This is a genomic window from Pseudomonas sp. A-R-19, assembly GCF_019956575.1.
Classification (GTDB): Bacteria; Pseudomonadota; Gammaproteobacteria; order Pseudomonadales; family Pseudomonadaceae; genus Aquipseudomonas.
Genome location: NZ_JAHBDR010000083.1, coordinates 1 through 40,429, shown reverse-complemented (window position 1 = coordinate 40,429; position 40,429 = coordinate 1). Strand labels below are relative to the sequence as shown.

39 protein-coding genes are annotated in these 40,429 nt (G+C 59.7%); 16 read left to right on the top strand and 23 right to left on the bottom strand.

Annotated features, from left to right (window positions below; all coding sequences use genetic code 11):
- Positions 1-183, top strand: a 183-nt coding sequence (locus tag KGA88_RS24385; protein WP_223594738.1) for a hypothetical protein, incomplete at its 5' end; no start/stop codon positions are given.
- A 70-nt stretch (positions 184-253) separates the two neighbouring features.
- Positions 254-442 carry a hypothetical protein gene (locus KGA88_RS24380; RefSeq protein WP_110657524.1) on the top strand — a complete coding sequence of 63 codons (189 nt, stop codon included), beginning with the start codon at positions 254-256 and terminating at the stop codon, positions 440-442.
- 60 nt (positions 443-502) lie between these two features.
- On the opposite strand, the gene KGA88_RS24375 is transcribed toward KGA88_RS24380, so the two are convergent.
- The 6 genes from KGA88_RS24375 to cysM form a co-directional block, all read right to left on the bottom strand.
- A complete protein-coding gene (locus KGA88_RS24375) occupies positions 503-1,450 on the bottom strand; it encodes a hypothetical protein (RefSeq protein ID WP_223594736.1) in 948 nt (315 codons plus the stop codon).
- Positions 1,451-1,636: 186 nt separating this feature from the next.
- Entirely contained in the window at positions 1,637-2,179 is a 543-nt protein-coding gene (locus tag KGA88_RS24370) for a DUF2058 domain-containing protein (protein ID WP_110657520.1), read from the bottom strand.
- A gap of 28 nt (positions 2,180-2,207) precedes the next feature.
- Positions 2,208-3,041: a nucleoside triphosphate pyrophosphohydrolase gene (mazG, locus tag KGA88_RS24365; protein WP_110657518.1), complete on the bottom strand. Its 834-nt coding sequence runs from the start codon at positions 3,039-3,041 to the stop codon at positions 2,208-2,210.
- Positions 3,042-3,176: 135 nt separating this feature from the next.
- A complete protein-coding gene (relA, locus tag KGA88_RS24360; protein ID WP_110657516.1) occupies positions 3,177-5,420 on the bottom strand; it encodes a GTP diphosphokinase in 2,244 nt (747 codons plus the stop codon).
- A 122-nt stretch (positions 5,421-5,542) separates the two neighbouring features.
- Positions 5,543-6,895: a 23S rRNA (uracil(1939)-C(5))-methyltransferase RlmD gene (rlmD, locus tag KGA88_RS24355; RefSeq protein ID WP_110657514.1), complete on the bottom strand. Its 1,353-nt coding sequence runs from the start codon at positions 6,893-6,895 to the stop codon at positions 5,543-5,545.
- Positions 6,895-7,797: a cysteine synthase CysM gene (gene cysM / locus KGA88_RS24350; RefSeq protein WP_015096444.1), complete on the bottom strand. Its 903-nt coding sequence runs from the start codon at positions 7,795-7,797 to the stop codon at positions 6,895-6,897. The genes rlmD and cysM overlap by 1 nt, the downstream gene beginning before the upstream one ends.
- 413 nt (positions 7,798-8,210) lie before the next feature.
- On the opposite strand from cysM, the gene KGA88_RS24345 reads away from it, so the two are divergent.
- Positions 8,211-8,591, top strand: coding sequence for a hypothetical protein (locus tag KGA88_RS24345; protein ID WP_110657512.1), 381 nt, complete (start codon positions 8,211-8,213; stop codon positions 8,589-8,591).
- 50 nt (positions 8,592-8,641) lie between these two features.
- On the opposite strand, the gene KGA88_RS24340 is transcribed toward KGA88_RS24345, so the two are convergent.
- The 3 genes from KGA88_RS24340 to KGA88_RS24330 all read right to left on the bottom strand — a co-directional run bounded on the left by KGA88_RS24340 (position 8,642) and on the right by KGA88_RS24330 (position 11,345).
- On the bottom strand, positions 8,642-9,145 hold the full coding sequence (locus KGA88_RS24340; protein WP_223594735.1) for a hypothetical protein: 504 nt from the start codon (positions 9,143-9,145) through the stop codon (positions 8,642-8,644).
- 132 nt (positions 9,146-9,277) lie between these two features.
- Complete coding sequence (locus KGA88_RS24335; protein WP_223594734.1) at positions 9,278-10,636, bottom strand: sensor histidine kinase; 1,359 nt, start codon at positions 10,634-10,636, stop codon at positions 9,278-9,280.
- Positions 10,626-11,345: a response regulator transcription factor gene (locus KGA88_RS24330; protein WP_110657506.1), complete on the bottom strand. Its 720-nt coding sequence runs from the start codon at positions 11,343-11,345 to the stop codon at positions 10,626-10,628. The genes KGA88_RS24335 and KGA88_RS24330 overlap by 11 nt, the downstream gene beginning before the upstream one ends.
- A gap of 215 nt (positions 11,346-11,560) precedes the next feature.
- Here KGA88_RS24330 and KGA88_RS24325 point away from each other — a divergent pair, with 215 nt between their 5' ends.
- The 4 genes from KGA88_RS24325 (at position 11,561) to KGA88_RS24310 (ending at position 16,368) form a co-directional block, all read left to right on the top strand.
- Entirely contained in the window at positions 11,561-14,314 is a 2,754-nt protein-coding gene (locus KGA88_RS24325; RefSeq protein WP_223594733.1) for a response regulator, read from the top strand.
- Between the two features lie 145 nt (positions 14,315-14,459).
- Entirely contained in the window at positions 14,460-15,452 is a 993-nt protein-coding gene (locus KGA88_RS24320) for a 2-hydroxyacid dehydrogenase (protein ID WP_110662485.1), read from the top strand.
- Between the two features lie 77 nt (positions 15,453-15,529).
- On the top strand, positions 15,530-15,964 hold the full coding sequence (locus KGA88_RS24315) for a hypothetical protein (protein WP_007988765.1): 435 nt from the start codon (positions 15,530-15,532) through the stop codon (positions 15,962-15,964).
- Positions 15,964-16,368, top strand: a complete 405-nt coding sequence (locus KGA88_RS24310) for an META domain-containing protein (protein WP_110662484.1) — start codon at positions 15,964-15,966, stop codon at positions 16,366-16,368. Before KGA88_RS24315 ends, KGA88_RS24310 begins: the two co-directional genes overlap by 1 nt.
- Before the next feature lie 198 nt (positions 16,369-16,566).
- On the opposite strand, the gene KGA88_RS24305 is transcribed toward KGA88_RS24310, so the two are convergent.
- A complete protein-coding gene (locus KGA88_RS24305; RefSeq protein ID WP_110662561.1) occupies positions 16,567-17,034 on the bottom strand; it encodes a TlpA disulfide reductase family protein in 468 nt (155 codons plus the stop codon).
- Between the two features lie 114 nt (positions 17,035-17,148).
- Between KGA88_RS24305 and arsC the strand changes: the two genes are divergently transcribed.
- Genes arsC through KGA88_RS24290 form a run of 3 tightly spaced genes read left to right on the top strand, consistent with a single transcriptional unit; the run spans position 17,149 to position 18,522 of the window.
- Positions 17,149-17,502, top strand: coding sequence for an arsenate reductase (glutaredoxin) (gene arsC, locus KGA88_RS24300; RefSeq protein ID WP_150672588.1), 354 nt, complete (start codon positions 17,149-17,151; stop codon positions 17,500-17,502).
- Positions 17,499-18,095 (top strand): NAD(P)H:quinone oxidoreductase, encoded by a 597-nt coding sequence (gene wrbA / locus KGA88_RS24295; protein ID WP_008003645.1) that lies wholly within the window; start codon positions 17,499-17,501, stop codon positions 18,093-18,095. The genes arsC and wrbA overlap by 4 nt, the downstream gene beginning before the upstream one ends.
- A 1-nt stretch (position 18,096) precedes the next feature.
- Positions 18,097-18,522, top strand: coding sequence for a DUF2069 domain-containing protein (locus KGA88_RS24290; RefSeq protein WP_110662563.1), 426 nt, complete (start codon positions 18,097-18,099; stop codon positions 18,520-18,522).
- 84 nt (positions 18,523-18,606) lie between these two features.
- Here the strand turns inward: KGA88_RS24290 and KGA88_RS24285 are convergent, their stop codons facing one another.
- A complete protein-coding gene (locus tag KGA88_RS24285) occupies positions 18,607-19,281 on the bottom strand; it encodes a DNA-3-methyladenine glycosylase I (RefSeq protein WP_223594726.1) in 675 nt (224 codons plus the stop codon).
- A gap of 177 nt (positions 19,282-19,458) precedes the next feature.
- A complete protein-coding gene (gene ttcA, locus KGA88_RS24280; protein WP_223594724.1) occupies positions 19,459-20,283 on the bottom strand; it encodes a tRNA 2-thiocytidine(32) synthetase TtcA in 825 nt (274 codons plus the stop codon).
- Positions 20,284-20,575: 292 nt separating this feature from the next.
- On the opposite strand from ttcA, the gene KGA88_RS24275 reads away from it, so the two are divergent.
- Both KGA88_RS24275 and KGA88_RS24270 read left to right on the top strand, forming a co-directional pair.
- Positions 20,576-21,178 carry a Yip1 family protein gene (locus KGA88_RS24275; protein WP_103397719.1) on the top strand — a complete coding sequence of 201 codons (603 nt, stop codon included), beginning with the start codon at positions 20,576-20,578 and terminating at the stop codon, positions 21,176-21,178.
- 157 nt (positions 21,179-21,335) lie between these two features.
- Positions 21,336-21,830 (top strand): SprT family zinc-dependent metalloprotease, encoded by a 495-nt coding sequence (locus KGA88_RS24270; RefSeq protein WP_093215387.1) that lies wholly within the window; start codon positions 21,336-21,338, stop codon positions 21,828-21,830.
- A 120-nt stretch (positions 21,831-21,950) separates the two neighbouring features.
- On the opposite strand, the gene KGA88_RS24265 is transcribed toward KGA88_RS24270, so the two are convergent.
- Entirely contained in the window at positions 21,951-23,132 is a 1,182-nt protein-coding gene (locus KGA88_RS24265) for a CaiB/BaiF CoA transferase family protein (protein ID WP_110660819.1), read from the bottom strand.
- 144 nt (positions 23,133-23,276) lie between these two features.
- A complete protein-coding gene (locus tag KGA88_RS24260; protein ID WP_110660820.1) occupies positions 23,277-24,611 on the bottom strand; it encodes a dicarboxylate/amino acid:cation symporter in 1,335 nt (444 codons plus the stop codon).
- Between the two features lie 338 nt (positions 24,612-24,949).
- Between KGA88_RS24260 and KGA88_RS24255 the strand changes: the two genes are divergently transcribed.
- Positions 24,950-25,948: an AraC family transcriptional regulator gene (locus KGA88_RS24255; RefSeq protein ID WP_223594723.1), complete on the top strand. Its 999-nt coding sequence runs from the start codon at positions 24,950-24,952 to the stop codon at positions 25,946-25,948.
- Positions 25,949-26,082: 134 nt separating this feature from the next.
- On the opposite strand, the gene KGA88_RS24250 is transcribed toward KGA88_RS24255, so the two are convergent.
- The 3 genes from KGA88_RS24250 to KGA88_RS24240 form a co-directional block, all read right to left on the bottom strand.
- Positions 26,083-27,429, bottom strand: coding sequence for an ATP-binding protein (locus KGA88_RS24250; protein ID WP_110660822.1), 1,347 nt, complete (start codon positions 27,427-27,429; stop codon positions 26,083-26,085).
- Positions 27,426-28,103, bottom strand: coding sequence for a response regulator transcription factor (locus tag KGA88_RS24245; protein ID WP_110660823.1), 678 nt, complete (start codon positions 28,101-28,103; stop codon positions 27,426-27,428). The genes KGA88_RS24250 and KGA88_RS24245 overlap by 4 nt, the downstream gene beginning before the upstream one ends.
- A gap of 203 nt (positions 28,104-28,306) precedes the next feature.
- Complete coding sequence (locus KGA88_RS24240; RefSeq protein ID WP_110660824.1) at positions 28,307-28,909, bottom strand: hypothetical protein; 603 nt, start codon at positions 28,907-28,909, stop codon at positions 28,307-28,309.
- 145 nt (positions 28,910-29,054) lie between these two features.
- Here KGA88_RS24240 and KGA88_RS24235 point away from each other — a divergent pair, with 145 nt between their 5' ends.
- Together KGA88_RS24235 and KGA88_RS24230 are read left to right on the top strand one after the other, a co-directional pair.
- On the top strand, positions 29,055-29,846 hold the full coding sequence (locus tag KGA88_RS24235) for a dienelactone hydrolase family protein (protein ID WP_223594722.1): 792 nt from the start codon (positions 29,055-29,057) through the stop codon (positions 29,844-29,846).
- 197 nt (positions 29,847-30,043) lie between these two features.
- Positions 30,044-30,769, top strand: coding sequence for a 4'-phosphopantetheinyl transferase (locus tag KGA88_RS24230; protein WP_223594721.1), 726 nt, complete (start codon positions 30,044-30,046; stop codon positions 30,767-30,769).
- A 101-nt stretch (positions 30,770-30,870) separates the two neighbouring features.
- On the opposite strand, the gene KGA88_RS24225 is transcribed toward KGA88_RS24230, so the two are convergent.
- Both KGA88_RS24225 and KGA88_RS24220 read right to left on the bottom strand, forming a co-directional pair.
- Positions 30,871-32,481 carry an ATP-binding protein gene (locus KGA88_RS24225; protein WP_103397728.1) on the bottom strand — a complete coding sequence of 537 codons (1,611 nt, stop codon included), beginning with the start codon at positions 32,479-32,481 and terminating at the stop codon, positions 30,871-30,873.
- Complete coding sequence (locus KGA88_RS24220) at positions 32,478-33,200, bottom strand: response regulator (RefSeq protein ID WP_223594719.1); 723 nt, start codon at positions 33,198-33,200, stop codon at positions 32,478-32,480. The genes KGA88_RS24225 and KGA88_RS24220 overlap by 4 nt, the downstream gene beginning before the upstream one ends.
- Positions 33,201-33,937: 737 nt before the next feature.
- Here KGA88_RS24220 and KGA88_RS24215 point away from each other — a divergent pair.
- The gene (locus KGA88_RS24215; protein ID WP_223594717.1) at positions 33,938-36,832 is read left to right on the top strand and encodes a ribonucleoside-diphosphate reductase subunit alpha; all 2,895 of its coding nucleotides are present in this window, start codon (positions 33,938-33,940) and stop codon (positions 36,830-36,832) included.
- Positions 36,833-37,009: 177 nt separating this feature from the next.
- On the opposite strand, the gene flgE is transcribed toward KGA88_RS24215, so the two are convergent.
- The 4 genes from flgE to flgB are packed head-to-tail and all read right to left on the bottom strand — an operon-like array spanning position 37,010 to position 39,965.
- Entirely contained in the window at positions 37,010-38,341 is a 1,332-nt protein-coding gene (gene flgE / locus KGA88_RS24210) for a flagellar hook protein FlgE (RefSeq protein ID WP_317851686.1), read from the bottom strand.
- A gap of 31 nt (positions 38,342-38,372) precedes the next feature.
- Complete coding sequence (gene flgD / locus KGA88_RS24205) at positions 38,373-39,095, bottom strand: flagellar hook assembly protein FlgD (protein ID WP_223594712.1); 723 nt, start codon at positions 39,093-39,095, stop codon at positions 38,373-38,375.
- A 15-nt stretch (positions 39,096-39,110) separates the two neighbouring features.
- On the bottom strand, positions 39,111-39,554 hold the full coding sequence (gene flgC, locus KGA88_RS24200) for a flagellar basal body rod protein FlgC (protein WP_007980123.1): 444 nt from the start codon (positions 39,552-39,554) through the stop codon (positions 39,111-39,113).
- A 3-nt stretch (positions 39,555-39,557) separates the two neighbouring features.
- A complete protein-coding gene (gene flgB / locus KGA88_RS24195; RefSeq protein WP_008051530.1) occupies positions 39,558-39,965 on the bottom strand; it encodes a flagellar basal body rod protein FlgB in 408 nt (135 codons plus the stop codon).
- Between the last annotated feature and the right edge of the window lie 464 nt (positions 39,966-40,429).

Genomic DNA, 40,429 nt, shown 5'->3' with positions numbered 1-40,429 from the left:
TTGCTGGCGATGGCATTTTCAAGGACGCCATCGCCAGCAAGCCGGCTCCTACAGGTGGTGTCTGAACATGAAACGTTTGTCATGAAACCCAGGAGCCTGCGATCGAATGTCACGTATTTAGCGGGCTGCGGGATTTTCTCCAATTTTGCAAAAGTCTGTTTCCAAATCGAAGCGTTTACTTAGCAAGCTACCAAACTCTATAACAGAGGCCTGCACACGCCTTGCTGCAGATAACAGAGATTGGAGCTAGCAGATGACTGTAAAAGTAACTGAACGCGACGATTCACATAAATCCCACGAGGGTGTAGCCGCCGGCATCCGGATCTGGGACGTGCATCAACAAGACCTGCTGGTCGGGATGTTCCATTCCGAGACCGATGCGCAAGACTACAAGGCCGAACTGGAAACGCTCGAGCGCAAACGCGAACTTGCAACCGGTTGAACACAGACTTCCAGCACCGCGCAGCCTGCCCTCTTCTTGGCGGGCAGGCTGCAAGCCGAATCAGTCAACCTCGATCAACGTCAAATGAAGGTTGTCATCGATCAGCACCGAAGGGACACTTTCAACGATCCAGCCCGCTTGAAGCCTGACCACCTCGACCTCCCCATCGCCCATTCCGTCATTGCGGATCGAAAACTGCAGCGATGACGGGTGACGCTTGGCGTAATCGAAATCCATGCCGCACGCGATCAGGAAATCGATTTTTGCCTCGCTCAGTTCAACTTGAGTATCGCGCTCGCCTTCTTTCAGACTGTAGTAATCCAAGCACAAGTTGATTGCAAAAGGGCAGCCATTGACGAGACTGTTGATAAACCTCCCTTCATAACCACCAAAGTAACTGTGTTCTGCCCGCACACTGCTGAGCTTCTTCACCTTCACTTCGACCCCTTCGGAAAGTTTAAACAGCCAATACTCCCTATCCGAAGCCTGGTGGCTGCCGAAGTCGATACCGGATACATGGCGCTTTGGCCACATCGACATCAACGGCCTATCGGCTTCATATTCTTTATTGGTGATCGCCAGCAAGTAATTAATAACGTCATAATAACTCGACTCACCCTCTCCAACCTTGATGAGTGTCGCGCAACTTCCCGCGAGCAATACGATCTTGCCATAGCGCTCCACTGGCAGTTCAGTCATCAATAAAGCTATACACCCAGGCACCTTCTCCAGATAGGCAGAGTTCAGCTCATGGAGTTCCTCTTCGCTGCGGACCTCGCGCCAGGGAATGTTCCAGAAGAACTCCGGCAGGGTAAAAAAAACACAAGCAGTTGCGCCATGATCCTCGCGAGCGGCTTTTGCGGCGATCTTGATTTTTCGGCGCACAAGCTCGGCACGAGCGACCAGCTCATCGTCCAGATAGTCGCCAATGGATTGATCGTGCGGTCGTGACTGTGAAAGCTGCGACTTGAAAGTTGGCTGGCGTAACGAAGCGATACTTACAAACATTTATCCCATCCTTGGAGACTAAAGTTTATTCGATTTGTTTTCTCCGAGCACAAACTTCCTTATAAAGAAAGATTATTTTTGGCAAAAGAAAACCCGAAAGATCGTATCGACACGATCATTCGGGCTCAATGTATAAATCATGAAAAGTACTAGCAAACATGTAAGCCTGCTAGGACATCAAATCGATTACCACATCAGGTCATCAGGAATCTGGTACGCCGCGTACGGATCGTCTTCGACGCTGACCTCTTCGGTCTTCACGTTCATCTGCACGATGCGCTGCGGGTCGCGCTCCTGGATCTTCAGCGCGGCTTCACGGGGGATAACTTCATAGCCGCCGGCATGATGGACGATCGCCAGCGAACCGTTGCTGAGCTTGTTGCGCATCAGGGGGTTGACCGAAAGGCGCTTGACCTTCTTGTCGTCGACAAAGTTGTAGTAATCCTCGGTCGTCAGCTTGGGCAGGCGCGTCGCTTCGATCAATTGCTTGACCTGGGCGGCACGGGCCTTGGCTTCAGCCTTTTCCTGCTGCTGGCGGTTGAGCTCCTGGTCGCGCTTGACCTTCTCGGCCATGGCTTCCTGAGCCGCGCGCTGCTGGGAATCATCCAGCTCGATCTGGCCTTTGTGGGCCAGGCGTTGTTGTTTCTGCTTGTCTTTGCTGACCTGCTTGGCCTGCTTCTGGTTGACCAGCCCTGCTTTGAGCAACTGGTCGCGAAGGGAAATGCTCATGGTGCTTATTACTCACTTAGGCTACTGCTCAACCGCAGCTGGGCAAATTCTTTTCCTGACGTTTGGCTTCGCCCCACAAGGCGTCCAACTCTTCGAGGGTGCAATCTTCCATGGGACGGCGGGTGTCGCGCAATGCCTGTTCGATAAAACGAAAGCGTCGTTCAAACTTGCCGTTGGCGCCACGCAGTGCGGTTTCCGGATCAACCTTGAGATGCCGCGCCAAATTGACCACGGAAAACAGCAGGTCGCCGATCTCGTCGGCCACGGCCTCGGGATCGTTTTCCGACATGGCCTCAAGGACTTCATCGAGCTCTTCACGCACTTTATCAAGTACCGGCAAGGCGTCCGGCCAGTCGAAGCCAACCTGCGCTGCGCGCTTCTGCAATTTTGCCGAGCGCGACAGTGCAGGTAGTGCAGCGGGGACGTCATCGAGCAACGACAACTGCTCGGGTGCCGACGACTTCTGCGCACGCTCCTCGGCCTTGATCTCTTCCCAACGCTGCTTGACCTGCTCTTCACTCAGGCGCGGGACATCCAGCGGTGCGTACAGGTCACCGGTGGGAAACACGTGGGGATGACGGCGGATGAGCTTGCGGGTGATGCTGTCGACCACGCCGGCGAACTCGAAGCGACCCTCTTCGCGGGCCAACTGGCTGTAATAAACCACCTGGAACAGCAGGTCGCCCAACTCACCCTGCAAGTGATCGAAGTCACCGCGCTCAATGGCGTCGGCGACTTCGTAGGCCTCTTCCAGAGTGTGGGGGACGATGGTGGCGTAAGTTTGCTTGATGTCCCACGGGCAACCGTACTGCGGGTCGCGCAGGCGGTTCATGAGGTGCAACAGGTCTTCAAGGCTGTACATCATTTTTTCTGTCTCACCACAAAACCCTGTGGGAGCGGGCTTGCTCGCGAAAGCGGTAGGCCAGGCAACATTGACGTCGACTGACACTCCCTCTTCGCGAGCAAGCCCGCTCCCACATTGGATCGGCGCTGGTCTTCACGGCGTACGGTTACGCCGGGTTTCGATGATGTTCGGCAACTGGGAAATCCGCCCCAGCAACCGCCCCAATGCATCCAGCCCCGGAATCTCGATGGTCAGGGACATCAGCGCGGTGTTGTCCTCCTTGTTCGAGCGGGTGTTGACCGCCAGCACATTGATCCGTTCGTTGAGCAGCACTTGCGAGACGTCACGCAGCAGACCGGAACGGTCGTAGGCGCGGATGACGATGTCCACCGGATAGGTGAGCACCGGCACCGGCCCCCAGCTGACCTGGATGATTCGCTCCGGCTCGCGCCCGCCCAGTTGCAGCACCGAGGCGCAGTCCTGGCGGTGAATGCTCACGCCGCGGCCCTGGGTGATGTAACCGACGATGGCATCGCCCGGCAATGGCTGACAGCAGCCGGCCATCTGGGTCATCAGGTTGCCAACGCCCTGGATCTGGATATCGCCGCGCTTGCCCGGCTTGTAGCCGGTGGCCTTGCGTGGAATCAATTCCAGCTGTTCGTTGCCGCGTTCCGGCTCGACCAGTTGCTGCGCCAGGTTGACCAGTTGCGCCAGGCGCAAATCCCCGGCGCCGAGGGCGGCGAACAGGTCTTCGGCGGTTTTCATGTTGGCCTTGTCGGCCAGCTTGTCGAAATCCACCGCTGGCAGGCCGAGGCGATTGAGTTCGCGCTCCAGCAGTGTTTTACCGGCCGCGACGTTCTGGTCACGAGCCTGCAACTTGAACCAGTGAACGATCTTCGCCCGTGCCCGCGAGGTGGTGACGTAACCCAGGTTCGGGTTCAGCCAGTCGCGGCTCGGAGTGCCGTGCTTGCTGGTGATGATCTCGACCTGTTCACCGGTTTGCAGGCTGTAGTTGAGCGGTACGATGCGCCCGTTGATCTTGGCGCCACGGCAGTTGTGACCGATTTCGGTGTGTACGCGGTAGGCGAAGTCCAGCGGCGTCGCGCCTTTCGGCAAGTCGATGGCGTGACCGTCCGGGGTGAAGATGTAGACGCGATCGGGCTCGATATCGACCCGCAGCTGTTCCGCCAGACCACCGATGTCACCCAACTCTTCATGCCACTCGAGCACCTGGCGCAGCCAGGAGATTTTCTCTTCGTAGTGATTGGAGCCGGATTTGACGTCGGTGCCTTTGTACTTCCAGTGCGCGCAAACCCCCAGCTCTGCCTCTTCGTGCATGGCGTGGGTGCGGATCTGCACTTCCAGCACCTTGCCCTCGGGACCGATCACCGCCGTGTGCAGCGAGCGGTAGCCGTTCTCCTTGGGGTTGGCGATGTAGTCGTCGAACTCTTTCGGGATGTGTCGCCACAGGGTGTGGACGATACCGAGCGCGGTGTAGCAATCGCGCATTTCCGGCACCAGCACGCGCACGGCACGCACATCGTAGATCTGGCTGAACTCCAGCCCCTTGCGCTGCATTTTGCGCCAGATCGAATAGATGTGCTTGGCCCGGCCGCTGATGTCGGCATCGACGCCGGTGGCCTGCAATTCGTTTTTCAGCTGGCTCATCACCTCGCTGATGAAGCGCTCGCGATCAAGTCGCCGCTCATGGAGCAACTTGGCGATCTGCTTGTATTGGTCCGGCTCCAGGTAACGGAAGGACAAGTCCTCCAGCTCCCACTTGATGTGACCGATACCCAGGCGATGGGCCAGTGGCGCGTAGATGTCGAAGACTTCACGGGCGACGCGGTTGCGCTTTTCGTCGTCGGCGGTTTTCACCGCACGGATGGCGCAAGTCCGCTCGGCCAGCTTGATCAGGGCGACGCGAACATCGTCGACCATGGCCACCAGCATCTTGCGCAGGTTTTCCACCTGGCCCTGGGTGCCCAGCACCAGGGATTTGCGCGGGCTCAGGCTATCGCTGATCGCGGCCATGCGTAGCACGCCATCGATGAGCTTGGACACCACCGGACCGAAGCGCTGGCTGACGGCCGGCAGCTTGATCTGACCTTCGCGCACGCCTCGATACAGGATCGCGGCGACCAGTGAATCCTGATCGAGTTTGAGATCGGCGAGAATCTCGGCGATCTCAAGGCCGGTACGGAACGTGGAGTTCCCTTCCGACCACAGATTCTGTGCAGCATTGGCTTGCTGCTCAGCCTCGCGAGCGTACTCGCAGGCTTCTTTCAAGGCTTCGCGATCCAGTGCCAAATCGACACTCACCGCGTGATCGAGCCAAGCCTCGAGATTGATACTGCCGTCGGTGTTGATCGGCTGGTGTGCTCTCACCTGTACCATCTTGCTTACCTTCCCTACGACGCAGATTCAATGCGTCAAATCGCTGACCTTCGTTGCCCGTGCGCCCACGTCGGGCTGGTTGCGTGGCTGCACGGGCGGGCCAGTCGGACCAGACGAGCATCCTAGCTCGCTTCAAATAACGCCATGGCCTCGACATGTGCCGTTTGAGGAAACATATCGAGAATCCCGGCACGTTTTAACCGGTAGCCCTGCTTGATCAATTCGACCGTGTCGCGCGCCAGAGTTGCCGGGTTGCATGACACATACACCAACCGTTCGGCGCCCAGGGTCTTGAGCTTGCGCACAACCTCGAAAGCACCGTCACGCGGTGGGTCCAAGAGTACCGCACAAAAGCCCTCGGCGGCCCATTCGGCGTCCGTCAAAGGCTGGGATAAATCGGCCTGAAAAAACTTCGCGTTATGCAGATTGTTGCTAGCCGCATTCGCCGCTGCTCGATCGACCATCACCTGCACGCCTTCGACCGCCACCACTTCGCGAGCGGCCTTGGCCAATGGCAAGGCAAAGTTGCCCAGGCCACAGAATAGATCGAGTACACGCTCATCCGCCGTCGGCCTCAACCAATCCAGCGCCTGGGCGACCATTGCTTCGTTGACGCCAGCGTTGACCTGGATGAAATCCCCAGGTCGGTAAGCCAGTTCCAGGTCCCACTGTTCAAGACGATAGCCCAGCGACTGTTCAGCCTCGACCGGTTGCGGTTCGCCCTCGCCATGCAGCCACAATTGGGCTTCGTGGAACGCGCAGAATTCCTTGAGGATGGTCATGTCACTTTCAGACAACGGCGCCATGTGTCGCAGCAAAACTGCCAGCGATGAACCACTGAACAATTCCACATGCCCGAGCGCCTGGGGTTTGCTCAAGCGACGGAGCATCTCCGGCAAACGGGTCATGATCGGTTGCAAAGGCTGTACCAGCACCGGACATTCATTGATACCAACGATGTCCTGGCTGCCGGCTGCGCGGAAACCGACTTCGAGTTTTTTCGCCTTCATGTCCCAGCGCACCGCCACGCGGGCGCGGCGACGGTAAGCGAACTCGGGACCACTCAAAGGCGCCGCCCACTCTTCGGGTTCGACGCCCGCAACCTTCGACAACTGCTCGGCGAGCATGCGCTGTTTCAGGGCGAGTTGTTCGATATGAGGCAGATGCTGCACGCTGCAACCGCCGCAACGGCCAGCATGGGCACAGGGTGCGGGGCGGCGCAATTCGCTGGCCTTGAATACCCGTTCGGTGCGCGCCTCGACCACTTTGCCGTGGGCGCCGAGCACACGCGCTTCAATCTCTTCACCGGCCAATGCGCCGATGACGAACCAGGTGCGGCCTTCGAAAAACGCGATGCCGCGACCGTCATTGGCCAGGCGCTCGATAGTCAGGCGCTGCTTTTTGCCGGTCGGGATTTGCGGGGCCTTGCTGCCGCCGGTGGGCTGGAAGCGCAGGCCTCTTTCATGCTTGGCCATCAGTTGGGCGCGTCGAAAATGCCGGTCGACAAGTAACGGTCGCCACGGTCGCAGATGATCGCGACGATCACCGCGTTTTCAACTTCTTTGGACAGGCGCAGCATTGCCGCCACGGCACCGCCGGAGGACACGCCACAGAAAATGCCTTCTTCGCGGGCCAGGCGACGGGTCACGTCCTCGGCTTCGCTTTGGGCCATGTCGACGATCCGGTCCACGCGATCAGCCTGGTAGATCTTCGGCAGGTATTCCTGAGGCCAGCGACGGATACCCGGGATCGCCGAACCTTCCATCGGTTGCAGGCCGATGATCTGCACGTTGTCGTTCTGCTCTTTCAAGTAGCGCGACACGCCCATGATGGTGCCCGTGGTGCCCATGGAGCTGACGAAATGGGTGATGGTGCCTTCGGTCTGGCGCCAGATTTCCGGGCCGGTAGTGGTGTAGTGAGCCTCGGGGTTATCACCGTTGGCGAACTGGTCCAGTACCTTGCCGCGACCTTCGGCTTCCATCTTCTGCGCGAGGTCACGGGCGCCTTCCATGCCTTGTTCCTGGCTGACCAGGATCAGCTCGGCGCCATAGGCGGTCATGGCCGCCTTGCGCTCGGCGCTGGAGTTGTCCGGCATGATCAGGATCATCTTGTAACCCTTGATCGCGGCGGCCATGGCCAGGGCGATCCCGGTGTTGCCCGAGGTCGCTTCGATCAACGTATCGCCGGCATGGATCTGCCCGCGCAGTTCGGCGCGGGTGATCATCGACAGCGCCGGACGGTCCTTGACCGAACCCGCCGGGTTGTTCCCTTCGAGCTTGAGCAAAAGGGTGTTGCTGGTGGCGCCGGGCAGGCGCTGCAAACGGACCAGCGGAGTGTTGCCGACGCAATCGGCGATGGTTGGGTACTGCAAGGTCATGGCGTATTCGCAATCCAGACTGCGGGGGCGCCTATCATACCGGCAAACGTTCCCAAGCCATATCACGCAAAGTGTGGAGCTTATGGCTTATGGGAATAAGAGCGGATTCGGCGATCCATGGGAGGGTCTGGTCGCAGTCTTCCGGCTCATCCTGAAAGCACAGGGTAAGAAATCGCTGTCAGGTTATGCTGCTTTCTGTAGGAAAAAAGAATGCACTCATCGGAAACTTCCCGCGCATTGCAACGGAATGCATGAACTAGTGCGCGTTAGAAGCAGCAGATAATATTTTTTCAATGGTCAGTCAAACAAGACGTCTGACTGTTCATAGGGTGTCGGACAAGCGACAACTCGCTTGCGATGCTCACACCTTAAACTTTTTTGCCAAGCCGGATTTATATCAAGGAAGAAAACCAATGAAGACTTTACTCGCCCTACCCTTTGCCGCGCTGATAATTGCGAGCGAACAAGTCTCTGCTGCATGTGTTTACATTCAGAATACCTATAGCGGAATCCTGCCTGCCGACTCGGAAATTATCGTTCAGGGCCCCTTCACCATCACTGGCGCAAACGGATGCCAAAAAGCAAATATCACCTCTACTATTACGGCCTTAGGGGTTGGTACTCCCCCAAGCCAATTCATTGACAGACTGGATGGTTCAACCTGGACTGAGGTCGATGGAGGAAATAGAAGTAATGTGTCGACTCTTGGTGAACTGGGCAGCTACAGGGTTCGCCTGAAAAATGACCAAAACGTAGCCAGAGGGTATTCCGGCACTACACGTTATGGCCGCTAAATAGGTGGTCTGCCGGTGCACGCGGAACTCATCATCGTGCACCGGTCTAATCAGGCCTCAATGTTGACGGCTAGGTGATTCTGAGTGGTGTTTGCAAAAAAAGACAGTGCACCCAGTACATGATTTACGCGTACCAAGGCACGCGTTATCTCATGAAACATCGACGCAGATTCCGACCTGCCAATTGCCTGCCTTTCTTCCAGTCGCTGATTGAACATCGCAATCGCATTAAATTTCACGTCTGTCTCAGCTTTATGGCCAAACTCATCAAACGCCATATTGCCCAAAGAAAGGAAATCGTACATAAAAATATCGATCAAGCCATCGTGATAGAGCGTCTGCCCAATCTTCGTCAGCTCATTTGTACTGACAGATGTAAAATCGTAGCCCCGCAACGAATCTTTCAACTCACCCAATGAAGATTCGTCAAACAATTTCAGCACAACAACAGCATCTTCGGCATTCTTCTTTGTATAGCTATTGGTGGTCTCAAGAGGGTTCTTGACGACGTAGGCATCTGCTTTCATCGACAACGCCGGAAAATTAACATTCATCAAACATCTCCTTAGCTTTTTTATTCTCAAGTTAGATATCGCCATTAAACTTTAAAGCTTGAGAACTTTACTCACTGAACGCTCCGCGAAGATGTTGCGAATCAATTCAAAACAAAATCTGAACATCGCCGCTTAAGCCGGCGACGTATGAACCAACAACCGCATGTTCAGCCGCAACCCGGCCCCGGTGTTTTGCGCCCAAAGCTGTCCACCCTGACGCTGCACCGCATTGCGGGCGATGCTCAAGCCCAGACCGAATCCGCCATCCCCCGGCCTTGAACCGTCGAGACGGGTAAACGGCAGGAAGATCCGCTCAAGATCAGCTTCCGCCACACCGCCGCCCTGGTCCTCCAGCCACAGATGCCAATATTGTCCCTCGCGCCGTCCGCCAAGGTGGACCACTGCGCGCTCGGGCGAATGGCGAATCGCGTTACGCAGAATGTTTTCCAATGCCTGGGCCAGGGTGTTGAGGTGTCCTCGAACCCAGCAGGATGCATCCACCGTGCATTGCAACTGAGTGTCGGGCCAGCCACTTTCATAGCAAGCATTTTCCGTGAGCATTTCCCACAGGGCCTGGACCTGGATCGCTTCGTCGGGCAATCGGGTGCGCTCGGTGTCCAGCCATGCCAGTTGCAGCGTGTCTTCCACCAGGCGCTGCATGCCATCGACTTCGCGGCCGATGCGTTCGCGCAATTGCTCCAGGCCCTGCTCGCTTTCACTGGCCACCCGCAGGCGGCTCAAGGGTGTGCGCAATTCATGGGAAAGGTCGCGCAGCAACTGTTGCTGCAAGGCCACGGTGCTTTGCAGGCGTTCCGACATGTGATCGAACGCCCGGCCCAATTCACCCAACTCATCCGATCGATTGGTGGTCCGGGTCGACAGCCGTACGTTCAGTTGATCGGCACGCCAGGCATTGGCCTGCGCGCGCAAATGATTGAGCGGCACCACCAGCAAGCGGTACAGGCCGACGCACAGCAGCAAGGTGAACAGGCCCGGAATCACGCCGTTGGTGATGACCCGCCAGAACACCCGGTAATGCCCGGGTACGAAGCGCTTGGGCAACTCGATCACCAGGCTGCCGGTGGAGGGATCACCGGGAAACGGTATCCGCATCCACGGCCGGCCCTTCTTATGGATCGGCCAATCGAGGCCGCGCAGGAACGTCAGGTGCTGAATTTCCATGTCCGTCAGCGCCTGGCTGCTCAACGACTGCAAATCACCGCCGATCACCCCGATCCAACTGTCTTCGTGCTGCCGGATACCCTGTAACCAATCATCAACGCCAGTGCTCTGCCGCTGTTGCCAGGCCTGCTCGGCTTCGGCGGCGTAGCGCGTCAGGGTGCCGCGGGCCTCATCGGAGAGGAACTGGTTGCGCTGCTCCATGTAGCGGCCCCAGGACCAACTCAACCAGATCATCAGCAAACAGAAAGCGACCAATAAAAAAGCCAGTTTCCAGAACAGCGAATGCCTGCCCGGCAGTTTACATTTCATCGGCGGCGCTCAGGATGTAACCCTTGCCCCATACCGTGCGCACTTCGCGCTCGGTGTAGCCAATGGCCTTGAGCTTGCGGCGGATCTGGCTGATGTGCATGTCCAGGCTGCGATCATGGGCCGCGTATCCGCGCTGCAACACCTGTTGATAAAGGAAGGCTTTGCTCAACACTTCGTCGGCGCTGCGATGCAGCGTTTCCAGCAACCGATACTCGCTGCGGGTCAGGCCGCCGGCCTGTTCGCCATAAAAGACCTCGAAGCTTTCATCGTCGAAGCGCAGGCTGTCCATCGAAGGGACAGGCACTGTCGGTATCGGCCGGCGGTCGAGTGCCACCCGCCGCAGAATGGCTTCGATGCGCACCCGCAACTCCACCATGCTGAAGGGCTTTGGCAAGTAATCGTCGGCGCCCAGGCGAAAGCCGCTGATGCGGTCGGCCTCGGCACCGAGGGCTGACATCAGCAACACCGGGGTGGAATGGCTCTGGCGCAATTGGGTCAGTACCGCCAGACCGTCCATGCCCGGCAGCAGAATATCCATCAGCACCACGTCGAAAGATTGCCGGCGGGCAATCTCCAGGCCTTCCTGGCCGTTCTGGCACCAGGTCACATGGAAGCCGCTGCGGTCCAGGTGCTCATGTACGTAGGCACCCAGCACAAGGTCGTCTTCGATGGACAGGATTCGGGGGAGGCCAGCAGTGATGGGAGTCATGGCTATCTGCAAACAATTCTCAGTTGAATGATTATTCAAGATTGCCTCGTCCGGGGCAACCCGCAGCTTGGCTGTACCGCCAATGAGCCACCCGGGCCGACGAATGACATCGCCATTTTTACGAAGATTGCCCGCGAGCAAATCGCTACACTGCGCAAGGGGTGCCAGGCGGATGCATGTGCCGGTCTATAAATAGCGGGATGCAGGAGAGATGCGTGCTCAAGAAACTGGGAATAAAAGGCCGCGTGCTGTTGCTGACCCTGTTGCCAACCAGCCTGATGGCGTTGGTGCTGGGGGGTTATTTTACCTGGATGCAACAGGCTGACCTGCAAACCCAACTCATGCAGCGCGGCGAAATGATCGCCGAACAGTTGGCTCCACTGGCGGCGCCAGCCATGGGCCATCAGGACAACGAACTGCTCGAACGCATCGCCACCCAGGCCCTGGAACAAACCGACGTACGGGCCGTGACCTTCCTGTCCCCCGACCGCACGCTGCTGGCCCACGCCGGCCCGACCATGCTCAACCAGACGCCCTCCGGCAGTGGCACGCAGATGCTGCGCCGCAGCGGCAGTGATGCGACCCGCTATCTGCTGCCGGTATTCGGCAAGCACCGCAATCTCGCCGGCGACGTGATTCCCGAAGAAGCCGACCGCCTGCTGGGCTGGGTCGAACTTGAACTGTCCCATAACGGCATGCTGTTGCGCGGTTACCGCAGCCTGTTCGCCAGCCTGATGTTGATCGCAGGGGGACTGATCGGTGCGGCACTGCTGGCCCTGCGCATGGGGCGCACGATCAATCGGCCGCTGAGCCAGATCAAGCAGGCCGTGGCTCAACTCAAGGACGGTCATCTGGAAACCCGTTTGCCGCCCCTCGGCAGTCAGGAGTTGGACGAGCTGGCCTCCGGCATCAACCGCATGGCCGGCACCCTGCAAAATGCCCAGGAAGAATTGCAGCACAGCATCGACCAGGCCACCGAGGACGTGCGCCAGAACCTGGAAACCATCGAAATCCAGAACATCGAGCTGGACCTGGCGCGCAAGGAAGCTCTGGAAGCGAGCCGGATCAAATCCGAATTCCTGGCCAACATGAGTCATGAAATCCGCACACCGCTCAACGGCATTCTCGGTTTCACTCACTTGTTGCAAAAAAGCGAGCTCACCCCGCGCCAGCTCGACTATCTGGGCACCATCGAAAAATCCGCCGACAGCCTGCTGGGCATCATCAACGAGATTCTCGACTTCTCGAAAATCGAGGCCGGCAAGCTGGTGCTCGACCATATTCCGTTCAACCTGCGTGACCTGCTGCAAGACACCCTGACCATCCTCGCCCCCGCCGCCCACGCCAAGCAGCTGGAACTGGTGAGCCTGGTGTACCGGGACACACCGCTGTCACTGGTGGGCGACCCGCTACGGCTCAAGCAGATCCTGACGAACCTGGTGAGCAACGCAATCAAGTTCACTCGCGAAGGCACCATCGTCGCCCGCGCCATGCTCGAAGAAGAACACGAAGACACGGTGCAGTTGCGCATCAGCATTCAGGACACCGGCATCGGGCTGTCGAACCAGGACGTGCGCGCCCTGTTCCAGGCCTTCAGCCAGGCCGACAACTCGCTGTCGCGGCAACCCGGCGGCACTGGCCTGGGCCTGGTGATTTCCAAACGCCTGATCGAACAGATGGGCGGTGAAATCGGCGTCGACAGTACGCCGGGAGAAGGGTCGGAATTCTGGATCAGCCTGAGCCTGCCGAAAACCCGCGACGATGCCGAAGACCTGCCCGCCGCGCCGCTTCTCGGGCGCCGGGTGGCGGTGCTGGAAAACCACGAGCTGGCACGGCAGGCGTTGCAGCATCAACTGGAAGACTGCGGCCTGAGCACCACGCCGTTCAATACCCTGGAAAGCCTGACCAATGGCGTCACCGCCGCCCACCAGACCGATCAGGCGATCGACCTCGCCGTGCTCGGCATCACCAGCAACGACATGCCGCCGGAACGCCTCAACCAGCACATCTGGGACCTCGAGCATCTTGGCTGCAAAGTGCTGGTGCTGTGCCCGACCACGGAACAGACGCTGTTCCATCTTTCCGTGCCCAACCCCCACAGCCAGCTCCAGGCGAAACCGGCCTGCACCCGCAAACTGCGGCGCTCCCTGTCTGATCTGGTCAGTCCGCGCCCGATGCGCAGCGAGCCGGGCGAGCCGGTGTCCAGCCGCGCCCCGAAAGTGCTATGCGTCGACGACAATCCGGCCAACCTGATGCTGGTGCAGACCCTGCTCGAAGACATGGGCGCCAAGGTGCTCGCGGTGGAAAGCGGTTATGCCGCCGTCAAGGCGGTGCAGAACGAGACATTCGATCTGGTGTTGATGGACGTGCAGATGCCTGGCATGGACGGCCGCCAGAGCACCGAGGCGATCCGCCAGTGGGAAAGCGAACGACATAGCACGCCGTTGCCGATCGTGGCCCTCACCGCCCACGCCATGGCCAACGAAAAACGCGCGCTACTGCAAAGCGGCATGGACGACTACCTGACCAAACCGATCAGCGAACGGCAATTGGCCCAGGTGGTGCTGAAGTGGAGCGGCCTGGCGCTGCGCAATCACAGCCCCGAGCGCTCCGGCGAAGGGCACGCGGGTGCCCATGACCTATTGGTACTCGACCACGAGGAAGGATTGCGCCTGGCCGCCGGCAAGGCTGATCTGGCGGCGGACATGCTGGCGATGCTGCTCGCGTCCCTGGAAGCAGACCGCGAAGCCATTCGCCTCGCTCAGCAAAGCAACGACCACAACGCCCTGATCGAACGGGTCCATCGCCTGCATGGCGCGACGCGTTACTGCGGCGTACCGCAATTGCGGGCGGCCTGCCAACGCAGCGAAACCCTGCTCAAGCAACAAGATCCGAAAGCCAGCGTGGCACTGGACGAGCTCGACCGGGCGATCAATCGCCTGGCAGCCCACGCGCGCATGAACGCTTGATGCAGCGCAATCGTGCAAATCAAACATCAGCGCAAACTCTGTAGGAGCCGGCTTGCCGGCGATGACGGCCTCAAAATCCATGTAGCCCTTGAGGCCGCCATCGCTGGCAAGCCAGCTCCGACAGAAATGGGACAAAGAGGAAATCATGCGTACGATTCTTTTCAGCAGCCAGAACTACGACCGCGACAGTTTTCTCGCGGCCGAACAACCGGCCGGCATCGAACTGCAATTTCAACCCGCGCGCCTGAGCCTCGACACAGTGGCGCTCGCCCAGGGGTATGAAGCGGTCTGCGCGTTCATCAATGATGACCTCGGCGCGGCGGTACTCGAACGCCTGGCCGCCGGTGGCACACGCCTGATCGCCCTGCGTTCGGCCGGTTACAACCACGTCGACTTGCCAACGGCAAAGCGCCTGGGGCTGGCCATCGTGCGCGTCCCGGCCTATTCGCCCCACGCCGTGGCCGAACATGCAGTAGCGCTGATCCTCGCCCTGAATCGGCGCTTGCCCCGAGCCTATAACCGCACACGCGAAGGGGATTTCAGACTGCAAGGGCTGACCGGTTTCGACCTGGTAGGCAAGACCGTCGGCGTGGTCGGCACCGGGCAGATCGGCGCCACCTTTGCCAAGATCATGAACGGTTTTGGCTGCCGGTTGCTGGCCTACGACCCCTCCCCCAACCCGCAGGTCGAAGCCCTCGGCGCGCGCTACCTGAGCCTGCCGCAGCTGCTGGCCGAATCGCAGATCATCAGCCTGCATTGCCCCCTCAACGAACAGAGCAAGCACTTGATCAACCGCCAATCACTGGCGCATATGCAACCGGGCGCGATGCTGATCAATACCGGGCGTGGCGGCCTGGTGGACACCCCGGCGCTGATCGACGCCCTGAAAGACGGTCGCCTGGGTTACCTGGGGCTGGATGTGTATGAGGAAGAGGCGCAGTTGTTCTTCGAGGACCGTTCCGACCTGCCGCTGCAAGACGATGTGCTGGCACGGTTGCTGACCTTTCCTAACGTGATCGTCACCGCGCACCAGGCCTTCCTGACCCGCGAAGCGTTGGACGCGATTGCCACCATCACATTGCGCAACATTTCCGCCTGGGCGGCGGGTACCCCGGAAAACCTGGTGACGGGAGACTGAAACGGATCGAAGGTCATCTGCCTGCGCGATGCGGCGTGCAAGCCCGTGCTAGCATATCGCGCATATTTGGAGGACCCATGGTCGAACACGATTTCCGCTACAGCCTGATGAACCCGCAACACACCCTCACCGAATGCCGCGCCCTGGTGCCGGGGCGTTATCAGGTCACCGGCAACGGTGGCTCGATTCGCAACAACGACGTGCTGGTCGTGACCCTCAAGGGTGCCAAGGACTTGTCCATGCGCCTGACCGTCGAAACGGTTCGCCACCTGATCAACCCGCCCGGCCAATGGGTCGCGGTGGCCAGTGGCCCGGTGTTCGGTGAACTGGCGATCCACACCTGGCAAGTGAACTGCGACAGCTGCGCCAAAGAGCTGAGCTTCGAGTTCGCCGTCGACGCCAAGCTGGGCAACAAGGCCGAAAAGCCTGCCGCCACCGCGCGGATTGCCGAGCTGGGCTGGACCACCGTTGGCGAGAAACACCTGTGCCCGAAATGCCAGGAGCCTGCGTGATGAAACGCCTTGCCCTGACTGGAATGGTCGGTGCCAGCCTGATGGGCTGCGCCGCCGATCCGGTGCAACTTGAACACAATCGCAGCTACATACTGGAATGGATCGGCGAGCGGCCATTGATGGATTACAGCCACCTGACCATCACCCTCGGCGAAGATGGCCGGGCCTATGGCAATGGCGGCTGCAACCACTGGTTCGCACCGTATACCCTGGATGGCGACAAACTGACCTTCGGCAAAGTCGGCAGCACCCGCAAACTGTGCGCGCCGGCGCTGATGGAACAGGAAAAACGTTTCCTTCAGGCCCTGGAAAACGTCCAGCGCTGGGACGTATCCCCGATCGAGCAGATCCGCTTCTGGCCAGCCGAAGGCAAGCCGCTGCGCTGGTGGCTTGAAGAGGGTTGATCCCCTCTGCTTCATGTGAATGACTGTGGTGAGGGGGCTTGTGTGGCGAGGGGGCTTGCCCCCGTTGGGCTGCGAAGCAGCCCTAAATCCAGTCACCGCGATTGATCAGGTTAACCGCGTATACCGGCATTGCGACTGCTGCGCAGCCGAACGGGGGCAAGCCCCCTCGCCACAAAAAGCCCCTGGCCACGTGAATGATCAGTTTTTCGCCTGCAACGCCTCAAGCTTCGCCATCACCCCCGCCGCCGTCTGTTCACCCATCAACTGCTCACGCACCTTGCCCTTGTTATCGATGATGTAGGTCACCGGCAACGCCTCGCTGCGCGGCAGCTCGAACAGTTCGGAAGGGTCCTGGGCCAGTACGGTGAACTTTATCCCCAGTTTCTCGCTCGCGCCCTTCAGCTCTTGCCCCTGGACGTTGTCGAAGTTGACCCCGAACACACCGATTTTCTTGTCCTTGAGCTGCTCCGCCAGGGCATTCAGCTCCGGAATTTCGGTGCGGCAAGGCCCACACCACTCCGCCCAATAGTTGAGCACCAGCCATTTGCCGTCCAGGCGGTCAGCGGCGATTTTATGACCGTCCTGGTCGATGCCATAGTCATTCCCGCAGCCCCCCAGCATCAACGTTCCGATGATCGCCAATGCTGCTGCCAGTCGCCTTGTCATGTCGTGTTCCTTGTCAAAAATTGAATGCGCCTGCGACCCATCGCCTCTCACGGTTCTGGATTGCGCGCTGCACAGTTAGAATAGCCGCCACCTTACGCAAGATGCGACCCGCTCATGACCGATCTGACGCTTTATCACAACCCGCGCTGCTCGAAATCCCGCGGTGCGCTCGAACTGCTTGAAGCCCGAGGCCTGACGCCGACCGTGGTCCGCTACCTGGAAACCCCGCTGGACGCCGCGCAGATCCAGAGCCTGCTGGGCAAACTCGGAATCAGCGCCCGGCAATTGCTGCGCACCGGCGAGGACGAGTACAAGACCCTTGACCTGGCTGACAGCAGCCTGAGCGAAGCGCAATTGATCGCCGCCATTGCCGCCCACCCGAAACTGATGGAACGCCCGATTCTCGAAGTCGGCGACAAGGCCATCATCGGCCGTCCACCGGAACAGATCCTGGAACTGTTGCCATGAGTGCACCGTACATTCTGGTTCTGTACTACAGCCGCAGCGGCTCGACCAACGAAATGGCCCGGCAGATCGCCCGTGGTGTCGAACAGGCCGGGCTTGAAGCGCGCCTGCGCACGGTGCCGGCGATTTCCACCGAATGCGAAGCCGTGTCCCCGGAAATTCCCGACGAAGGCGCGCTGTATGCCAGCCTCGACGACCTGAAGAACTGCGCCGGCCTGGCACTCGGCAGCCCGACCCGCTTCGGCAACATGGCGGCCCCCCTGAAGTATTTCCTCGATGGCACCAGCAACCTGTGGCTGACCGGCGCCCTGGTGGGCAAGCCGGCGGGTGTGTTCACCTCTACGGCGAGCCTGCACGGCGGCCAGGAGACCACCCTGCTGTCGATGATGCTGCCGTTGCTGCACCACGGCATGTTGATCACCGGCCTGCCGTACAGCGAATCGGCACTGCTGGAAACCCAGGGCGGCGGCACGCCATACGGCGCCAGCCATCACGCCGGTGCCGACGGCAAAAGCGGCCTGGATACCCATGAAGTGGCACTGTGCCGCGCCCTGGGCATGCGCCTGGCGAAGACTGCACAGAAACTGGAGAGCTGAGGTGGCGAAAAAGCCAAAGATTCTGCCTGCCCGCGAATGGCTCGAACCACGCGTCAAGGCGATGCGCGCCATCAGCCTGCTGTGCTTTCTCGGTCTGGTGGGACTGTTGTGTGTTTACTACCTGGCGATTGCCGATCTGCATGGGGCACGCCCCTGGGTGATCCTGCTGATCGAGTTGGTGCCGCTGCTGATACTGGCGCCAGGCATGATCGTCGGCAGCCCGCGCGGGCACTCGTGGATGTGCTTTGTGGTGAACCTGTATTTCATCAAGGGCGCATTGGCGGCCTATGACCCGAACCGGCAGATCTTCGGTTTGCTGGAGATGGGCGCGAGCCTGGCGGTGTTCTGCTCGGCGCTGTTGTATGTACGCTGGCGGTATCAGTTGAACCGCAAGCTGGCGGGTGAAGGCGAAATCTCTGTTGCCTGACCTTACGCCTTCGCGAGCAAGCCCGCTCCCACATTTGGATTCCCCTGTGGGAGCGGGCTTGCTCGCGAAGGGAGCGACCCGGTCTTAATGGTTCACGGTGTAAGCCAGCATCATCGAAATCTGGCTCATCGGCCGGCCGCCACTTTCCTCATACCACTGATTGAACACGTCCTGCACCAACGCCAGGTCGCGCAGGCTGCTCGGCACCTTGTCGATGACGTCCTGCGCATTCAGCGCCGCCACCACGTCATAGCTCGGCACAAAGGTATCCTTGCCGATCATCCGCAGGAAGCGCGGGGCGGACAGCCCGCCCAACTGATGACCGCGTTTTTTCAGGAAGGTCCAGAGGCCGACGATATCGGTCACCGGCCAGTCGGCGATCAATGCGCCGAAGCTACCCTTTTCATGGGCCACGTCCAATATGAACTGCGCATTGCGCGGCACACTCTTGAGCTTGCCCAGGTGGCGGATGATCCGCGTGTCCTGCATCAGCCGCTCAAGATGTTCGGCGCTCATCAGCACGACTTTCTCCGGATCGAACTTGAAGAACACTTCTTCGAAGGCCGGCCACTTGGCATCCACCAGGCTGTGCTTGAGCCCGGCGCGAAATACCCGTAGCGCCATCGTCGAGAGGTAGCGATCGTCGCTGATCTTGCGCAGTTGCGCGGGAGTCTTGGGAACGGGCAGATGGGCTTCCAGTTCAGCCGCCGAACCGAAGCGGTTCAGACAGTACTCGTTAAGCCACTTGTAATCGCGCATGCCCTCTCCTGAGGAATAAAACGATATTCAAATGTGGGAGCGGGCTGTGGCGAGGGGGCTTGCCCCCGTTTGAGTGCGTAGCACTCACAAAATCTTTGACTCTTCAGAGATTTGGGGCCGCTTCGCAGCCCAACGGGGGCAAGCCCCCTCGCCACAGGTCTGCTCCCACAGTTGTGGTTAGAGATTGACCACGTTGACGAAGCGCGATGCCGCGCTTTCGTCAATCTTGAGACTGGTGAAGTCAAACAAATTGCGGTCCGCCAGTTGCGACGGGATCACGTTCTGCAGGCTGCGGAAAATGCTCTCGGTACGACCCGGGGTCTTGCGCTCCCAGTCCTGCAGCATGTCCTTGACCACCTGACGCTGCAGGTTCTCCTGGGAACCACAGAGGTTGCACGGGATGATCGGGAATTGCTTGAGGTCCGAATAGGCCTGGATGTCTTTTTCGTTGCAGTAGGCCAACGGGCGGATCACCACGTTGCGCCCGTCATCGGCGCGCAGTTTTGGCGGCATGGCCTTGAGCGAACCGTTGAAGAACATGTTCAGGAAGAACGTCTCGACGATGTCGTCGCGGTGATGACCGAGGGCCATCTTGGTCGCGCCGATTTCATCGGCGAAGGTATAGAGCGTGCCGCGACGCAGGCGCGAGCACAGCGAGCACGTAGTCTTGCCTTCCGGAATCAGTTCCTTGACCACCGAGTAAGTGTCTTTCTCGACGATGTGGTACTCGATGCCCAGCGCCTTGAGGTAGGCCGGCAGCACGTGCTCCGGAAAGCCCGGCTGCTTCTGGTCCATGTTCACGGCCACGATCTCGAACTTGATCGGCGCGACCTTCTGCAAGTGCATCAGCACATCGAGCATGGTGTAGCTGTCCTTGCCACCGGACAGGCAGACCATGACCTTGTCGCCGTCTTCAATCATATTGAAATCGGCAACCGCCTCACCGGCCTGTCGGCGAAGGCGCTTTTGCAGTTTGTTCTGGTTGACCGTGAGAGTGCCCATGACGCGGAATCCGTGAGGTGTGACGAAAGGCGGGCATTTTACGCAAATTCTTTGCACTTGTGGCGAGCCACAGAAAGCTTCCCCATCATCAATTCCCCTACAGACCCGACGGCGATTAACAGCGGTGTTTACAGCGCGATTTGCTCTAAAGCCCCTACTCCCTCTGGGGAAACTCCTCCCTATACTGCGACATAAGGTCGCATACAAATTTCAGACCTGTGACTTGCTTGGCCGCATTGGCCCGTAGGCGCTCCACTGGGGGGCGACGGTAAAGACAAGAGGAGTGACTGGCATGATCCATCACGTAGTGGGGCTCTTCACCCACCCTGACCAAGAATGGAAAGAAATCCGTGGCGACCAGGAGGAAAGCATCAGCCACATGTACCTGACTCATACCCTGATCCTGGCGGCGATCCCCGCAGTGTCGGCCTTCATTGGCACCACGCAGGTCGGCTGGGTCATCGGCAATCGGCCTCCCGTGATGCTGACCGTAGAAAGCGCGATATGGATGACGGTCATGTCGTACCTGGCGATGCTCGGGGGTGTCGCGGTCATGGGCGCATTCATCCACTGGATGGCCCGCACCTATGACGCCAACCCAAGCCTCGCCCGCTGCATTGCGTTTGCAACCTACACCGCTACACCGCTGTTCATCGGTGGCCTCGCCGCCTTGTACCCGCACTTGTGGCTGGGGATGATCATCGGCACCGCCGCCATCTGCTACACGGTGTACTTGCTGTACGTGGGTTTACCGACGTTCATGAACATTCCATCTGACGAGGGCTTCCTGTTTTCAAGCTCGGTTCTCGCCGTAGGCCTGGTGGTGCTGGTCGCCATCATGGCATTCACTGTGATTGTCTGGGGACTCGGCGTGGGGCCGGTCTATACCAGCTAGACGCACAACACTGAAAATCAGAACTGCCGACAAGGGCCGCCGCAAGGCGGCCTTTTCATTCTTCAGCAACGAGACGGCACACGACCATTCGGCAACTTGGCGATTCGCAAGGTCCGAGGGTTACGGCATACTCGAGCGCTCTGGAGATCCATCAAGCATGCCCGAGCAACTCAATACCCGCGTCGAAGACTGTTTCCAACTAGCTGAATCCTTTTTCAAACGACCTTTCAAGCGCCCCGTGGTGAGCCTCAAGCTGCGTGGGCAAAAAGCCGGTGTCGCGCATTTGCACGAGAACCTGCTGCGCTTCAACCCGCAACTGTACCGGGAAAACACCGAAGATTTCCTCAAGCAGACCGTGGCCCATGAAGTCGCGCACCTGATCGCCCACCAACTGTTCGGCGACCGCATCCAGCCCCATGGCGAAGAGTGGCAGTTGATCATGCGCGGGGTGTACGAACTGCCGCCCAACCGCTGCCACACCTATGACGTCAAACGCCGCAGCGTGACCCGCTACATCTACAAATGCCCATGCGCCGACAGCGACTTTCCGTTCTCGGCCCAGCGCCATAGCCTGGTTCGACAGGGTCGGCGGTACTTGTGCCGACGGTGTCGCCATACCTTGGTGTTCAGTGGGGAGATGCGGGTCGAGTAGCGGGATGTGTGGTGGCCATATCGGCCCCTTCGTGAGCAAGCCCGCTCCCACAGGGGATCTGTGGCGTGACACAAAACCAGTGTGGGAGCGGGCTTGCCCGCGAAGAGGCCGGAGCAGACGCTAGAGAATTACCTTGGCGAAGCGCAATTGAGCAATCCGCTCAGCACTGAACCCCAACTCCCCCAACACCTGATCCGTATGCTGCCCCAACGCCGCACCGATATGCTTCGGCTCAGGCAAGCCATCGGAAAACTTCAGCGGGCATGCCATCTGCGCCTGGCTCGAACCATCACCACGAGGCACATCGGCCACCAACTCCCGCGCCTGCAACTGCGGATGACTTAGCGCTTCTCCCAGACTCAACACCGGCTCGACACAAGCGTCCAGTTCGGCGAACAACGCGCGCAACTCGGCAAAGTCGTGCTTTTCGAATTCGACCTTCAGCGCATCTTTAAGCTGCTTCTGGTGCACCGGTTGCGGTGACAGGCCGAGGCCGGCCAATTCCTCTAACCCCAATGCCGTGCACAACTGTTTCATGAAGGCCGGCTCCAGGCTACCCACCGACAGCCAGCGCCCATCCCGGGAACGGTAGTAATCGTAGAAGCTGCCGCCATTGAGCGCCTGGTTTTCCGGCCCCGGCTCGATACCGCAGGCCAGATACCCGGCACCCGCCATCGCGTTCAGGCTGAACGCGCAGTCGGTCATGCTGACATCCAGGTGCTGGCCCTGACCGGTCTGCTGCCGGGCAATGACCGCCGCCAGCAAGCCAATCACTCCGTGCAGCGAGCCACCGGCGACATCCGCTACCTGCATGCCCAACGGCAGCGGCCCACTGTCGGCCCGGCCGGTGTAACTCGCCAGCCCGGACAAGGCCAGGTAGTTGATGTCATGGCCAGCGCGGTCCTTGTAGGGACCGGTCTGGCCGTAGCCGGTGATCGACACATAAATCAATTTTGGATTGATTGCCTTCAGGGCTTCGTAACCCAGGCCCAGACGCTCCATGACACCCGGGCGGAACTGCTCGAGCACGATGTCATAGTCCTCCAGCAACGACCTGATCACCTCCAGCGCTTCAGGCTGTTTGAGGTCCAGGGCGAGGCTGCGCTTGTTGCGGTTGAGGTAGGCATGGCTGGCTGACACACCTTGATCGTGGGGCGGCAACACGCGCAGCAGATCCATGCGCGTCGGTGATTCGATACGCAGCACTTCGGCGCCCATGTCCGCCAGCAACAACGAGGCGAACGGCCCCGGCAGCAATGTCGAGAAATCCAGAACCTTGAGTGATGCCAGTGGACCGAGCATGAATGTTCTCCCTTAACGATGCACCCAGCCTAGGCAGCCATTGGCATTGCAGCAATCACCTTATGTGCCATGCGCAGTGACCGTTGTGCTCAAACAGCAGGCATGAAAAAACCCGCCGAAGCGGGTTTTTCATTACAACAAGGCTTACTTGGCGCTCGTCGGGGTTGCCCCTTCGACGTGGCCCAGAACATCACCCTTAGGCTCGTCGGCAATGCCGCGACCGCCCGAGGCCAGCTCAGCTTGCAGCACATCGGTGTCCAGTTCCTTGACCCACTTGGCCACAACGATGGTGGCCACGGCGTTACCGACCAGATTGGTCAAGGCACGGGCTTCGGACATGAAACGGTCGATACCGAGGATCAGCGCCAGGCCGGCAACCGGCAGGTGACCCACGGCGGACAGGGTGGCAGCCAGTACGATGAAACCGCTACCGGTCACGCCCGCAGCCCCCTTGGACGACAGCAGCAACACGACCAACAGGGTGATCTGGTGCGTGATGTCCATGTGCGTATCGGTGGCCTGGGCAATGAACACCGCGGCCATGGTCAGGTAGATCGCAGTACCGTCGAGGTTGAACGAGTAGCCGGTCGGGATCACCAGGCCCACGACAGATTTCTGCGCGCCCAGACGCTCCATCTTGATCAGCATGCGTGGCAGCACCGATTCCGAAGAAGAAGTACCGAGTACGATCAGCAGTTCTTCACGGATGTAGCGGATCATTTTCAGCACGCTGAAACCGTGCAGGCGGGCGATGGAGCCCAGCACGACCAGGATGAACAGCAGGCAAGTGATATAGAAGCAGGCCATCAGTTGACCCAGCTGCACCAGCGAGCCGACACCGTAGGCACCGATGGTGAACGCCATGGCGCCGAAGGCACCGATTGGCGCGAGCTTCATGATCATGTTGATGATGTTGAACATCACGTGGGCGAAGCGATCGATGAAGTCCAGCAACGGCTTGCCGTAGGCACCCAGGCGATGCAGGGCAAAACCGAAGATCACCGAGAACATCAGCACTTGCAGGATGTCACCGGTGGCGAAGGCACCGACGATGGTGGCCGGGATCACGTTCAGCAGGAAACCGACGACGCTTTGGTCAGCACCGGCCGCAACATAAGCGGCAACCTTGGAGGCATCGAGGGTGGCGACATCGATGTGCATGCCATTGCCCGGCTGCACGATGTTGACCACGACCAGGCCGACCAGCAGTGCGATGGTCGAAACGATCTCGAAGTACAGCAGCGCGTAGCCACCGGTCTTGCCGACCGATTTCATGTCCTGCATACCGGCGATACCGCTGACAACGGTACAGAAGATGATCGGGGCGATGATCATTTTGATCAGCTTGATGAACCCGTCACCCAGTGGCTTAACGGCCACGCCGAGCTGTGGGTAGAAGTGACCGAGCGCGATACCGATGACAATTGCAACGATCACCTGGAAATACAGGGATTTGTACAGTGGCTGACGAGTCGTCATTGCAAAGTTCCTCAAGGGTGCCCGGTGACAACATCCATCTGTTGCCCGCAACACCGCAATTGCGAACCCTCCTGCACTGGAGGGATTTGTTTTTTCGAGCTGCGCAACGGCAGGCATCTACTCGTTGTATCGCAAGGCCCGTGCCACCTTCGGTAAAATCCCTGCAAGCCTTTTGATATCAGGGGTCGCGGCAAATTCCCTGTCACCAGACGGTTACAAGCATGTGGCGGATTTCCGCCCTTCCATTAAAAGTCATCCTGCAATTTGGCGGATATCCGCCCTGTTCATGCCCGCAGTGCGCAGCTACCATCCGTCGCTCAACGGTCAGATCTGCTGCCATGCGCGAACGCACCATCGCCAGTCATTTCGCCCGCGCCGTTCTCGGGGGCGCGCGTCGACACGCCTACGACTATTCGGGACTGCTACAACAACTGGGGATCAGCCCCGAGTTGCTGGACGAGCCGCGGGCGCGCATCGCTCCTGAGCAATTCACCCAACTGATTCAGGCCTTATGGCTGGCACTGGACGACGAGTACCTGGGGTTCGGGCAAGCCCCGAGCAGGCCGGGCAGCTTCGCGATGATGTGCCATGCCGTGATTCACTGCCGCAGCCTGGATAAGGCACTCAATCGCGGCTTATTGTTTTATAGCCTATTCCCCGGGGCTCCGCGCCTGACCCTGAGCCGCGAAGATGAATGGGTTCGCCTGAGTCTCGACGACTCGCAGTTTTGGGACCCGGATCATTTCCTCAGCGAAAGCCTGCTGGTGATCTGGCACCGTTTCGGCAGTTGGCTGATCGGCCAGCGCATTCGCCTGGAACAGGCCACGTTCAGCTACCCGCGCCCTGAACACGGCGCCGAGTACGACCTGCTGTTTTCCTGTCCACTGGAGTTTTCCAGGGACCAGAGCAGCCTGCTGTTTCACAGCCGTTACCTGGCCATGCCGCTGCTGCAGGACGAACGCACCCTCAAGCATTTCCTCGAACGCTCCCCCGCCGACCTGCTCTCGCGCCCGGATGACGGCGACAGTTTGAGCAGCCGTTTGCGGCGCTTGCTCAGTCGCGACAGTTCACACTGGCCCGACCTGGAAGCCGTGGCCGCCCACCTGCACATCAGCCCACAGACCTTGCGCCGGCATTTGCGGGAAGAGGGTTCGAGTTTTCAGGAATTGAAGGACCAGTTGCGTCGGGACATCGCGATTTATCACCTGAGCCGTGCCGACCTGTCGTTGCAACAAATCGCCGAGCAGCTGGGGTTTTCCGAGCCGTCGGCGTTTCACCGGGCGTTCAAGAAGTGGACGGGGCTGACGCCAGGGGCTTATCGGGCGCAGGAAAACTGAGGTTCAAGGCTCAGTTACAGGGTGAATTCACTGGCCCCTTCGCGAGCAAGCTCGCTCCTACAGGTTTTTCGCAAGCCTTTGTGGGAACGGGCTTGCTCGCGAAGGGGCCAGCGAATGCACCATCAAACCTCAAGTCAAACCACCGGAAAATGAATCCGGAACGCCGCCCCGCCCATCGGTGAATCACCCAGGGTCAGTTGGGCGCTGTAGCTCTCGATGATGTCCTTGACCACCGCCAGGCCAATGCCCTGCCCCGGGTGCTGACGATCCAGACGCTCGCCGCGCTCGAGAATCCGTGCGCGCTGATCCTGCGGTACGCCGGGACCGTCGTCCTCGACACACAACTCGGTGCCACTGAGGGTTTCACGCACGCTGATGCGTATTTCACCGAGGCACAGGCGATAGGCGTTTTCCAGCAGGTTGCCCATCATCTCCAGCAGAGCGCCCTGCTCGATCGGTACGTAGCACGGGTCGGGCAGGTCGAACGCGACGTGCACGCGCTTGTCGCGATAGACCTTGTCCAGCGTGTCGCACAGGCTTTTCAGCACCGGATGCAAGCGCACCTGATGACGTACCAGACCGCTTTTGCGCAGGCTGGCGCGCTGCAACTGGTAGCTGATCTGCTGGCTCATGCGTTCGATCTGGGCTTGCAGTACCCAGGCCTGATCGCGATCTTCGGGACGCTGGGCCATGTCTTCACTGACGCCTTGCAACACCGCCAGCGGCGTTTTCAGGCTATGGGCCAGGTCATCGAGGGAATCACGATAGCGACTGCGCTGCTCACGCTCACTGTGCAGCAAACGGTTGAGGGAACCGGTCAGGCGCAGCAATTCCCGGGGATGTTCTTCACTGAGGCTTTCTCGTGTACCACCTTCAATCTCGTCCAGTTCCTGGCTCAAGCGCCGCAACGCCTGCAAGCCCCAGGTCAGACCGATCCACAGCAATGCCAACAGCACCAGCAATGCCGCGCCAAAACCCAGATAGAGATTTTCCCGCAGGCCTTCGAGGGTCAGTTCGTACTCGCGAACCGGCTGCAGGGCAACGATACTGAAGGCTGCACTTTTGCCGCCGAGCAACTTGACCTCGACGTCGTAGACGAAGAACTCCTCGCCATTGGCTTCGCGGATCCGCGCGAACTCGTTGCCTCGTCCGTCATAGCGCGGCTTGTAGTTGATGCGTTCTTCCTGGGTCGCCTTCGAACGCCAGACCAGATGCCCTTCACGGTCATAAATGTAACCGAGCAGTCGGCTGTCGGTGAGATTGAAGCGCTCGTCGGGCAATTGCGCCGGCATCTGCAGGCTGTTGTTCTCCACCCGGGCGGCGGAGATCAACGTGGTCACGTCCGATGCCAGACGCTGCTCGATGGAGTCCTGCAGCGCCAGGCTGAAGGCACCCTGCATCGCCGGCAGCAACGCCAGCATGAACAACACCGCCAACAGCGTGGCGGCGAGCATCAAGCGAATGCGCAGCGAACGGATCAAGTGCAACGCTCATTGAACAGGTAGCCCAGGCCGCGCACAGTGTCGATCGGCTTGAATCCGCCCGGCCCCTCCAGTTTACGGCGCAGACGGCCGACCAACACCTCGATCACATTCGGATCACGCTCGTCGTCATCGGGGTAGAGCTGTTCCATCAAGCGGTCCTTGGGCACCACTTGCTGATGGTGGCGCATCAAGTATTCGAGAATGCGGTATTCGTACGCGGTCAGCGCCAATGGCTGGTCATCGAGGGACGCCTGCTTGCGATTCAGATCCAACAGCAAGGGACCGGCAACGATGGTCGACTGGGTGAAACCACTGGAGCGACGCAGCAAGGCATTCAGGCGGGCATCCAGTTCTTCGAACTGGAACGGTTTGACCACGTAATCGTCGGCACCGGCGGCCAGGCCTTCGACCTTGTCCTGCCAGTTACCGCGCGCGGTGAGGATCAGGATCGGGAAGGTTTTGCCACTTGAACGCAACAGGCGGATCAGGTCGAGCCCGCTCATGCCCGGCAGACCGAGGTCGATTACCGCCAGGTCAAAGTTGAACTGGGCGGTCTGGTACAGCGCCTCCTCGGCGTTGGCCACGGACTCGACCACGTGGCCGCTCTCCGTCAGGCGGGTTTGCAGGTGATGACGCAGCAGCGCTTCATCTTCGACGACCAGCAGTTTCATATTGCTCTCCCGGGCAAATCAACATCTCCAGAGGCGCAACGTCGCACCTCAATAGCTAACATGGCAATGGTCACTGTAGGAGCGAGCTTGCTCCGGGCGGCGATCCGACGAAGACGGCGGCACAGTCAACATTGATGTTGCCTGACACACCACTTTCGCGACCAAGCTCGCTCCTACAGGTATCGCGTTGGCGCAAACGCTTGTCAGAAAGCGTAGTTGGCGGACAGGTAAGTCTGGGCGCTGCTGGTCAGGTCCAGCGAACCCTGCTTGCTGCCACCGCGCTCACTCATCTCGGTGCTGGCGTTAGTGCGCAGGTAACGGTAACCCAGTTCAACCGAGGTGTTCTGCGAAACCTGTTGCAGCACACCCACCTGGCCACCGATGGCGTAGCCGATATCACTGTCGCGGCTGAAGCCTGACGACTCCTGAGTCATTTTGGTCAGGCCGGCCGTGGCACCACCGAACAGCTTGGTGCTGCCGCCCACCGGGTAGAACAGATCGTAGCTGCCCAGGAGGTTTTCCTGACGCAGTTTAATGCCGTTGTGCGAGCCCGACACATTGTCGTAAGTGGCGTAGTAGCGGCCCTGGGTGTTTTGCTGGCCCAGACGAACACCCCAGGTGGTGTCCTTGCCGATCACGCCATCGGCGTTCGGGTGATTGAGGTTATCGTTCAGGGCGTGGGATTTTTTGACCTTGTCGCTGGTCTGTCCAAGAGTAAGGCTGGCGAAGTTGTCGTCGGACGCGAAGGCTGCGGTGCTTGCGCCCAGAACCGTGAATGCCAGTAGCAGTTTTTTGAATCCAGTCATTGGGGAGTTCCTCATGTGCCGTTTGTTTTTTGGGTACGGGGCAAGGTTACGTACCGCGCCCTGAACTCCCCCTGAACGCACTCTGAACCTGGGCTGAACCGCCCCCTCGCGAATGTTTCGACACGTTTCAACAGGAGATTCGACCATGCGCATGTTCTTCGCTGTCCTCCTAATGGCCTTGAGCGGGCTCGGCCAGGCCGCCATCCAGACTCGGGAAATCCCCTACCAAAGTGCCGATGGCACAAAAATGATTGGCTACTACGCCTACGACGACACCCTCAAGGGCCCGCGCCCCGGGGTGTTGGTAGTGCATGAGTTCTGGGGGTTGAACGACTACGCCAAGCGTCGCGCCCGGGATCTCGCCGGCTTGGGCTATAGCGCCCTGGCCATCGACATGTACGGCGACGGCAAAAATACCGAGCACCCCAAAGATGCCATGGCCTTCATGCAAGCCGTGGCAAAAGACAGTGCCGTGTCGAGCGCAAGGTTCCAGGCCGGGCTCGACCTGCTGAAAAAACAAGCGCAAACCGATCCGGACAGGATCGCCGCCATCGGTTACTGCTTCGGCGGTGGCGTGGTGCTCAATGCCGCGCGCCAGGGTGTGCCACTGGCGGGGGTGGTGAGTTTCCATGGCGCCTTGGCGACCAATACGCCAGCAACACCAGGCAGCGTGAAGGCGAAGATCCTCGTGGAACACGGGGCGCTGGACAGCATCGTCACCCCGGAAAACATCACCGCTTTCAAGAGTGAGATGGACAAGGCGGGGGCCGACTACGCATTCGTCAGCCTCGACGGCGCCAAGCATGGTTTCACCAACCCGGATGCCGATCGGTTGAGCCATGGCGATCATGGCGGGCCGGACATCGGTTACAACAAGGCGGCGGATGAAAAATCCTGGGCGGACATGCAGGCGTTTTTCAAGAAGATCTTCAGCTGACACCACCCTCTGTGGCGAGAGGGCTTGCCCCCGTTCGGCTGCGAAGCAGTCGTAAATCCTGCAACCGCGCCCTGTCTGACACAACAATGCGACTGCAGGTTTTGGGGTGGCTTTGCCACCTAGCTGGAGCAAGCTCCCTCGCCACAAAAGCCACGCTACTACTACCCAGTCCTGGCGCTTATCGGCAAAATGCCGACATGAATCCTGCCCCCGCCCTACCCGTCTGCTGCACGCCCCTTGATGACCATTGGCCGCTGCCATTTGTGCTGCCCGATACGGTCCTGTTGAGCACTCACTTCGACAGCGCCCGACTGGCCAGCGATGACTTTCAGCGCAGTGCCATCGAGGTACCCGCGAGCATCCAGCGCTCAGTGGCCAAACGGCAGGCGGAGTTTCTCGCCGGGCGGGTGTGCGCCCGGGCCGCGTTACAGCGGCTCGAAGGCTTGAGCTTCATTCCGGCCATTGGTGAAGATCGGGCACCGGTCTGGCCTGCTCATATCGCCGGCTCGATCACCCACAGCACCGGCCGGGCGGCGGCCATCGTGGCGAACAAAAGCCATTGGCGCGGCCTGGGCATGGACCTGGAAAACCTGCTCAATGCAGATCGGGCCGAACGCCTGGCCAGCGAAATCCTCAACCCGCCGGAGCTACAGCGCATGGCGGCCGGTCCTCGCGAACAAATGGCGTTGCTGATCACCCTGACGTTCTCGGTCAAGGAAAGCCTGTTCAAGGCGCTCTATCCGATCGTTGAGAAACGCTTTTATTTCGAACACGCCGAAGTGCTGGAGTGGCGTGAGTCGGGCGAGGTGCGCTTGCGGCTGCTCACGGATTTGTCCAGCGAATGGCGTAACGGCACCGAACTGGATGCGCAGTTCGGGGTCAAGGATGGGCAATTGTTGAGCCTGGTCAGTATCAAGGCCTGAGGACGCCATCGCCGGCAAGCCGGCTCCTACAGGTCAGCGGTGTATTCACTTTTGTAGGAGCCGGCTTGCCGGCGATGGCGGTCGAGCGTCCACCGCATATCTCAACGCTTCTCCTGATTGCGTGGCCAACTCAGGCTGAAACACGCCCCGCCCAGGCTCTTGCTCTTGCCGATCAACGCGCGCCCGTCATGCCAATGGATGATACGTCGCACAATGGACAAGCCTAACCCATGGCCTCCGGAAGCACGGGTGCGACTGTCATCAAGTCGCAGAAACGGCGTAAAAATCTTCTCCCACGCCGACTCCGGCACACCCGGACCGTCATCCTCGATATCCACCCGGCATCGCTGCTGCCCCACCTGATAGCTGATGGTCACCCGTGATTGCGCATGACGCATGGCGTTGCTCACCAGGTTCTGGATCGCCCGATGCAGATAGCGAGGTTCGGCCTCGACCCAGGCGTCGTCGTTATCCGCCGCCGACAGGCATAACCCGCGCTGCACCGTGACGTCGGCGCGCAACGGCGCCAGCTCTTCGATCACCTGATTGACCAAGGCATCCAGATCGATCCGCTGGAAGTTCAGCGCCGGCGAGCCCTGCTCCAGCCGCGCATAGGTCAGCATCTCGTCCACCAGTCGGTCGAGGTCCTCGATGTCGTGATCCATGCCCTGGCAGTACTTTTCCAGGGCTTGCGGCGTGGTGGCCGAGCCGATCATTTCCAGGCCAAAGCGCAGGCGCGCCACCGGCGTGCGCAACTCGTGGGACACCGCTCGCACCAGTTCACGCTGGATCGCCAGCAACTGCTGCAAGTGCTCGGCCATACCGTTGAACGCCGAGGCCAACCGTCCCACCGAGTCCGCGCCGCGAGCCGGCACGCGGGTTTCCAGGCTGCCCTTGGCAATGCGCGTGGCGGCGGCCTCCAGACCGCGCAAGCGGCGCTCCAGTTGACGCACCAACAGATAGACAATCAAACCGATCAGCGTCAGGCCCAGCGCGGCGATCAGCACCAGCCACTCCGGCGGATAAGGATTCATCTGGTACAGGGGGCCGATTTCCAGGACCCACGGCGTGCCCACCATGCCGGCAAACACCCGGATCGAATCGCCCCCCTTGCCCAGCGCCATCACGGTGTCGCCCTCGGACACCCGACGGCTCTGGTCTTCGTCCATATCGGCTTCATCTACCGTGACCAGGCGCAGGTCGAAGCCGAACCCCTTGTTTTCCTTCAATTGCGCCAGGCGCAAGGGCTGGTCGGCGACCGGAGTGCGCACCAGTTCATCGGTCAGCAGGTAGATCGTCGCCCGGGCCAGTTGTTCGCTGATCTGCTGCACTTCCCCGGTGAGCATCAACTGTTCCTTGTCGCTGACCAGCTTGTAGACCTTCGCCGCGTGCGGCCCGGTCTGTTCCACCAATGCCTGGCCGCGCAACACACGGGTACGCTGGGTCAGGTCGAGGTCAGTCTCGGCAAAGGTTTTCAGCGCCAGCGGAATACCCAGCAAGCGCTCCCACACCAGCAAGGCGCGGTGGCGTTCGGTCTGGTTCATCGGTTGCAGGTTGTCGGCCATCAGCGAAAACGTGCCGTGGGCCAGGCGCTCGCGGTACTGCTCGCTGCGCACCTGATTGAGCAGGTGCAACGCCAGCACGCCAAGCACCGCCACCAGAATCAACGCGGCGCACATGCCGCCATAGATGCGCAGGAAGATGGAGTTCACAGGGATGGGTCTACGCAAGCCTCGGGAACGAACAGATAGCCTTTGCTGCGCACGGTCTTGATCAGCCGTGGATGCTCCGGGTCATCGCCGATCTTCGGGCGGATACGCGAGATGCGCACATCGATGGAGCGGTCCTGACCGTCATAACCGATGCCCCGTAGCGCGGTAAAGATCTCTTCCCGGGACAGAATGCGCCCGGCATTGGCCACCAACAGCCAGAGCAAGTCGAATTCGGCGCTGGTCAATTCGATGCCGTTGCCCTGCAACCAGGCTTCGCGCAGGGCGTTGTCGACGATCAGCGGGCCGAACTGCAGACGCCGCTGTTTTTCCGGGGCGACTTCCAGCGTTTCACTGCGACGCAGCAGGGCCTGGATGCGCGCCAGCAGCAGGCGCGGCCGTACCGGTTTGCACACGTAGTCGTCAGCACCCAGGTCCAGGCCGAGAATCTGGTCGGTGTCATCGGTCCGGGCGGTGAGCATCAGGATCGGGCCGTCGTAGCGGGAGCGGACCTTGCGGCAAATGCTCAGGCCATCTTCACCGGGGAGCATCAGGTCGAGGATCACCAGGTCCGGTTGTTCCTTGATGATGCGGTTCGCAGCGAGGGCACCATCCCCTTCGATCGATACACGCAGGCCATTGGCTTCCAGGTAATCGCGGGTCAGTTCGGCCAGTCGCTGGTCGTCCTCCACAATCAATACCTGCCAGGCTTCTTGCTCCACGGGTGACCTCTGCTTAACAAAAACACTAATAAGGAAGGATCCGCCCGTCTTTTTGTAATGATTCGGGGGGACAAATATGTATACACGCTGGGCCGATTGTATAAACGCCGCCCGTCGAGAACACAAGCGGGCAAATGCGTTCGGACAACAGTGTTTTTTGTGATAGGGTTCGCGCCCTTAAAAATCCGAACGGCTGTTTTCAATCGCTGAAAATCAGTGAAAAACAGTCCGCTCCAGCTAGCTCGCGGCCTACACGCCCGTTCCATCTTTCACACACAATTTACGCACAGGTTTATCCACAGGCAGTACGTTGCAACCCCCTCAAAAACGCATTATCTTGTACCTGGGCGCTAAAAAAACCCTACATGTAGGGTTTTAGCTTAAAAGCCCAACCACATTTCAGACCACAAACTCAAGCGCTTTATTGCCAGTTTATGGTTGAACCAAGCACGATTTTACAAGCCCAAACCGCACAGGCGGATGGCACCGTTTTTTCAGGCCCGCATGGCCGGAACGGTACGGGTGTTGCAGTCATGACTGGCACCCCAGAAAGGAATCCGGCTTCGAGCTCAGGCTCGGGGCCAAAGACTTCGGCACGGAAGCGGCATCATTAGCCTTTTTCCTACTGTCCCGAAGTTGTTATGCCCGACGCCAAGTCGGTTGTAGTGCTTCAGGACAGAACGGTGGGCACCGTGATGGTGCCCAAACAAACATAGAGAATGTGGAGACACCCCCCCATGCAAACCGACACAACTCGCGAGAACCCGCAGGGCACCTTGCCGCAGGCCGCTGATTCGAATTCGGATCTGTCCGCCACCGCGCCTGGCCAACTGCGCGTGATCAAGCATAACGGCACTGTCGTTCCCTACACCGATGACAAAATCACCGTCGCCATCACCAAAGCGTTTCTCGCAGTTGAAGGCGGCACCGCTGCTGCCTCGTCGCGAATCCACGACACTGTTGCCCGCCTGACCGAACAGGTCACCGCGACCTTCAAGCGTCGCATGCCATCGGGCGGCACCATCCACATCGAAGAAATCCAGGACCAGGTCGAACTGGCCCTGATGCGCGCCGGCGAGCAGAAAGTGGCTCGCGACTACGTGATCTACCGTGACGGTCGTTCGAAAGAACGTGCCGCCCACGCGCCGGCCGAGGAAGCGGTCAACGCTCACCCGTCGATCCGCATCACCCGTGCCGACGGCACCTTTGCTCCTCTGGACATGGGTCGCCTGAACACCATCGTCACCGAAGCGTGCGAAGGCCTGGAAGAAGTCGACGGCGACCTGATCCAGCGCGAAACCCTGAAGAACCTGTACGACGGCGTAGCCCTGAACGACGTCAACACCGCCCTGGTGATGACCGCCCGTACCCTGGTTGAACGCGAGCCGAACTACTCGTTCGTGACCGCGCGCCTGCTGATGGACACCTTGCGTGCCGAAGGCCTGGGCTTCCTCGAAGTGGCCGAGAGCGCCACTCACCACGAGATGGTCGACCTGTACGCCAAGGCACTGCCGGCCTACATCGCCAAAGGTATCGAGTTCGAACTGCTGAACCCAGTGCTGGCCTCCTTCGACCTGGAAAAACTGGGCAAGGCGATCAACCACGAGCGCGACCAGCAATTCACCTACCTGGGCCTGCAGACCCTGTACGACCGTTACTTCATCCACAAGGACGGTATCCGCTTCGAACTGCCGCAGATCTTCTTCATGCGCGTGGCCATGGGCCTGGCGATCGAAGAGAAGAACAAAGAAGATCGCGCGATCGAGTTCTACAACCTGCTGTCGTCCTTCGACTACATGGCTTCGACTCCGACCCTGTTCAACGCCGGTACCCTGCGTCCACAGCTGTCGAGCTGCTACCTGACCACCGTGCCGGATGACCTGTCGGGCATCTACCACGCGATCCACGACAACGCCATGCTGTCGAAATTTGCTGGCGGCCTGGGCAACGACTGGACTCCGGTTCGTGCGCTGGGTTCGTACATCAAGGGCACCAACGGCAAGTCCCAGGGCGTCGTACCGTTCCTGAAAGTAGTGAACGACACCGCAGTTGCCGTTAACCAGGGTGGCAAGCGCAAAGGCGCTGTCTGTGCCTACCTGGAAACCTGGCACATGGACATCGAAGAGTTCATCGAGCTGCGCAAGAACACCGGTGATGACCGTCGTCGTACCCACGACATGAACACCGCCAACTGGATCCCTGACCTGTTCATGAAGCGCGTCTTCGATGACGGCAAGTGGACCCTGTTCTCGCCGTCCGAAGTACCGGACCTGCACGACCTGACCGGCAAGGCCTTCGAAGAGCGCTACGAGTACTACGAAGCCCTGACCGAGTACCCGGGCAAGGTCAAGCTGTTCAAGACCATCCAGGCCAAAGACCTGTGGCGCAAGATGCTGTCCATGCTGTTCGAAACCGGCCACCCATGGCTGACCTTCAAGGACCCGTGCAACCTGCGCAGCCCGCAGCAGCACGTGGGCGTGGTCCACAGCTCGAACCTGTGCACCGAGATCACCTTGAACACCAACAAGGACGAGATCGCCGTTTGCAACCTGGGCTCGATCAACCTGCCGAACCACATCGTCGACGGCAAGCTGGACACCGCCAAGCTGCAACGCACCGTGAACACCGCCGTGCGCATGCTCGACAACGTGATCGACATCAACTACTACTCGGTGCCGCAAGCGAAGAACTCCAACTTCAAGCACCGTCCGGTCGGCCTGGGCATCATGGGCTTCCAGGACGCGCTGTACCTGCAGCACATCCCTTACGGTTCCGACGCTGCCGTCGAGTTCGCCGACAAGTCGATGGAAGCGGTCAGCTACTACGCGATCCAGGCGTCCTGCGACCTGGCCGATGAGCGTGGCGCCTACGACACCTTCCAGGGTTCGCTGTGGTCCAAGGGCATCCTGCCGCTGGATTCGCAACAGATCCTGATCGAGGCCCGTGGCCAGAAGTACATCGATGTCGACCTGAACGAATCCCTGGACTGGGCACCGGTTCGCGCCCGTGTACAGAAAGGCATCCGTAACTCGAACATCATGGCCATCGCACCGACCGCGACCATCGCCAACATCACCGGCGTCTCGCAGTCGATCGAACCGACCTACCAGAACCTCTATGTGAAATCGAACCTGTCGGGCGAATTCACCGTGATCAACCCGTACCTGGTTCGCGACCTCAAGGCTCGCGGTCTGTGGGACTCGGTCATGATCAACGACCTGAAGTACTACGACGGTTCGGTGCAGCAGATCGAGCGCATCCCGCAAGAACTCAAAGAGCTCTACGCGACTGCCTTCGAAGTGGACACCAAGTGGATCGTCGACGCCGCCAGCCGTCGCCAGAAGTGGATCGACCAGGCTCAGTCGCTGAACCTGTACATCGCCGGCGCCTCGGGCAAGAAGCTGGACGTGACCTACCGCATGGCCTGGTACCGTGGCCTGAAAACCACTTACTACCTCCGTGCCCTGGCCGCGACCAGCACCGAGAAGTCGACCATCAACACCGGCAAGCTGAACGCTGTCTCCAGCGGCGGCAACCACGGTGAAGATTCGGTCCTGGCAGCACCTGCCGGCCCTGCTCCAGTGCCGAAGGCTTGCGCCATCGACGAACCGGATTGCGAAGCTTGCCAATAAGCTGAGCCTGTAGGAGCGAGCTTGCTCGCGATGGTCTTGAGGCCGCCGCGTGTTTTCAGACAACACGCGTTATCGTTGACGACCATCGCGAGCAAGCTCGCTCCTACACCTACAGGTTTCACGAGCACAAAAAAAGCCCCTCTCTCGAGGGGCTTTTTTGTGCAGCACTTTCCAGCATCAAGCCATCTGGATGATGGTCTGCATGATGGTGCTCTGGGTGGAGATGGTCTTGGCGTTCGCCTGGTAGTTGCTCTGCGCCTTGATCAGGTCGACCAGTTCGTTGGTCAGGTTGACGTTGGACTCTTCCAGGGAGTTGGAAACGATCGAACCCAGGGTGCCAGTCTGCGGCGCATCGTAGCCCGGGATGCCCGATGTGTAGGTCTCTTTCCAACTGGTGCCGCCTACCGGCTGCAGGCCTTGCTCGTTGGTGAAGCTGGCCAGGGAGATCTGGCCGATGGGCTTGGTCTGGTTGTTGCTGAAGTTGGCCAGCAACACACCGCTGCCGTCGATGGTCAGGTTGGTGATCTGGCCAGTGGCATAACCGTTCTGCGATGGAATCGAACGCGCGGTGTCGGCGTTGAACTGGGTGGTGCTGGCCATGGCGATGGTCACGCCAGCCGGGTCGGCTGACGCGCCGTTGGCCGTCCAGACGCCATTGGTGACACTGCCTGGGGTCCAGTTGGTGATTTTCAGGTCACTGCTGATCACCGAAGTCGGTGGTGTGGTCGGCGGCGTCACCGGTGTGCTGACCGAAGTCAGTTTGCCGGCGGAATCGAACGTCATGGTCGAAGGAACCGGAGCGGTAACGGTTGGATCACTGCCATCGGGGTTGCGACCATCGATCAGCGTGTAGGTGTCCCAGGTATTCGGACCAGTCTTGACCATGTATTGATCCATGGGGTGCTGGTTACCCTGAGTATCGAAGACCGGGGTGCTGAACGACTTGGTAAAGGTCTCGGTCTTGGACGGATCGAACTTGTTCGCCGCAACTGTCTGGTCGATCACCGGCGCCGTGGAGTTCAGGTTGATGATCGATGACACGCTGCTGGTGGACTTCGGCGCCAGGTTGGAGGTGTCGATCCGCAGGTCGGTCAGCACGCCGTTGACGATCTTGCCGTTGGCATCCACACCGTAGCCTTGCAGGCGGGCAGTGCCGTCGCTGTTGGTGACGTAGCCGTCCTTGTCGGTCTTGAACGTACCGGCACGGGTGTAGGTCAGCGAACCGTTGTTGCTCATCACGAAGAAGCCGCTACCCTGGATACCCATGTCGAGCACGTTGCCGGTGTTGCTCACGTCACCCTGGGTGAACTGCTGGGAAACGTTGGCCAGGCGCACGCCGTTGCCGACGGTCTTGCTGCCGGTGCCCAGGCGGGTCGCCGAGTACACGTCTTCGAATTCTGCACGGGACGATTTGAAACCGGTGGTCGCGACGTTGGCGATGTTGTTGCCGGTAACGTCCAGTTGTTTGTTGGCTGCAAAGAGACCGCTAAGGCCGATATTGAAAGACATCATCCACTCCTTTATGCCGGGTTAGTCGGCTTTACATACCAATGGTTTGTACTTTGGACAGGGCAACGCTGCCCAGCCCGGCCAGATTGAGCATCAACTCACCGCCGGTCTGGCTGATGGTCACGCTGTTGACGGTCGCGGGCAGGTTGGTGATCAACGCGACGGACTGGCCATCGATCGTGCTCGTGGCGCCGAAGGTGTAGGTGCCGGCAGGTACCGTCTCACCCGCATCGTTCTTGCCGTCCCAGATGAAGCTGGCGTTGCCGGCCTTCTGCGAACCGAGGTCGATGGTGCGCACGGTCTTGCCGGTCGAGTCGGTGATCTTCAGGGTGGCGGACGCCACCGAAGACGGAACCACCACCGTGCCGCTGAGGCTCTTGGTGGTATCGACCACGGCCTTGTCGCCCGGCGCGATGACCGAACGGCCCACCAGCGACGACGCCTGCAAGGCCTGGGACGAGTTGTAGTTGCTGGCCAGGCCGCTCACGGTATCGTTGAGCGTGGTGATGCCTTCCAGGCTGCTGAACTGCGCCAGCTGGGCCACGAACGCGCCGTTGTCCTGGGGCTCCAGCGGGTTCTGGTTTTTCAGCTGGGTCACCAGCAATTGCAGGAACGCATCCTTGCCCAGCGCCTTGTTGCCCGAAGCGCTACCGGCTGCCGACGCGAGGCCGTCAGTCGTGGTGTTGGTCTTGATCGAGGAGTTGGCCAGGATGTCGTTGAGGCTCAAACCGCTGGTGGAATCGCTAACACTCATGTGAGTCGCCCCTTATCACTGACCGAGGGTCAGGACCTTCTGCATCATGGTTTTGGCGGTGTTCATCATTTCGGCGTTGGTCTGGAAGGAACGGCTCGCGGAAATCATGTCGGCCATTTCTTCAACCACGTTGACGTTCGGGTAGTAGACGTAGCCCTTGGCATCGGCTGCCGGATGATTCGGCTCGTAGCGTGCCTCGAGGTTGCTCTGGTCTTCGACCACGCCCAGTACCTGCACGCCTTGGCCGGCGGCATCCTGGCTCTGGAACAGCGAGTCGCTGCCGCCGCTCTGGCCGCCCTGGAACATGGTGGCGAATACCGGGTGACGCGCGCGGTAGGTCTGGTCGATGCTCGACGAAACCGTCTCGGCGTTGGCGATGTTCGAAGCGACGGTGTTCAAACGCGTGGTCTGCGCACTCATGCCGCTACCGGCAATGTTGAAAACACTGGATAGAGACATGGCTTACTCTCCGCGCAGGGCTGATACCAGCCCTTTGAATTTGCTGTTGAGCAGGGTGAAGCTGGCCTGGAAGCCGATCGCGTTCTCCGCGTAGTTCGACTGCTCCAGCTGAGCGTCCACGGTGTTCTGGTCGATCGACGGTTGCATTGGCGTGCGATACAGCAACGACTCGTCGCCATTGCCCAGGCCTTCAGCTTCGATATGACGGCTGTTGGTCATGTTCAAGGCGAAAGTGCCGCTCTTGGTTTTCTCGTTCTGCTCGGCGAGCACTTTCGAAAAGTCCAGATCCCGAGCCTTGTAGTTCGGGGTATCGGCGTTGGCGATGTTGTTGGCCAGGACTTCGGCACGCTGGGCGCGGAAGCCCAGGGCTTGTTCGTGGATACCGAGCGCTTTATCGAAGCTGATGCTCATGTCGGGAAACCTTCGGGTGACCTGATTTTTCGTAGGATCAACTTAGCAAGCCCCATGCCAATTCAAAAAAGCCCGGAAACCGGGGCTTTGCCGGCCATGGCAACGCGGCAATGCCAGAAAAGCGGCAACGGTTTTCCGCCGCCTGCCGCTTTTCTGCCGCTTGGTACGATCAAAAGAACACCGTGTCACCTTGTAGGAGCCGGCTTGCTGGCGATGAACGATGACACAGTCTGCCTGGATGACCGCGGCGCCTGGATCGCCAGCAAGCCGGCTCCTACAAGGGCACGCGGTGTAAGTTGGAAATTATCGGCCACAAAAAAAAGGAGCCCCAAAGGGCTAATGCCAGTCAGTTAAGCTGACTGGCATTTTTATTTTTGATCGGATACTTCGGGGATTTGAGCCTGATGGCCCGGGGGTAAATGCGCTCCGCCCGTCGATGAGGCAGTACATACTGCGGGGCTGAG

Coding starts and splice junctions, on each gene's coding strand:
- wrbA (WP_008003645.1), top strand. CDS start 17,499: ATGAGTGCACCGTACATTCTGGTTCTGTACTACAGCCGCAGCGGCTCG.
- KGA88_RS24265 (WP_110660819.1), bottom strand. CDS start 23,132: ATGCTCGGTCCACTGGCATCACTCAAGGTTCTGGATTTCTCGACATTG.
- KGA88_RS24275 (WP_103397719.1), top strand. CDS start 20,576: ATGATCCATCACGTAGTGGGGCTCTTCACCCACCCTGACCAAGAATGG.
- KGA88_RS24310 (WP_110662484.1), top strand. CDS start 15,964: ATGAAACGCCTTGCCCTGACTGGAATGGTCGGTGCCAGCCTGATGGGC.
- flgC (WP_007980123.1), bottom strand. CDS start 39,554: ATGTCTCTATCCAGTGTTTTCAACATTGCCGGTAGCGGCATGAGTGCG.
- ttcA (WP_223594724.1), bottom strand. CDS start 20,283: ATGGGCACTCTCACGGTCAACCAGAACAAACTGCAAAAGCGCCTTCGC.
- relA (WP_110657516.1), bottom strand. CDS start 5,420: ATGGTACAGGTGAGAGCACACCAGCCGATCAACACCGACGGCAGTATC.
- KGA88_RS24375 (WP_223594736.1), bottom strand. CDS start 1,450: ATGTTTGTAAGTATCGCTTCGTTACGCCAGCCAACTTTCAAGTCGCAG.
- KGA88_RS24305 (WP_110662561.1), bottom strand. CDS start 17,034: ATGACAAGGCGACTGGCAGCAGCATTGGCGATCATCGGAACGTTGATG.
- KGA88_RS24230 (WP_223594721.1), top strand. CDS start 30,044: ATGAATCCTGCCCCCGCCCTACCCGTCTGCTGCACGCCCCTTGATGAC.
- KGA88_RS24260 (WP_110660820.1), bottom strand. CDS start 24,611: ATGACGACTCGTCAGCCACTGTACAAATCCCTGTATTTCCAGGTGATC.
- flgD (WP_223594712.1), bottom strand. CDS start 39,095: ATGAGTGTTAGCGATTCCACCAGCGGTTTGAGCCTCAACGACATCCTG.
- KGA88_RS24270 (WP_093215387.1), top strand. CDS start 21,336: ATGCCCGAGCAACTCAATACCCGCGTCGAAGACTGTTTCCAACTAGCT.
- KGA88_RS24370 (WP_110657520.1), bottom strand. CDS start 2,179: ATGAGCATTTCCCTTCGCGACCAGTTGCTCAAAGCAGGGCTGGTCAAC.
- flgB (WP_008051530.1), bottom strand. CDS start 39,965: ATGAGCATCAGCTTCGATAAAGCGCTCGGTATCCACGAACAAGCCCTG.
- KGA88_RS24340 (WP_223594735.1), bottom strand. CDS start 9,145: ATGAATGTTAATTTTCCGGCGTTGTCGATGAAAGCAGATGCCTACGTC.
- KGA88_RS24285 (WP_223594726.1), bottom strand. CDS start 19,281: ATGCGCGATTACAAGTGGCTTAACGAGTACTGTCTGAACCGCTTCGGT.
- KGA88_RS24345 (WP_110657512.1), top strand. CDS start 8,211: ATGAAGACTTTACTCGCCCTACCCTTTGCCGCGCTGATAATTGCGAGC.
- KGA88_RS24380 (WP_110657524.1), top strand. CDS start 254: ATGACTGTAAAAGTAACTGAACGCGACGATTCACATAAATCCCACGAG.
- KGA88_RS24330 (WP_110657506.1), bottom strand. CDS start 11,345: ATGACTCCCATCACTGCTGGCCTCCCCCGAATCCTGTCCATCGAAGAC.
- arsC (WP_150672588.1), top strand. CDS start 17,149: ATGACCGATCTGACGCTTTATCACAACCCGCGCTGCTCGAAATCCCGC.
- KGA88_RS24245 (WP_110660823.1), bottom strand. CDS start 28,103: ATGAAACTGCTGGTCGTCGAAGATGAAGCGCTGCTGCGTCATCACCTG.
- KGA88_RS24240 (WP_110660824.1), bottom strand. CDS start 28,909: ATGACTGGATTCAAAAAACTGCTACTGGCATTCACGGTTCTGGGCGCA.
- rlmD (WP_110657514.1), bottom strand. CDS start 6,895: ATGGCCAAGCATGAAAGAGGCCTGCGCTTCCAGCCCACCGGCGGCAGC.
- mazG (WP_110657518.1), bottom strand. CDS start 3,041: ATGTACAGCCTTGAAGACCTGTTGCACCTCATGAACCGCCTGCGCGAC.
- KGA88_RS24255 (WP_223594723.1), top strand. CDS start 24,950: ATGCGCGAACGCACCATCGCCAGTCATTTCGCCCGCGCCGTTCTCGGG.
- KGA88_RS24335 (WP_223594734.1), bottom strand. CDS start 10,636: ATGAAATGTAAACTGCCGGGCAGGCATTCGCTGTTCTGGAAACTGGCT.
- KGA88_RS24315 (WP_007988765.1), top strand. CDS start 15,530: ATGGTCGAACACGATTTCCGCTACAGCCTGATGAACCCGCAACACACC.
- KGA88_RS24235 (WP_223594722.1), top strand. CDS start 29,055: ATGCGCATGTTCTTCGCTGTCCTCCTAATGGCCTTGAGCGGGCTCGGC.
- KGA88_RS24320 (WP_110662485.1), top strand. CDS start 14,460: ATGCGTACGATTCTTTTCAGCAGCCAGAACTACGACCGCGACAGTTTT.
- KGA88_RS24215 (WP_223594717.1), top strand. CDS start 33,938: ATGCAAACCGACACAACTCGCGAGAACCCGCAGGGCACCTTGCCGCAG.
- flgE (WP_317851686.1), bottom strand. CDS start 38,341: ATGTCTTTCAATATCGGCCTTAGCGGTCTCTTTGCAGCCAACAAACAA.
- cysM (WP_015096444.1), bottom strand. CDS start 7,797: ATGACCTTGCAGTACCCAACCATCGCCGATTGCGTCGGCAACACTCCG.